At 45.1% G+C, this 53,951-nt stretch carries 44 protein-coding genes; 24 read left to right on the top strand and 20 right to left on the bottom strand.

The features are described 5' to 3' along the window. From HMPREF3034_RS13040 to HMPREF3034_RS10060, 5 genes are all read left to right on the top strand, one after another. Positions 1 to 350, top strand: a 350-nt coding sequence (locus HMPREF3034_RS13040) for a hypothetical protein (protein WP_231725665.1), incomplete at its 5' end; no start/stop codon positions are given. Between the two features lie 140 nt (positions 351 to 490). Next, positions 491 to 1,849: a sodium-dependent transporter gene (locus HMPREF3034_RS10075; RefSeq protein WP_062435274.1), complete on the top strand. Its 1,359-nt coding sequence runs from the start codon at positions 491 to 493 to the stop codon at positions 1,847 to 1,849. A 6-nt stretch (positions 1,850 to 1,855) separates the two neighbouring features. Further along, positions 1,856 to 2,746, top strand: coding sequence for a ComEA family DNA-binding protein (locus HMPREF3034_RS10070; protein WP_036897676.1), 891 nt, complete (start codon positions 1,856 to 1,858; stop codon positions 2,744 to 2,746). 143 nt (positions 2,747 to 2,889) lie between these two features. Then, entirely contained in the window at positions 2,890 to 4,935 is a 2,046-nt protein-coding gene (locus HMPREF3034_RS10065) for a protein-disulfide reductase DsbD family protein (protein ID WP_062435271.1), read from the top strand. Positions 4,936 to 5,186: 251 nt separating this feature from the next. Beyond that, positions 5,187 to 6,182, top strand: coding sequence for a YqiA/YcfP family alpha/beta fold hydrolase (locus tag HMPREF3034_RS10060; RefSeq protein ID WP_062435268.1), 996 nt, complete (start codon positions 5,187 to 5,189; stop codon positions 6,180 to 6,182). Here HMPREF3034_RS10060 and HMPREF3034_RS10055 read toward each other — a convergent pair whose 3' ends face one another. The 9 genes from HMPREF3034_RS10055 to metK all read right to left on the bottom strand — a co-directional run bounded on the left by HMPREF3034_RS10055 (position 6,183) and on the right by metK (position 13,466). Then, positions 6,183 to 7,277 (bottom strand): mannose-1-phosphate guanylyltransferase, encoded by a 1,095-nt coding sequence (locus HMPREF3034_RS10055; RefSeq protein ID WP_062435265.1) that lies wholly within the window; start codon positions 7,275 to 7,277, stop codon positions 6,183 to 6,185. 10 nt (positions 7,278 to 7,287) lie between these two features. Further along, complete coding sequence (locus HMPREF3034_RS10050) at positions 7,288 to 7,647, bottom strand: hypothetical protein (protein WP_062435262.1); 360 nt, start codon at positions 7,645 to 7,647, stop codon at positions 7,288 to 7,290. Positions 7,648 to 7,667: 20 nt separating this feature from the next. Continuing rightward, positions 7,668 to 8,120, bottom strand: coding sequence for a hypothetical protein (locus tag HMPREF3034_RS10045; protein ID WP_156431102.1), 453 nt, complete (start codon positions 8,118 to 8,120; stop codon positions 7,668 to 7,670). 132 nt (positions 8,121 to 8,252) lie between these two features. Beyond that, entirely contained in the window at positions 8,253 to 9,554 is a 1,302-nt protein-coding gene (gene tyrS / locus HMPREF3034_RS10040) for a tyrosine--tRNA ligase (RefSeq protein WP_036897694.1), read from the bottom strand. Between the two features lie 169 nt (positions 9,555 to 9,723). Next, the gene (gene yidD, locus HMPREF3034_RS10035; protein WP_036897697.1) at positions 9,724 to 9,975 is read right to left on the bottom strand and encodes a membrane protein insertion efficiency factor YidD; all 252 of its coding nucleotides are present in this window, start codon (positions 9,973 to 9,975) and stop codon (positions 9,724 to 9,726) included. Then, positions 9,972 to 10,379: a ribonuclease P protein component gene (gene rnpA / locus HMPREF3034_RS10030; protein ID WP_062435260.1), complete on the bottom strand. Its 408-nt coding sequence runs from the start codon at positions 10,377 to 10,379 to the stop codon at positions 9,972 to 9,974. Before rnpA ends, yidD begins: the two co-directional genes overlap by 4 nt. A 22-nt stretch (positions 10,380 to 10,401) precedes the next feature. Continuing rightward, complete coding sequence (locus tag HMPREF3034_RS10025) at positions 10,402 to 11,145, bottom strand: uroporphyrinogen-III synthase (RefSeq protein WP_036897702.1); 744 nt, start codon at positions 11,143 to 11,145, stop codon at positions 10,402 to 10,404. An 11-nt stretch (positions 11,146 to 11,156) separates the two neighbouring features. Continuing rightward, entirely contained in the window at positions 11,157 to 12,179 is a 1,023-nt protein-coding gene (locus HMPREF3034_RS10020) for a DUF4271 domain-containing protein (protein WP_062435257.1), read from the bottom strand. A gap of 12 nt (positions 12,180 to 12,191) precedes the next feature. Further along, positions 12,192 to 13,466, bottom strand: a complete 1,275-nt coding sequence (gene metK / locus HMPREF3034_RS10015) for a methionine adenosyltransferase (RefSeq protein WP_062435255.1) — start codon at positions 13,464 to 13,466, stop codon at positions 12,192 to 12,194. A 383-nt stretch (positions 13,467 to 13,849) separates the two neighbouring features. Here metK and HMPREF3034_RS10010 point away from each other — a divergent pair, with 383 nt between their 5' ends. Genes HMPREF3034_RS10010 through HMPREF3034_RS09995 form a run of 4 tightly spaced genes read left to right on the top strand, consistent with a single transcriptional unit; the run spans position 13,850 to position 21,979 of the window. After that, positions 13,850 to 17,095 carry a SusC/RagA family TonB-linked outer membrane protein gene (locus HMPREF3034_RS10010; RefSeq protein ID WP_231725664.1) on the top strand — a complete coding sequence of 1,082 codons (3,246 nt, stop codon included), beginning with the start codon at positions 13,850 to 13,852 and terminating at the stop codon, positions 17,093 to 17,095. A 15-nt stretch (positions 17,096 to 17,110) separates the two neighbouring features. Next, entirely contained in the window at positions 17,111 to 18,541 is a 1,431-nt protein-coding gene (locus tag HMPREF3034_RS10005) for a RagB/SusD family nutrient uptake outer membrane protein (RefSeq protein ID WP_052052859.1), read from the top strand. Positions 18,542 to 18,555: 14 nt separating this feature from the next. Next, positions 18,556 to 19,476, top strand: a complete 921-nt coding sequence (locus HMPREF3034_RS10000) for a hypothetical protein (RefSeq protein WP_062435251.1) — start codon at positions 18,556 to 18,558, stop codon at positions 19,474 to 19,476. 10 nt (positions 19,477 to 19,486) lie between these two features. Next, positions 19,487 to 21,979 carry a zinc-dependent metalloprotease gene (locus HMPREF3034_RS09995; protein ID WP_036897718.1) on the top strand — a complete coding sequence of 831 codons (2,493 nt, stop codon included), beginning with the start codon at positions 19,487 to 19,489 and terminating at the stop codon, positions 21,977 to 21,979. Positions 21,980 to 22,074: 95 nt separating this feature from the next. On the opposite strand, the gene cysS is transcribed toward HMPREF3034_RS09995, so the two are convergent. Together cysS and HMPREF3034_RS09985 are read right to left on the bottom strand one after the other, a co-directional pair. Continuing rightward, complete coding sequence (gene cysS, locus HMPREF3034_RS09990) at positions 22,075 to 23,559, bottom strand: cysteine--tRNA ligase (protein WP_062435249.1); 1,485 nt, start codon at positions 23,557 to 23,559, stop codon at positions 22,075 to 22,077. 135 nt (positions 23,560 to 23,694) lie between these two features. Continuing rightward, a complete protein-coding gene (locus HMPREF3034_RS09985; RefSeq protein ID WP_036897723.1) occupies positions 23,695 to 24,342 on the bottom strand; it encodes a DUF4294 domain-containing protein in 648 nt (215 codons plus the stop codon). 189 nt (positions 24,343 to 24,531) lie between these two features. Between HMPREF3034_RS09985 and HMPREF3034_RS09980 the strand changes: the two genes are divergently transcribed. Both HMPREF3034_RS09980 and HMPREF3034_RS09975 read left to right on the top strand, forming a co-directional pair. After that, positions 24,532 to 24,840, top strand: coding sequence for a hypothetical protein (locus tag HMPREF3034_RS09980; RefSeq protein ID WP_062435247.1), 309 nt, complete (start codon positions 24,532 to 24,534; stop codon positions 24,838 to 24,840). 376 nt (positions 24,841 to 25,216) lie between these two features. After that, entirely contained in the window at positions 25,217 to 27,157 is a 1,941-nt protein-coding gene (locus tag HMPREF3034_RS09975; protein ID WP_062435245.1) for an LTA synthase family protein, read from the top strand. Between the two features lie 72 nt (positions 27,158 to 27,229). Here HMPREF3034_RS09975 and HMPREF3034_RS09970 read toward each other — a convergent pair whose 3' ends face one another. From HMPREF3034_RS09970 to HMPREF3034_RS09960, 3 genes are all read right to left on the bottom strand, one after another. Then, entirely contained in the window at positions 27,230 to 27,772 is a 543-nt protein-coding gene (locus tag HMPREF3034_RS09970; RefSeq protein ID WP_062435235.1) for an RNA methyltransferase, read from the bottom strand. 1 nt (position 27,773) lies between these two features. After that, positions 27,774 to 28,202, bottom strand: coding sequence for a SufE family protein (locus HMPREF3034_RS09965; RefSeq protein ID WP_062435230.1), 429 nt, complete (start codon positions 28,200 to 28,202; stop codon positions 27,774 to 27,776). Between the two features lie 70 nt (positions 28,203 to 28,272). After that, positions 28,273 to 29,517 (bottom strand): peptidase U32 family protein, encoded by a 1,245-nt coding sequence (locus HMPREF3034_RS09960; protein ID WP_062435225.1) that lies wholly within the window; start codon positions 29,515 to 29,517, stop codon positions 28,273 to 28,275. A gap of 214 nt (positions 29,518 to 29,731) precedes the next feature. Between HMPREF3034_RS09960 and HMPREF3034_RS09955 the strand changes: the two genes are divergently transcribed. Together HMPREF3034_RS09955 and HMPREF3034_RS09950 are read left to right on the top strand one after the other, a co-directional pair. Beyond that, positions 29,732 to 30,046 (top strand): helix-turn-helix domain-containing protein, encoded by a 315-nt coding sequence (locus tag HMPREF3034_RS09955; protein WP_062435222.1) that lies wholly within the window; start codon positions 29,732 to 29,734, stop codon positions 30,044 to 30,046. Beyond that, positions 30,033 to 31,154 (top strand): type II toxin-antitoxin system HipA family toxin, encoded by a 1,122-nt coding sequence (locus HMPREF3034_RS09950; RefSeq protein ID WP_062435220.1) that lies wholly within the window; start codon positions 30,033 to 30,035, stop codon positions 31,152 to 31,154. The genes HMPREF3034_RS09955 and HMPREF3034_RS09950 overlap by 14 nt, the downstream gene beginning before the upstream one ends. A gap of 35 nt (positions 31,155 to 31,189) precedes the next feature. Here the strand turns inward: HMPREF3034_RS09950 and HMPREF3034_RS09945 are convergent, their stop codons facing one another. Both HMPREF3034_RS09945 and HMPREF3034_RS09940 read right to left on the bottom strand, forming a co-directional pair. Continuing rightward, the gene (locus tag HMPREF3034_RS09945) at positions 31,190 to 32,626 is read right to left on the bottom strand and encodes a sensor histidine kinase (protein WP_062435217.1); all 1,437 of its coding nucleotides are present in this window, start codon (positions 32,624 to 32,626) and stop codon (positions 31,190 to 31,192) included. 3 nt (positions 32,627 to 32,629) lie between these two features. Next, positions 32,630 to 33,322, bottom strand: a complete 693-nt coding sequence (locus HMPREF3034_RS09940) for a response regulator transcription factor (RefSeq protein WP_082721760.1) — start codon at positions 33,320 to 33,322, stop codon at positions 32,630 to 32,632. Between the two features lie 420 nt (positions 33,323 to 33,742). Here HMPREF3034_RS09940 and HMPREF3034_RS09935 point away from each other — a divergent pair, with 420 nt between their 5' ends. Then, entirely contained in the window at positions 33,743 to 36,022 is a 2,280-nt protein-coding gene (locus tag HMPREF3034_RS09935; protein ID WP_062435214.1) for an inorganic phosphate transporter, read from the top strand. Here HMPREF3034_RS09935 and HMPREF3034_RS09930 read toward each other — a convergent pair. Continuing rightward, positions 36,019 to 37,992: a helix-hairpin-helix domain-containing protein gene (locus HMPREF3034_RS09930; RefSeq protein WP_231725662.1), complete on the bottom strand. Its 1,974-nt coding sequence runs from the start codon at positions 37,990 to 37,992 to the stop codon at positions 36,019 to 36,021. The two genes, HMPREF3034_RS09935 and HMPREF3034_RS09930, sit on opposite strands and share 4 nt — an antisense overlap. Positions 37,993 to 38,121: 129 nt before the next feature. Continuing rightward, entirely contained in the window at positions 38,122 to 40,317 is a 2,196-nt protein-coding gene (gene rnr, locus HMPREF3034_RS09925) for a ribonuclease R (RefSeq protein ID WP_062435208.1), read from the bottom strand. A gap of 613 nt (positions 40,318 to 40,930) precedes the next feature. Between rnr and xerA the strand changes: the two genes are divergently transcribed. Next, positions 40,931 to 41,854 carry a site-specific tyrosine recombinase/integron integrase gene (gene xerA, locus HMPREF3034_RS09920; protein ID WP_036897750.1) on the top strand — a complete coding sequence of 308 codons (924 nt, stop codon included), beginning with the start codon at positions 40,931 to 40,933 and terminating at the stop codon, positions 41,852 to 41,854. A 77-nt stretch (positions 41,855 to 41,931) separates the two neighbouring features. On the opposite strand, the gene HMPREF3034_RS09915 is transcribed toward xerA, so the two are convergent. After that, positions 41,932 to 42,207: an HU family DNA-binding protein gene (locus HMPREF3034_RS09915; protein WP_036897752.1), complete on the bottom strand. Its 276-nt coding sequence runs from the start codon at positions 42,205 to 42,207 to the stop codon at positions 41,932 to 41,934. A gap of 206 nt (positions 42,208 to 42,413) precedes the next feature. Next, on the bottom strand, positions 42,414 to 43,073 hold the full coding sequence (gene upp, locus HMPREF3034_RS09910) for a uracil phosphoribosyltransferase (protein ID WP_036897755.1): 660 nt from the start codon (positions 43,071 to 43,073) through the stop codon (positions 42,414 to 42,416). 246 nt (positions 43,074 to 43,319) lie between these two features. On the opposite strand from upp, the gene pckA reads away from it, so the two are divergent. The 9 genes from pckA (at position 43,320) to HMPREF3034_RS09865 (ending at position 53,884) form a co-directional block, all read left to right on the top strand. Beyond that, positions 43,320 to 44,933 carry a phosphoenolpyruvate carboxykinase (ATP) gene (gene pckA, locus HMPREF3034_RS09905; RefSeq protein ID WP_036897757.1) on the top strand — a complete coding sequence of 538 codons (1,614 nt, stop codon included), beginning with the start codon at positions 43,320 to 43,322 and terminating at the stop codon, positions 44,931 to 44,933. 64 nt (positions 44,934 to 44,997) lie between these two features. After that, positions 44,998 to 46,113: a DNA polymerase IV gene (dinB, locus tag HMPREF3034_RS09900; protein WP_036897759.1), complete on the top strand. Its 1,116-nt coding sequence runs from the start codon at positions 44,998 to 45,000 to the stop codon at positions 46,111 to 46,113. 449 nt (positions 46,114 to 46,562) lie between these two features. Further along, positions 46,563 to 47,996: a DUF6242 domain-containing protein gene (locus HMPREF3034_RS09895; RefSeq protein WP_062435206.1), complete on the top strand. Its 1,434-nt coding sequence runs from the start codon at positions 46,563 to 46,565 to the stop codon at positions 47,994 to 47,996. Positions 47,997 to 48,055: 59 nt separating this feature from the next. Next, a complete protein-coding gene (locus HMPREF3034_RS09890) occupies positions 48,056 to 48,733 on the top strand; it encodes a type IX secretion system protein PorG (RefSeq protein WP_036897800.1) in 678 nt (225 codons plus the stop codon). 4 nt (positions 48,734 to 48,737) lie between these two features. Then, complete coding sequence (locus HMPREF3034_RS09885; RefSeq protein ID WP_062435204.1) at positions 48,738 to 49,472, top strand: isoprenyl transferase; 735 nt, start codon at positions 48,738 to 48,740, stop codon at positions 49,470 to 49,472. A 49-nt stretch (positions 49,473 to 49,521) separates the two neighbouring features. Then, positions 49,522 to 52,134, top strand: a complete 2,613-nt coding sequence (locus HMPREF3034_RS09880; RefSeq protein ID WP_062435286.1) for a BamA/OMP85 family outer membrane protein — start codon at positions 49,522 to 49,524, stop codon at positions 52,132 to 52,134. A gap of 17 nt (positions 52,135 to 52,151) precedes the next feature. Further along, the gene (locus HMPREF3034_RS09875; RefSeq protein WP_036897767.1) at positions 52,152 to 52,661 is read left to right on the top strand and encodes an OmpH/Skp family outer membrane protein; all 510 of its coding nucleotides are present in this window, start codon (positions 52,152 to 52,154) and stop codon (positions 52,659 to 52,661) included. 122 nt (positions 52,662 to 52,783) lie between these two features. After that, complete coding sequence (locus tag HMPREF3034_RS09870) at positions 52,784 to 53,284, top strand: OmpH/Skp family outer membrane protein (protein ID WP_036897770.1); 501 nt, start codon at positions 52,784 to 52,786, stop codon at positions 53,282 to 53,284. 93 nt (positions 53,285 to 53,377) lie between these two features. After that, positions 53,378 to 53,884, top strand: coding sequence for an OmpH/Skp family outer membrane protein (locus HMPREF3034_RS09865; RefSeq protein ID WP_036897772.1), 507 nt, complete (start codon positions 53,378 to 53,380; stop codon positions 53,882 to 53,884). The last annotated feature ends 67 nt before the right edge of the window (positions 53,885 to 53,951 follow it).

Below are 53,951 nucleotides of genomic sequence, written 5' to 3'. Positions count from 1 at the left end.
AAAATGAGTGCCGAGAGGTACTCAATACGGATGACTTCCGCACCCTCCTTACACGATATTCATATTCAGTACCTTCGGCACTGACTCTTGAGCATTATACGTTTTCCACGGACTTCGTCCGCGGTTATTCATCTATAGTCGCTCCGCGACAAAGACAAAAATCAGCTTACAGATGCTACTTAAGAGTTTTCTTGTTCAAAGGGTATCTGTTACATAGTCGCACATCGGCTACTCTCTATACTAGCCGATACATTAGGCAGAAACACCAATCATCGGAAAGCGAGACCACACAAACGAAGAATACTAACAAGTACTCCACTTATGAAGCTGTTCCACATCACTACCTATGAAGAACAGGAAGTATATGAAAAGAAAAAATCTTCAGAATAGTTCTATAAACCCAAGGCACAAACAAACAAAAGGTTGGCAGATTGTTACCAAATCAGAATATTATCATTAAATTTGCAATATATTTAACGAAAACATAAACATGTCTGAAGAAAGAGTAAACTTTGGTAGTAAGCTGGGCGTTATCCTTGCTACAGCCGGCTCGGCAGTAGGTTTGGGCAATGTATGGCGCTTTCCCTATATGACCGGACAGAATGGTGGCGCAGCCTTTATCATCATTTATCTAGGTTGTATCTTGCTGCTCGGCATTCCTTGTATGTTGTCGGAATTCATCATTGGTAGGCACAGTGCCTCAAATATGGCACGTGCTTACACCAAGCTTGGTAATGGTACAGCGTGGCGATTGGTGGGGTATATGGGCGTCATCACGGGCTTTCTGATTACCGGTTACTATGCTGTGGTGTCGGGATGGTGCCTGCAATACATCTACGCCTCTATCATGGGAGAATTGAAAGGTGATCCTACGATGGTGGCACAATATTTCTCTGATTTCGAACAATCGCCTATCCGTCCTATCTTTTGGACCGTCGCTATCCTGCTCATGACTCATGGCGTCATCATTCATGGGGTGCGAGGCGGTATTGAGAAGGTTTCGAAGCTCTTCATGCCGGTGCTGTTTATCTTGCTATTGGTCATCGTTGTGGCCTCTTGTCTGTTGCCCGATGCCGGTAAAGGAATCAACTATTTGTTGAATCTCGACTTCTCCAAGGTAGATCAAAACGTATTTCTTGGCGCCCTCGGACAGTCGTTCTACTCGCTCAGTATCGGCATGGGTTGCATCTGTACCTATGCCTCTTACTTCAGTCGACGAACCAATCTACTGCGCTCATCGGTGCAAGTGGCAGCGGTAGACACACTCGTTGCCATCCTAGCCGGGCTCATGATATTCCCCGCAGCATTCTCTGTCGGTGTGAATCCCGATAGTGGTCCGGCTCTCATCTTCATCACCCTACCCAACGTCTTCAACCAAGCTTTTGTCGGATTTCCTGCATTAGGTTGGCTTGTATCACTTTTCTTCTATGCCTTGTTGGCGTTGGCTGCATTGACAAGCCTCATCTCCCTGCACGAAGTAAGTACGGCTTTCTGCTTCGAGGAGATGCACATCAGTCGTAAAAAAGGTGCTACCATCGTGACTATAGCCACCATCATCGTGGGCAGTTTCTGCTCGTTGTCGCTAGGCGGAGTAGATTTCTTGAGGATAGGAAGCATGTCGATATTCGACATCTTCGACTTTGTGACGGGACAGATATTCCTCCCTGTCATCGGATTTTTTACTTGTATATTCCTCGGATGGTATGTCCCACGCACGCTGATATACGACGAATTCACCAATTGGGGAACGGTAAGCACACGCTTCTTCGGCATCTATCTCTTTGCCGTTCGGTTTGTTTGTCCGCTCTGTATATTGGCTATTTTTCTCCATCAGTTGGGCTTTATTTGATGAACTATGCGCTGGCGAGAGTTTTTCTATTTCCAAAAATCCGACCGAAAGGTGTTTCTTACGATTCTCACCATCGTGGTGATGGCATTCGGCGCATACCTGTTGATGGATAAAGAGGAACCCCTTCAACCTATAGTCAAGGCTCACAAAGAAGTAAAAACGGAGCAGTCTACATCGGCAAAGTATTATACCCAGCCTCATCAAGTTCCCGAACGATTTGCCTTCGATCCCAATACGGCCGACAGCACACAGCTGCTTCGACTTGGATTGCAGCCATGGCAAGTGCGTGCCATTTATCGTTATCGTGCCAAAGGCGGTGTCTATCGGCAGCCGGAAGACTTTGCTCGGCTCTATGGTTTGACCAAAGGACAATATGAATCGCTACGTCCTTATATTATAATAGGTGAAGATTATCAGCCTGCCGACAAGTTTTATGGGAAGCCACTATTAGTAGGCAAATCGACCAATCGCGACACTTTACTCCATGATTACCCCATGAAACTAAAACCGGGAGAACACGTGATACTTAACATAGCAGACACATTGATGCTGAAACGAGTACCGGGAGTGGGGAGTTATTATGCTCGCCAAATCATGAACTACGGGCGGAGACTGGGCGGTTTTGCACATACAGAACAACTTAGAGAGATAGAAGGATTCCCCGAAGAGGCCATAAGTTATTTCAAAGTGGACGACAGCGCAGTAGAAAAACTCAATCTGAACACGCTCACATTGAACCAAATGCGACGCCATCCATATATCAACTTCTACCAAGCACGCGAGATTATGGACTTCCGACGGTTGAAAGGGGCACTGAAAAGCATCGACGATTTGCACCATCTGCGCTCGTTCAGTTCTACAACCATAGAACGATTGCGCCCTTACGTAACTTTCTAAACTGAATAGGTGTGATATGTTTTCGGCATGTCGGGCACGATTATCACTTATTTTGTGTATTTTTGCAACTTGACAAAATAAATGGTGAGCGTTTCACATAGCATGGGCTCGCTTGGTATATAACTCAAAACAAGTAGCAAATTATGAATCATACTCATTGGAAGTCGGCTTGGCTGACACTCTTTCTAGCGATATTTACTCTTGCCATACATGCTCAGATACAAGAGCCGGTACACTTCTCGGTGCAACAGAAACAAGTTTCGCCCACAGAGGTAGACCTTGTCTTCACCGGAAAGATAGATGCCGGTTGGCACGTCTATTCCACCGGTTTGCCATCAGACGGCCCCATATCGGCCTCATTGGCAGTGGATAAAGCCGTCGGTGTACAAAAGATAGGAAAGCTACAGGCGCGTGGTAAGGAAATCAGTACGTTCGACAAGTTGTTTGAAATGAACCTGCGTTACTTTGAACACGCTGTGACTTTCGTTCAGAAATTTAAGATTACAGGCAAGACCTACGAGGTAAAAGGCTCGTTGGAATACGGCGCTTGCAACGACCAAAACTGTCTGCCACCAACCCAAGTAGACTATCATATTAAAGGAAACGGGCCGGCCGATGCACCGGAAACAGCCGATGTAGCAGCCTTAGTGCCTGCCAATCAACCGAAAGCCGACTCTACAAGCAAGGTACAGGTAGCTGAATTGACTAAAGCAGACAGCATCGTGGTGGCTGCACCTGTATCAAACGTGAAAGCCGACTTGTGGAAACCGGTTATCAAAGAACTGAAGAAACTAAATGGAGATACCGCTCATCAATCATGGTTCTATATCTTCTTCATGGGGTTTGTAGGCGGATTGTTGGCACTGTTTACACCCTGTGTGTGGCCCATCATCCCCATGACGGTGAGTTTCTTCCTCAAGCGTGCAGGCGACAAAAGCCGTGGTGTGCGCGATGCCGTACTCTATGGTATATCCATTATTGTGATTTATCTGTCGCTCGGCCTCATTGTGACAGGCTTGTTTGGAGCCTCATCACTCAACGCACTGGCCACCGATGCAGGATTCAACATCTTCTTCTTCTTGATGCTCGTGGTGTTTGCGCTGTCGTTCTTCGGCTGGTTTGAACTCACGTTGCCCTCATCTTGGACCAATAGTGTAGACTCCAAGGCCAGCAACACCAGCGGAATACTAAGCATTTTCTTGATGGCTTTCACGCTGGCATTGGTGTCGTTCTCGTGCACCGGACCGATTATCGGCTTCTTGTTGGTGGAAGTTTCTAACGCGAAAAACATCCTTGGACCGGCTATCGGCATGTTCGGATTTGCCTTGGCTTTGGCACTTCCGTTCACACTCTTCGCCCTTTTCCCCACTTGGTTGAATAAAGCACCGAAATCGGGCGGATGGATGAACATCATCAAAGTGACATTGGGATTCATCGAACTAGCCTTCTCGCTGAAGTTCTTCTCGGTAGCCGACATGGCTTACGGATGGCATCTGCTCGACCGCGAAGTGTTCCTCTCGCTGTGGATAGTCATCTTTGGATTGCTGGGATTGTACTTGATAGGCAAACTGAAGTTCCCTCACGACGACCAAACGAGCACAGCTATGCCCGTTCCCTGCATCATGCTGGGACTTGTTTCGCTCTCTTTCGCCGTGTATATGGTACCCGGTCTGTGGGGCGCACCATTGAAGGCTGTGAGCGCTTTTGCCCCTCCTATGTTCACACAAGACTTCAATCTGTACCATAACGAGGTGCGCGCGCAATATACCGACTACGAAGAAGGCATGGCAGCAGCGGCAGCTCAGGGCAAACCGGTGATGATAGACTTTACCGGATTCGGCTGTACAAACTGCCGAAATATGGAATTGGCCGTATGGACAGACCCTGTGGTGGCCGACAAACTCAAGAAAGATTACATCCTCATCTCGCTCTATGTAGACGATAGAAAGCCGTTGGCCGAACCGATGGAAGTGGTAGAAAACGGAAAAAAGCGTACTCTGCGCAATGTAGGAGAGAAGTGGAGTTATCTGCAACGCAGTAAGTTCGGCGCCAATACGCAGCCTTTCTATGTGTTGCTCGATGCTAAAGGAATGCCTCTGACGCGCTCTTATAGCTACGACAAGGATATATCCCACTACTTGGATTTCCTGAACAAGGGATTGGAAAAGGCTCGGAAGAAATCTAAATAAAGTGTGACAGGCCTCTTATAAAGAACAGCCACCTTCTTGATGTAAGTCAAGAAAGTGGCTGTTATCGCAAACAATTGTAATGATTACTTTGTTTTTTAGGGGTTTACCCCTATCTTTGCACCGTGTTTTTCATAGTATTAGATTTAAGGTTAACAAAGGTTTGGACTCGGCGGAGTCCTTTTTTTATGCCCTTACGTTTGGTGCAGTCTCGTGGAAAATGATTAATTTTGGCAGACGATATGAGTAAAACAATGGAAAATCCCTATATCAGACAATATCCCGACTTGATGGTTGGTAAGAAGATTTTGTATGTGCATGGCTTCGGGTCGTCGGCACAATCGGGTACGGTGAAGCGCATTCAAGAGGCGTTACCACAGTCTACGGTGTTGGCATACGACCTGCCTATCCACCCACAAGAGGCGATGGAACTATTGAGAAAGGTGTGCGAAGAACAGCAGCCCGACTTGATTATCGGTACATCAATGGGTGGTATGTATGCCGAAATGCTCACTGGCTATGACCGTATCTTGGTAAATCCGGCCTTCGAAATGGGACAGACCATGCACGACCACAACATGATGGGGAAGCAAATATTCCAAAATCCGCGCCAAGACGGGGTACAGGAGTTCTTCGTAGACAAGCCTTTGGTGAAAGAATATCGCGAAGTGACGGGGCAATGTTTTACCCATGTATCGCCCGAAGAACAGGAACGTGTCTACGGGTTGTTCGGTGATGAAGATCCGGTGGTGCATACGTTCGACCTCTTTCGCAGTCATTATCGACATGCCATCCACTTCCATGGCGAACATCGCATGACGGATAGAAGTTTTATGCGTGGCGTGTTGCCCGTGATAAGATGGATAGATGACCGGCAGGAAAAACGCGAACGCAATATTATATATATAGGTGAGGAATGTCTGAAGGATTCGTATGGCAAACCGAAGTCGAGTTTTAACAAGGCATACGACTTCCTAATAGAGCATTATACGGTGTATATTGTGGCCTCGGCGCCTACTAACGACCATGAAGCTATCACACAAATGCAGGACTGGACAGAGCAATATATCTCTACACCAGCCCACGATCGCGTCGTATTCACCAATCAACGACAACTGCTTTATGGCGATTATTTCATTGCGACAGAGCCGTTGGATGACTTCATGGGAACGGTGATACCTTTCGCTACCGACGAGTTTAAGACGTGGGAGGAAGTGATTGTTTACTTTGAACGGTTGGGCGGACAGTAACTATACGTACTCGTTGCCTTTTTTCATCTGCACTTCGCTGACGTATTTACGGATGAGTGCCGATGAATCTTCTTTCTTACAAATTAATAAAACATTGTCTTGTTCGGCTACGATGAAGCCGTCGAGCCCGTTGATGACAGCAAGTTTACCTTCTGGCAGCTTGATGATATTACCGTGACTTTCGTCTAATAACACGTCGGAAGAAATGACTACATTATCGTCTTGACTCTTCTGCATCGCCTCATAGATACCATGCCACGTGCCAAGATCGGCCCAACCGAAGTCGCACATCATCACACAAACTCGGTCGGATTTCTCCAAAATGCCGTAATCAATAGATATATTAGGATACGACGGGAAGTTCTCGTTGATAAATTCGTTTTCTTCTTCGATGGTGAAATTGGGTTTTGCTTCGTCTAACGTACTCAACACAGCAGGCAGAAATTTATAAAAACATACGCTCAGATATTGCAAATTGCAAAGAAAAAGACCAGTGTTCCAATACCATTCGCCACTCTCCATGAACATACGAGCAAACTCGCGGTCGGGCTTTTCGGTAAAAGTCTTCACTTCGTAGACATCCTCCATATCGGCAGGATTACCCACTTGGATGTAGCCATAACCCGGTTCGGGACGCGTAGGACGAATACCCATGGTGAGCAAACTATTGTTTTTGCTCACAAAATCCAATCCTTCCAAGATATTCTTACGGTACAACTCTTCGCGAAAGACAATCTGGTCGGACGGCGTAACCAGCAAGTTGGCATTGGGATTAATGTGAGCTATGCGATGTGCAGCCCACGCTACACTGGGCGCAGTATTACGCCATATAGGTTCAGCCATGAGATTATCAGGAGGCAATTGAGGCAATTGTTCTCTGACAAAGTCGACATATTCTATATTCGTATTGACAAAAATATGGTCTAAAGGGAATATATGGGATATGCGTTCGTATGTTTGTTGTAATTGGGTTTGTCCGGTTCCAAAGAAATCAATGAATTGTTTGGGAAGTTTCTCACGACTGCAAGGCCACAGTCTTCGACCTTTCCCACCGGCTAGAATGACGCAGTAATTGTTTCTAAGGTCATTATCCATGTTTGTACGATTATCGTTCTTGCCACGAAAGTAACGAATAAAAATCACTCCAACAAGGCTTTTTCACTTTTTTATTAAACAATAAGCATTTTGTAACTTGCACTTTGATGAAAGGAGTTTTGTTTTCTTTTAGATATTTTACGGCTTCGTACCCATAATAATCCATATCCTCAGCTACAATATCGAAGTCGCCTAGCCCTTGTTTATCCCAGCGTTTGGTTTGTGCATAGGCTGGAAGAATGAAAGCTATATCTCCCGGATGCAGAAATATGGCTTTCGGAGAAAATCTCTTCGGACTTTTTGCTTTTGCAGGGGTGGTAAAAGTGAAAGCCATGATTGTAATGATGAAGGTTAATAAAGCTGCTCTCATATCATTAAGTTTTAAAGGTTTTACTCTAAAGAAGAGTGCTGTTGGGAGGGTTGAATGTCCATAATACGAGTGTAAGACTGGACGAAATCTACGGTCGAAACGACTTTGTAGCCTTTGCTTGAACACAAGATAGCGATGCCGCCGGCATCCGCTGGCAGGAAGTCTACAACCTCTTCTTGGTCACCGTTGACATAGATGAATTTTTTGTTGCTGGTCTCTTTGGTACTCGCAATGCCTTGAGCGTCGAGGTATTTGGTGGCTTCGTTCACGTAATAACGCATGTCGCGGATAGTCTCCCGGTCGTCGGCATTACCTACAGCCATCCAATGATTGAGCTGGGCACGCGTGGGTTGGATGAAAACAATATTGCCCGGACGTAGGTAAACGGTGTTGGATGAAACCTTTTTAGGTGTTGTTGCATGGACTGAACTAGCGAATATAAAGGTTATGAGGGTTAGAATAACGGAAAACATCCATGTGTTAATATTGTTCCTCAAGATGTGTAGATGAATCATTTTAAGTAGTGGAATACGGATAGAGAGGATGTATAAAAACAAAAGTGTACCTATCTCCACGGTGCGGATGATGGGTACACTCCTATAATGTTACTTCACTGTGATGAGGAAGTAGTTCTTTTTACCTTTTTGTACGAGCAAGTATTTGCCGTCGATAAGGTCGTCGGTGCTGACAACTTGGTCGAAAGCTGTGAGCTTTTCTTTGTTCAGCGATACACCGCCACCTTTAACGAGCTTGCGCATCTCGCCCTTGCTGGGGAAGATATTCATACCTTCTTGGCAGAAGATTTCGATAGCCGGCTGTCCCAGTACGCTGCTGTCGATGGTATAGGTGGGCACACCACTGAACACATCGAGGAACGTTGCTTCGTCGAGCTTCACCAAACTGTCTTTCGTTGCCTTGCCAAAGAGGATGTTACTTGCCTCGATAGCCATTTCCAAATCTTCGCGAGAGTGAACCATGGTGGTTACTTCTTCGGCCAAACGACGCTGCAATATGCGACGACCGGGGTCTTGCTTGTGCTCTTCTACGAGCGCGTCGATGGTCTCTTTATCAAGACTTGTGAAGATTTTGATGTACTTTTCAGCATCGTCATCGCTCACGTTGAGCCAGAATTGATAGAATGCGTAAGGTGTCGTACGGTTGCGATCGAGCCAAATATTACCGCTCTCGGTCTTACCAAACTTCTTTCCGTCGGCTTTGGTGATGAGCGGACAGGTGAGGCAGAAAGCTTCTGCTTCGTTGCCAAGGGTACGGCGAATAAGCTCGGTACCCGTAGTCATGTTGCCCCATTGGTCGTTTCCACCGAGCTGAAGTTTCACTCCATGCTTCTCATAGAGGTGCAGGAAGTCGTAACCTTGCAGCAATTGGTAAGTAAACTCGGTGAAAGAAAGACCGTCGTTAGCTTCTCCGCTGAGGCGTTTCTTCACACTATCCTTGGCCATCATGTAGTTGACAGTGATGTGTTTGCCCACTTCGCGAGCGAAATCAAGGAAAGTGAAGTCTTTCATCCAGTCGTAGTTGTTCACCATTTCGGCACGATTCTCATCGGCAGAATCGAAGTCAAGGAATTTAGCTACCTGTGCTTTAATAGCCTCTTGGTTGTGATAGAGGGTTTTGGCATCAAGCAAATTGCGCTCCTGACTTTTGCCTGAAGGGTCTCCAATCATACCCGTGGCGCCACCGACGAGGATATATGGCTTGTGGCCGCAGCGTTGCAAGTGGCGCAACATCATGATACCACAGAGGTGGCCGATGTGTAATGAGTCGGCAGTGGGGTCGGTTCCCAAATATGCCGAAACTGTTCCTTTCATCAAAAACTCCTCGGTACCCGGCATCATCTGTGCCAACATACCGCGCCATTTCAGTTCTTCTACGAAGTTCTTTGTCATAGTTGATAGTTGATAATTGACAATTGGTAAGAATGATAACCTTTTGTCTCTTATTGATTGTAAACGTTAATATTTTGTTTGAATGTTATTTCTTCCAGTCTTACGAGTCGTTTTCAGATTGTCAATTTATAATTTTAAATTATCCATTGTCAATTCTTCATTTAGTATTTCAGGGTACCGGGTCGTATCCACTGCCTCCCCATGGGGTGCAACGCAGAATACGCCAAATGGCCAAGGCGACTCCTTTGAAAGGACCATGCTTCAAGATGGCTTGCCGGGCATACTCGGAACAGGTAGGCGTGAAGCGACATGAGGGTGGTGTGTAGGGGCTGATAGCCGCTTGATAGAAACGGATGGGTAGTATCAGAAGCCAACCCAAAACGTGCAACAGTGTGTGAAAGATGTCTTTGATGGTACTCATAACTTCTCTGCCACACGCGTCAATAGGTTGCATACACGCAGTTCTACCAACTTACTTTCGGCTAATGTGTCGCTTAACCAAATGAAAGCCAGACTCACACGACGATTGGGCTGCCCGGCTAAACGGTCTATAACAGTGTATTTATTGCGCCTGTATACTTCGCGAACTTGTCTTTTGACGCGGTTGCGTTTGACTGCTCGCTTAAAGCAACGCTTTGGTACGCTTACCAAAATGGCTACTTGTGCGTCCTCAACAGGTTCTTCCAGTTCCTCAACCATATAGACTACCCGTAGTGGGTAGGCCGACATAGAGCGGCTCTGCCCACCCAAAAAGAGCTTGTCTATCTGTTTTTTACTGGATAGTCGCTCTGCCTTCGTCAACGTCTGAGGACGGCATTCGGCCATAAGGGTAGGAATTTAATCCGGTTTATTTATTCTTTTTCAGGAAAGCCTGAAGTGCACTAGTCATGGAAGGATACTCTTTTGACGGAGCCATGAAGTCAAGATTGTAGCCCTCTTCCTTCACTGCTGCAGCGGTAGCAGGACCGAACGCACCTACATGGATACCACGATTTTTGAAGTCGGGCATGCTAGTAGCGAGTGATTTCACGCCGGTAGGACTCACAAAGATGACCATACTGTAGTCGAAGTTCTTTACTTCTTCTTCGGTCAAGTCGTCGCTTACGGTGCGATACATTACACATTCAGTATGCTTGAGATTCTTTGCATCGAGCAATTTCTGTATCGTGTCGGTGTGTACATCGCTCATCGGAACGAGGTATTTCTCGTTTTTATGCTTCACCATCGTAGGGATGAGGTCGTCAATTTTGCCCGTAGAGCCGAAGAATATCTTGCGTTTGCGATACTGGGTGTACTTCTGTATGTAGAGTGCAATGGTCTCTGTGACGCAGAAATACTTCATTTCTTCGGGGATGGTAACACGGAGTTCTTTGGCCAATTGGAAATAATTGTCTATGGCATGACGTGATGTGAACACCACAGCAGTATAATCTAAGATGCTAATCTTTTGTTGACGGAACTCACGGCTGGATATTCCCTCGACCCTGACAAATGGACGGAACACGAGTTCTACGCCATATTCTTTCGCAATATCATAATAAGGAGACTTCTCGCTGGAAGGCTTGGGCTGAGAGATTAATATCTTCTTCATCGTTCTGTGTCCTAAAAATTAATTTTCAAATATCCATTCATTGTCACCAATGCTCCCCAGATGGCAAGCAGTGGTAGGATTTCAAGGGCACAAAAGTACAAAAAAAATTGCACAAAAACGGCTCTTTTTCTAAAAAAGATAATGTAGGACTTATAGAATAGTAACAATTTCAATAAAGCCAACACGACTATTACATAAATTGAAATTGTAGATACCGACAAGTTGAAGAATGCCAAGAGCATGATGGCAGGGAATAATAAGACTCCTTCCATGGCTCCGATGAAGAGGCAGGAATGTATCCATTGTATGTTTCGTCGGCGGTCGAAGAACACCCAATTGATAAATGAATAGAGGATGATTTTGAGCAGAAAGTATCCCGCTATAGAACCTGTGTAAATGCCTATGACTTGGTATTGCTCAATGACGAACGTGTCGTTGAGTTGCGCTTTGGAATAGAAGAAGTAGAGTAAGGATATGAGCAAGCAGGTCTGGAGGATGAGAAAGATTTGGAATCGCATCTCTCCACCGGTCTCGGTGAGAGCTGTCGGCCGGTCGCTATGCTGCACATAGAAGAAATTTCTGGTTTGTCTGAAGATGAAACGGCGCGATTGTGAGAACGCTAACATCGTCAAGATAAAACATCCAAGAAGGATGCTGGTAATGAGATTGTCGCCGGCTATGGTGTAAGGAACGGGGTCGCCAGCTACTCCGGGACGCCCTCCTTGCAGTTCGGGATGGAACAATGAGTCTTTTGAAAAGAACGACTCCTTGTAATATTTTGGCAGACTTACATCGCGAAAACTTCGTCCAACAGGATGCCCCGGTAGATGTAAGGTGTCGGGTTCATTGCTCCAATGAATCTCAGAGGGTTTGATATGGGCTTGAATGGCAGAGTCTTGCTGTTCGGGTGTGGCGTTTTTTGGCAACCAACTCAACACCTGAGCCGGTGTGAGTTGTTTGTGCTGTCGCGCAGTGGTGGGTACCGACTGCGCTTCTTGTTCCACTAATGCGGTAGAATCTGCCTGTTGCCACATGACGAGATAGACTTAGAGATTGAACACGCGTTTGATGTCGGCCACGCGGTCGAGTTTCTCCCATGTGAAAAGTTCCACGTCGATGGTGCGTGTTTCGTGATAACGACTGCTGAAAGTCTTCTTTACCATCTCGTTCTTGCGACCCATGTGGCCGTAAGCAGCGGTCTCCAAATACATGGGTTGGCGCAGTTTGAGATTGCGTTCAATGGCTTTCGGACGCAGGTCGAACAATTCCTCTATTTTCTTGGCAATCTCTCCGTCGCTCATGTTTACATGACTGCGACCGTAGGTGTTGACGTAGATGTTCACCGGCTTAGCCACACCGATGGCGTAACTTACCTGTACCAACATCTCATCGGCAACGCCTGCTGCCACCATGTTCTTCGCGATGTGGCGTACGGCATAGGCTGCCGAGCGGTCCACCTTGCTGGAATCCTTGCCAGAGAAAGCTCCACCGCCGTGTGCACCCTTGCCTCCGTAAGTGTCAACGATAATCTTTCGGCCGGTCAAGCCGGTGTCTCCGTGGGGACCACCGATAACGAATTTACCCGTAGGATTGACGAAATACTTGATGTTGTCATTGAATAATGCCAGTACTTTCTCGCCACAACGAGCCTTTACACGGGGTATAAGGATGTTCTTTACATCCTCTCGTATCTTGGCCAACATGGCTTCATCGTCGTCTGTTCCGTCGGCTTTCTTGATAAAATCGTCGTGTTGTGTGCTCACCACAATCGTGTCTATGCGCTGTGGGATGTTGTCGTCGCTGTACTCGATGGTCACTTGGCTCTTTGAGTCGGGGCGCAGATAGGTCATCAGCTTGCCTTCCTTGCGAATCTCGGCAAGCTCAATCATCAGCAAGTGAGCCAAGTCGAGCGATACAGGCATGTAGTTTTCGGTCTCGTTGACAGCATATCCGAACATCATACCTTGGTCGCCGGCACCCTGTTCTTCCTCGTTTTGGCGGTCGACACCACGGTTGATGTCGTCGCTCTGTTCGTGGATGGCCGAGAGAATACCGCAAGAATTGTAGTCGAACTGGTATTCGGCTTTGCTATAACCAATCTTCTCGATGGTTCGGCGTGTGATGGTTGGCAGATCGACATAAGCCTCTGAACGTACCTCGCCCATGATAACTACCTGACCAGTGGTGCAGAACGACTCGATGGCACAGCGTGCTTGAGGGTCGTAAGCCAAGAATTGGTCGAGCAGAGCATCGGATATTTGGTCGGACACCTTGTCAGGATGTCCCTCTGAAACTGATTCTGAAGAGAATAAATAAGACATGTTATAACTTCCTTTCTAAATATGCATACACCTGAAGTATGCGTTACATAACTTTGAATGTGCAAAGTTACGACAATTCGTTGACACGGACAAAGAATTTAAAAGAATCGTTGATGGGGAGGGAGGTCTCTTGTTGTTAATTCATAGCAAGTTTTATCGCTCTATAATTGTTAAATCTGTCAAAAAGAGACAGAATCGTATATATATGCATCGAAAAGTTTAAAATATCTTGTAAATGCTAGGAATAATGTTTATTTTTGCAAAATTGAATAAAGTAATCAAGGAGCCATCAGTGATTGATGACATGGTGTTTATCTATCACTCCGTGGACATATTTCTAAGATTGTATATATAATATGGTAAAAAGGAGACTTTTATTTAGTATGTTACTCATGTGCTTGATGTTGATTCAGGTGCATGCGGCCGACGTATTCGTCATTAAAGGTACGGTAGTTGATACAAGCAACGAGCCGTTACCGGGCGTTACGGTGAGTGTAGTGAATGGAACCAAGAAGGCATTGACCAATGTCGATGGTGAATTCTCGCTGCAAGTAAGTAAGAAACCTACCCAACTTCGCTTCACATATGTAGGTATGGAAGATTTGATAACGAAGTGGAGTGGGGAGAAGAATTTCAAGGTGACATTGAAGGAATCAGCATATTCTTTGGAGAATGTGGTGGTAACCGGTTATCAACAGATAGACAAGCGCAAGTTGTCGAGTGCCATCACCAGCATGAATATGAAAGAATTGGCAACTCCATCGACCAACTCTATCGACCAAATGTTGCAAGGACGCGTGGCCGGAGTATCGGTTATGAACAGTTCGGCAACCGTAGGTGTAGCACCTAAGATTCGTATTCGTGGTTCATCGTCTATTACCGGTAACCGTGAACCGGTATGGGTGGTTGACGGTATCGTGCTTGATGAGCCTGTCAACGTGACGACCGAAGAGTTGAACAATATTGATAATGTAAACTTCATCGGTAATGCTATTTCGGGATTGAACCCTGATGACATTGAGCGTATTGACATTTTGAAAGACGTAAGTGCTACGGCTATCTATGGTGTGAAAGCTGCTAATGGTGTCATCGTGGTGACTACGAAGCGCGGTAGAGGCGAACGTCCTACCATATCATATAAGACCAACTTCGGACTGACGCTGGCTCCGAGCTACAGTATCCTCAATCTGATGAATTCGAAAGAGCGCGTGGAGATGTCGGAAGAAATGGTGGCACGTGGCTTGGAGTTCTCTACTTTCCGTCCAACCAACATTGGTTACGAAGGCGAATTGCAGAAGCTTTGGAACAAGGAAATTGACTATGATACCTTCCGTAACAATGTGAAGGCGCTGAAAGAGTTGAATACCGATTGGATGGACATGCTTTTCCGCAACGCATTTTCGCAGCAGCACTCTGTTTCTGTGTCGGGTTCGGGTAAGAAGATGGACTACTATGTGTCGTTGAGTTATCTGAATCAGCAAGGTACGAATAGTTATGAAAAGATGAATCGTCTCACAGGATTGGCCAAGTTCAACATCCAGTTGACTCATAACTTGGATGCTACGGTGAATTTCAATGCAAGTTCCAGCAATTCAGACTATCCACATAACAGTGTCTCACTGCTCGACTACGCCTACCGTACATCAAGAGCCATACCGGCATACGATGCCAATGGCGATTATCTGTACTATAACCAAGAGAAGACAAACTATGCCTCATTGCCCTTTAATATCTTCAATGAGTTGGAGACTACGGGACAGAACATCAAGAAGCATACCACCTCGCTGACTGCACAATTGGTATATCGTCCTTGGGAATGGTTGAAGTTGAGTTCTTTGGCAGGTATTAGTCACAACTCAAGCGACCAAGAGAATTGGGCTGACGAACATAGCTTCTATATCTCAAGATTCCGTTTAGTGCCATTTGGAACTATCATTAGGGGCAATGAAACCTATTATGATGATGCGATTATCCCATTAGGAGGAGAGTTGAAGTATACCAATACATCCTCTACTCGCTACACATTCCGTAACGAAGCCGCTTTTAATAAGACTTTTAATAAAGTTCATCAACTCTATGCTTTGGTTGGTAACGAAATCATTTCGGTGAAAAATAATAGTCATTCTGGACGTTATTTGGGTTACATGCCATTCCGTGGAAAGACTTTTGCTGATATAGATGTAACTACATATAAAGGATATGCTAAGGCTTTGCAAAACAATCCGATGACTATTATTGACAACACGAATAATGTGGTGTCTATGTATGGTGTGGCTACTTATACCTACGACAATCGTTATATCGCCAATTTCAATATACGTGCCGATGGCTCCAATCGTTTCGGACAGGACAAGAGCGTACGCTTCTTGCCAGTGTGGTCGGCTTCGGCTCGTTGGAATATGCACAACGAAAAGTTCTTAAAGAATCAGAATTTGTTAAATGAATTTGCCGTACGTGCTTCGTATGGTGTTCAAGGAAACGTGCATCCGAGTCAGACTCCCTACTTGATTGTAAGACAAGAAAACTACAATGGTACCCTCGGTGAATATGTGTCTACACTGAAACAGTTGCCTAACGACCATCTACATTGGGAGAAGACGGTTTCTTATAACCTTGGTCTCGATTTCTCATTCTTCGACTATCGCGTATCTGGTACGTTGGATATATACCGCAAGAAAGGTTACGACCAAATTGTGTTGCGCAATATTGCTCCCTCTAATGGAGCCAGTGCTGTGGCTATGAACGAGGGCGATATAGAGAACAAAGGATGGGAATTAGCTTTGAATGTGATTCCTGTTCGCACCAAAAATGTCACATGGAGTTTGTCGTTCAATACGGGTAAGAACTATAATAAGATTACGAATGAGGGCGACGTAGAACCAACTTGGCAAGATTATATCAATGGAACGTTGGTTAAGAATGGCTATGCCGTAAACAGTTTGTTCTCATATCGCTTCAAAGGATTGGATCCAAAAACAGGCTTACCCACTTTCTATGGTGAGTCGGAAGTTGATACAGATGGTAAACGAACCATCAATAGTCTACAGGAAGCATACGATGCTGCTTTCGTATATTCGGGTAAACGTGAGGCCGACTTGACCGGTGGATTCTCTTCTTCCATCCGTTATAAGAGCTTTACACTGAATGCTTTGTTCTCATTTGGATTCGGTAATAAGATTCGTCTCAACGATTTGTATGCTTCTAATGGTCAGGGTTTACCCTTCCCGCAGCAGAATATGTCGAAAGAATTCGTAGATCGCTGGCAGCAGGCGGGTGATGAAGCCAAGACGAATATACCTGTTTTGTCTGATAATCCAATGCGTTTTGCTCCTTACGAGCGTAAGTATTCTATAGCGGATAACCGTTGGGATATGTACAACAAGAGCGACATTCGTGTGGCTTCGGGTAGTTTCTTGCGCTGTCGTTCTATTAGCTTACGCTATGAGATTCCTACTAATATCCTCTCGCGCATCCATGTGAGGAGTGGAAACATTACATTCGAGACCAGCAACCTGTTCGTTATCAAGGATAGCAAGTTGAAAGGTCGTGACCCCGAACAGTTATCATTGACTTCAGGAACCATCCCTCCACGTACGGGATATTCTTGCCAGTTGAGTCTTACATTCTAATAAAAAGTACATACAATGAATATCAAACATATCATATATAGCACGGCTCTCCTCGTTTATGGAGCACTGATGTTGACCTCTTGTGATAAGTTGCTCGATGAAAAATCACAAGATTTATATATCCCTAAGACTGTTGGTGACTACCGTGAGTTTATTGCCGGTGAGGCATTGAACCAAGGTAAGAGCAATGGCGTGATGCTTGGGGAGTATTTGGATATGATGACCGACGACATAGGTGAGAAAGTTAATGTACGTCGCAAGGACACACAGGATACGCGTGAGCAGACTTGGGGCTACTATACATGGCAAGAAGATCCTGAGATAGACTTCAATAATACAATCAGAGATGATAATATGTGGAGTGTATGTTACCATCGTATCTTGATTACGAATATCGTGTTGGATCGCTTGAATGAGATGTCAGGCACGCAAAACGAAAAAGATGATTTGGAAGCTGAGGCTCGTTTTATCCGTGCGTGGTCGTATTATATGTTAGCAAACACCTATGCTAAGCCGTATGAAAGTGCTGAACAAGCAAGTAAGACTGCTGGTGTGCCAATCAATACTGCTATCAGTGTAGAGAATAAGAAACTGCAACGTGCCACTCTACAGGAGGTTTATGTCCTCATGAAAAGTGACTTGACTGAAGCCGTCAAGCTATTTAAGTCGTCGGGTATGTCTAAAACAATCTTCCGCCCCAACCTTAGTGCTGTCCAATTGCTGCTCTCTCGTGTATTATTATATGGTAAAGAATTTCAAGAAGTGGTTAATGTGACAAGTGACTTGATAGGAAAGAATGGGATAGAATTGCACGACTTAAGTACACTTACGGACAGGACTAAACGATTCTACGATGGTTCTAATAAAGAGATTTTCTTTTCATACGGTTCTCAGGCAGCTTATAAATTAGCCAATTATATTTCTGCCACTAATGGTACTCGTGGGACCTTCAAGGTTAACATGGAACTTCTTAACATGTATGATAAGAAGGATAAGCGTCGTATGAGTTTCTTTAGTAGCCCTACATCCAAAGATGTAAAGCCGTTCAAATACTATAATCTTGGTTCAAAGAATATTAATCCGGGCAACTTCCATCTCTCTGAAGTTTACTTGAATCGTGCTGAAGCTTATGCCGAATTGGGACAAGGAGCCAAAGCTATGGATGATGTGAATGCCGTACGAGCTAAGCGTATTGAAGGATATACGGCCGAAACCATAACCGAAAAAGACAAGGTAGTAGAGGCAGTTCGTACTGAACGTCGGAAAGAATTGTGCTTCGAGGGCTTGCGTTGGTTCGACCTTCGCCGTTGGGGGTGCCCTGAATTGAAACATACATACTCTTCTAGCACCGTCTCAGGACAAAAAACAGAGTACGTATTAAAGCAAGGTGACGCACGCTACACATTGCCTGTACCACGTGCCGAACGCGAACTCAATAACATCTAAAACAATAGTAACGTATGAATACAAAATATATCTTATCGGCTCTTTGCGTCGCTTTGACTCTGGGAACGGTCTCTTGTTCTAACGACGACAATGTGACGGCCGAAATAGAAGAGCCTATCTACAATGTAGAAGATAACACTTCTGATCCTATTCAACACCGTAAGTTCGAGATGTATCGCGATTATAAGACGTATCTGATTACCAATCCTATTACTCGCGACTACAAATATAACTTCCAAAAGAAGAATAATCTGCTCATCACGGCTCCTGAACAAAGCCCCGAACTCATCAAGAAGGGTATCAAGATGCTTGATGATATGTTCTTGAATCACTATTCCGAGGAATTCAAGAAGAAGTATATGCCATTCTCGATCTTGCTGGCCGACAGCATATTCTTCCTTGGTCAAGAGACCGGCAGACCTTATTATCACTCCTATGTTGCCAATCGTTTCCTCGCATTAGGAGGTGTTCGCAAAGAAATGGGCAGCTATACAGAGGCTCAAAAGCGCGACTTCGAGGGTGATATTAACTCTCGCTATTGGATGGATTACTTGTGGGAAGTGAAATCTGCATTCTCTATTCCGGAGGCATTCTCGGATGTAAACCGAGAATATTTTAAGAAAGAAGCAGGTGAATCAAAAGCCTTTGGTAAGGTTACAGAAGAGACACAGCCCGATGACTTGGACTATCATACATTGGGATTTATCAGCTATAACCATCGTACAACATTCTATGATAAAGAGTGGTCGTCGTGGTGGATAGAGCTTCCTGATGAAGATACCGATCGCAGACAGTGGGTAGCATTCATCTTCAGTACGCCCAAGGCAGAGCGAGATGCACTCATTGCCAAGTATTCCAAGATGAAAGAGAAGTATGACATCTTGAAAGAGGCATTCTTGAAATGCGATGGTTACGACATTGAAAAATTACCCTAAATAGAATAAAATGAATATTTTATGGAGAGGAGCAGGCATAGCATTGTGTGCAATGTTATGCGTGGCTCCTGCAAACAGTAAGAAGAAAACTAATAAGAAAGACGCTTCCGAGAAGCAAGAGATGACTTCTGTCAGCGGTTATAGCAAGGCTGTAGCCGGCTATAAAGCGCATCCCGGACTCATTACCGCCTATGAGAAAGAGGGTGAATATCTATTTGCCATTCCCAAATCGTTGTTGGGGAAAGACTTGTTGCTCACTTCGCGTGTATCGACGACAAGCAATAACTCTAGCACGGTGGCCGGAGAGATGCCTCATTCGCCTGTCCTCATTACGCTTTCTACCCAAGGCAAAAGACTCTATATCCATAAGAAGTCGTCTAAAAACATCTGCGATCCCAACTCATCTTTGCAAGCTTCGTTTGATAGGAACTTCATTGCGCCCATCTGGAAGTCGTATAAAATCAAGGAAACCAATGATTCTACTCTTCTAGTAGATATGGAATCGCTCTTTACTTCAAGCATAGAAGAACTCAATCCTTTTAAGACCGGAGTTCCTCAAGCCACACAGATGGGCAGTCCGATTAGCGACCTTTGCGTGATTATTGGGGCTAAATCGTTCCCCAAGAATTTGCAGGTGAAGTCGCAAATGGGCTACACTTCGCGCAACGAACCGTTCACTGTGACCATGACGCGCAACATTATTCTCTTACCAGAGAAGCCTATGCGCCCACGTTTGGCAGACCCTCGAATCGGTTATTTCGATGAGAAAAAGGAGTATTTCAGCGACCGTAACGATGGTGTTGTGCCTGTTTCGTATATCAAACGTTGGAACTTGGAACCTGTAGATAGTGCTGCTTTTGCTCAAGGAAAGCTCACCGAAGTCAAGAACCCCATCGTGTTTTACATCGATACAGCCATCCCTCGCAAGTGGGCACCCTATATTAAAGAAGGTGTATTGGAATGGAATAAGGCTTTCGAAAAGATTGGATACAAGAACGTGATGCAAGTACGTGACTATCCAAAAGACGATCCTAACTTCGATCCCGATGATATTCGATACAATTGTTATCGTATGATTACGACCAATGTTGAGAACTCTGTGGGGCCATGCGCATCCGATCCACGTTCCGGAGAGATTATTCAAGGAGACGTACTCTTTTACTTCAATAGTGTAAAACTGCTGCATAACTGGCGCTTTGTACAAACTGCTGCGGTCGATCCTAAGGTGAGAAAGCGTGTTCTCGACGACGAGTTGACAGGTAGTTCTCTACGGTATGTGGCTACTCATGAAGTGGGTCACACCCTTGGACTCTTGCACAATTTCCGAGCTTCTGCCACCATTCCGGTCGACTCTTTGCGCTCTGCTACATTCACACAGAAGTATGGTACCACCCCGTCTATCATGGATTATGCCCGCTATAATTATGTGGCGCAGCCCGGAGATAAGGGAGTCAACCTGCTGCCTCCGCCATTAGGAGTATACGATTCATATGCCATTGCATGGGGATATAAGCCTATTCCCGGTGCAGTGACGCCTGAAGACGAATTGCCAACACTTAATAAATGGATTAGAGAGAAGGAAAACAATCCGATGTATCTCTATGGTCAACAGTATTTCTTCAACTCTGTAGACCCCAGTTGTCAGTCAGAAGACTTGGGCGATGACGCTGTCAAGGCTGGTGAATATGGCATTAAGAATCTCAAGTATATCGTGAAACATCTTGCAGAATGGTGTGTAGAGGATGGCAAAGATTACAAGCGTTTGCAGGAAGCACACAACGAAGTGGCCGAACAACTACAACGCGAGATCTATCATGCAGTGATGTATGTGGGCAGTATCTATATGGATGAGCCTGTCGCAGGAGATGGTAAGCCCAACTTCCGTTTTACCGATCGCAACACACAGAAGCGTGCATTGCAATTTGTTTTGCGCAACATAGCCGACCTACCTAACTGGTATAACGACAAGAGTATTGTTGAAAAGACCGGTCGCATACAGTCGGTCAGCAACATGCAAGCCCGTTTCTTGAAGAGTTTGTTTGCCGGTCCGGTGGCCACAGCGCTCTCGCTGTTTGAGCAGATGGAGCCAACCAAGGCCTATACCTATCAAGAAATGATGGACGAAGTGTATCGTTTCGTGTGGGCTAAGAGCTTACGCAATGCTGTACCTAATCTCTACGAGCGTCAGTTGCAAATCGTTTATGTCAATAGTTTGCTGCGTGCACTCTCTGCCAAGCAAGAAAAGAAGTCGCTATCAGGTTCTGCTTTCTTTGCTTCTCAGCCCCATGTATGCGGTATACACGACAATCTCGACCGCGGTTCTAAGTCATTCTTCGAGTTCGACCCATTGGAAGACTTCCGCATGATTCGCACTCCGGTAACCCAAGGGCTTGCGCTCGACCTCAAGAAACTGCTGGGGCGTTTGCGTGTTTCAGCCTCTAGCAAGATGCTTCGTGCCCATTACGACGCCCTTTATAGCGATGTCAATGCAGCATTAAAATAAGATTTTATGAATGTAAAAAGCCCGACTCTTCATGGAGCCGGGCTTTTTTTATATTCTGATTGAATCTCATCCCCATTCGGAGGGATACATTCTTCTTACAACTTCCAAGTCACTCCGTCCTTGGTATCTTTTATTTCAAAGCCGGCAGCAGCAAGTGCATCGCGTATTTGGTCGCTTGTTGACCAGTCTTTATTGTCCTTAGCTTTCTTGCGAAGTTCCAATACCATGTCTACCACCTTGCCGAAAGCAGCCTCTCGTACATCGTTGTTAGAAGCGTGCTCATTCTTCAATCCTAGCAGTTCAAAGGCAAAGAGATTCATCGTGTCGGCCAATTCCGTAAGGTCTTCACCGCTGATTTGCGCTTTATGGTCGAGCAGAATGTTAATCAAATGACATGCTTCGAACAGATGACTGATAACCACTGGTGTCTGTAAATCGTCGTTCATGGCATCGTAGCACTGTTGGCGAAATCCTGCAACAAAGGCTTTTGTTGATGCATCACTCTCGTTTCCGGCCTGTACACGACTCAAATCTGCGATACCATTCATCAACTTATTGAGTCCTTTCTCACTGGCAATGAGCGCTTCGTTAGAGAAGTCTACCGTGCCACGATAGTGGGCTGAGAGGATGAAGAAGCGTATAGTCATGGGCGAGAAAGCCTTCTCCAGACTCTCATGATTGCCCGTGAAGAACTGTTCGAGCGTAATGAAGTTACCTAGACTCTTACCCATCTTCTGTCCATTGATGGTTATCATGTTGTTGTGCATCCAGTAATGTACCATTTGGTCGCCCTGACTAGCCACCGCTTGAGCAATCTCGCACTCGTGATGTGGGAATACCAAGTCCATTCCACCACCGTGAATATCGAAGTGTTCGCCTAGATATTTACGTCCCATAGCCGTACATTCGCAGTGCCAACCGGGGAAACCGTCGCCCCACGGACTCGGCCAACGCATGATATGTTCGGGTTGTGCTTTCTTCCACAAAGCAAAGTCCACCTGATTACGCTTCTCTCCCACGCCGTCAAGTTCGCGACTGTTGTTGATGACATCATCGAGGTTGCGCCCTGAAAGAATACCGTATTTATGGTCTTTGTTGTATTTCTCTATATCGAAATAGATAGAACCATTGCTTTCATAAGCATATCCATTGTTCAAAATCTCTTTTACCAGTTCTTCCTGTTCGATGATATGCCCAGTGGCATGCGGCTCGATACTGGGCGGAAGCACGTTGAGTGCATCCATCGCTTGGTGATAACGATTGGTATAATGCTGCGCTATCTCCATTGGTTCGAGCTGTTCCAGACGTGCTTTCTTCTCAATCTTGTCATCGCCTTCGTCGGCATCGTGTTCCAAGTGTCCCACATCGGTGATGTTACGCACGTAGCGTACCTTATAGCCGAGGTGCTTCAGATAGCGGAAAAGCAGGTCGAACGTGATGGCAGGACGGGCATGTCCCAAATGTGGGTCGCCATAAACGGTCGGTCCACACACATACATTCCCACGTTAGGAGCATGCAATGGCTTGAAAATCTCTTTCCTCCGAGAAAGAGTATTATAGATAAAAAACTTCTGTTCCATATTGTAATATTTAGCTTTTACAAAGGTAATGCAAATGAGCGCAATGAAAGTTCACTTTTAAATTGCCGAGTGTCGCTTAGCTTCTACAAAGGTAATGCAAACGCTAGAAATAGGAAAATAAAACACAAACGTTTTTCACAATTGTCCCGCCTCAACCTGTCTGACGATTCGTTCGGTCACTCTGTCCACGCCATCGCCATCGTATTGCTTCATCAGACTAGCACCGAAAGCCCACGCAAAAGCTTGCCAAAAGCCGGCACGAATAGGACCGAGAAAGGCTTGGATAAGGTTGTACGACGAGCTGTTGCATTCGCGATAGACTAGTTTTATCAAGAGTTTACCCTGTGTATACGAGAGTTTCTTCATGCGTGGCCCGTACTCTTCCTTCAAACTTTTCTCTACTATCTTCATGTGCGCGTCGCGGGCACGCTTGTTAGGGAGTGTTTCCAGATAGTCGCCTGTTTCGATAATGATACGGTTCACTTCCTTGGCTATGGGCAAAACCTTTTTCACATTGGCCACCAAGCGGTTGTAAGCTACGCGTTGACGTGCATTTGTAAACACCGGCACAGGGTACACATAGATATTGTTCAACTCTACATACTGGATGGAATCACCATCTTTCATCACCTTACCCACTTTCACCATCGGCACGAAAGTGGGATTGTCCATATCCACCACTCGATCTTCGGGATTGACACGAACTGCTCCATCGTTCTGTGCCAACGCCGAAATGTGGCACAAACAGATGAATATGCACAGTATGTTGATACGTAGTTTCATCGCAAAGCAAAAGTAGTTATATTTTCGGAATCGGTGAAATTTAGCAGGCTAAATTTCCTTTTACGCGCCATACAGCCCGGTTCTACAGTTGCATTTTAGGGAAAATCCTCTGCCAAATAGGCTTTTCTCCCTGTTCACTTTGCCCATGATTACGTACATTTGCCTTAGAAACCAATCAATTAGAGACTTATGAAACATTACATTCTTTTATCATTATCGGCCCTCTTGTTATTGTGCACCATGCCGGTCAAGGCACAGTATTACCCTGACGGACGCCCCATTCCGCCACGTAAGCGTGCTGCTTATCCTAGCTTCAGTGAGGATTACAACGACAACTTCAATCGTTTCGATGGTGGTATCAAGGTAGGATGCGGACTTGGATTCCAAATGCTTTATTTAGAAGCGAGCTACGATGTCGGGTTAGCTAACGTCGGTAAAGACGACTTCGAAGATACGCATACCGGTACATTCAATCTTACCTTCGGTGTCAACTTCTAACGGTAAGCTTTTATTCTTACCTATTTCTTGTTTCCAGAAAGGAAGGGTGACTACACTAATTCATCACCTTTCCTTTCCATATACTCCTTCCTCTCCTTGGGAGAGGGGTGGGGTGAGGTTGCTGCAAGCTATTGGCAGCATTGCTGTCTGGGCTCAGCAATTTTGTTGCCACGTTGATGCAGCGATGCTGAAAAGACCTTGCAGTCGGTTAATAGACTGATAGATGGGTAAACAAGTAGACTTATTAGGAGTGAAGAATAGTGAGTTTTCAAGATTGATAGGAGCTTTTTGGGATTCTGACAGTCGTTTTTTCGTTGATAATGTGTACCTTCGTAGATTGTAAGTCGGTAAGACTTGTCAATCAAAAGAATCTATCATGTTCAGTAAAAATCGACAAACTAGTATTTCGCTCTTATATCTTGTTACGATACATGTGTTGGGATTGCTGTGTCTAAGTGCTTTCAGACTCATCGAGTTTTTGTTCTTACGCCATCTCTGTATGGGCGAAGCCAACCCGATGATAGCCTTTGTTCGCGGCCTATGGTTCGACAATGTCATCCTTTGTTATATCTCTTTGTTGCCTATTGTCTTCTTGTTGGGCAGTGCCATTGTGGGTTTTCGTCGTCGATGGACGTATCGGTCGGTCACCATTTGGTACGGTGTGTTGATGACATTGGCATTGGCTGTGTCAGCTGCCAATACTCCTTATTTCCAGTATTTCTCTAAGAATATCAACTCGTCTATTTTTGAATGGTTCTCTTATACGGGCACTACGGCCGGTATGTTGGTCGAAGAGAAGAGTTATCTCGTCCATATTGCGTTATTCTTTGTCGTTGCTGGTCTGTTTTGGTGGGCAGGGTTGAAGCTGGAGAAGTATTGGTATCAACGGTTACAAACGCTTCCTGTTTCGCGTATAGGCATCGTCTCATGCAGTTTACGTACCGTTGTGCTGCTGTTGGTCGGTGGACTTTGTGTTTTTGGCATACGTGGCCGGATAGGGTATAACCCTATTAAAATCAGTCAGGCTTATTACTGTAACGATGCTTTCCTCAATCAGTTGGGCATCAATCCGGCGTTTAATTTGCTTACAAGTGCACTGGACGACATGAGAAGTGAGAACCGAGAGTTGCATTTGATGCCTTATAATAAGGCCATTACGATAGCTCGTAACAGTTTGGGAATCGAAGGTAAGGTGGATAGTACGCACGTTTTGCGTCGGTATGTCAAGGCTGATGGTGTTGTCAAGAAATACAATGTGGTTATTATTCTGATGGAGTCGATGTCGGCACCACTACTTGAATCGTTCGGTAACGGCCAACATCTCACACCCACGCTAGACTCGCTCTATCATCATTCGTTGACATTCAACCGCTTCTATAGTGCCGGAATCCACACGAACCACGGTATGACGGCAACGCTATATTCCTTTCCTGCGCTGATGTTTAGGAACCTGATGAAGGGTACGGTGACTCCCCGGCGCGACGGAATTCCCACGGTACTGAAGCGAGAGGGTTACCATAATATGTTTTTTATGACTCATGAGGCGCAGTACGACAACATGAAAGCCTTCTTCTCTACCAACGGATATGATGAAATTTATTCGCAAGAGAACTATCCGAAGAGCGAGGTGGTGAACAGTTTCGGCGTGTCCGACCACTATTTGTTCCAGTATGCGCTGCCCGTTATCAACCGTCAGGCGGCTACAGGCAAACCCTTTATGGCGACGCTTCTCACTATTAGCAACCATCCACCTTATATTATTCCACCGTTCTTCAAGCCGCATACCAGCGAACCGGAGTCGCAAATAGTGGAGTATGCCGACTGGGCTGTTGGCGATTTCTTGCGTAAAGCGAGCCGGGAGGCATGGTATAAGAACACAATATTCGTCGTTTTGGCCGATCACGGTAAGATGGTTGGCATGGATAATAGTGAATTGCCAGAAAGCTACAATCATATTCCACTGATGATTTTCGGTGCGGACGTAAAGCCGCAAGTATATGATGGGCTAGGTATGCAAGTTGATGTAATGCCGACTTTGCTTGGTATGCTGAACATGAGTTATGCTTATGATGGCTTTGGTGTCAATCTTTTAAAGACGAAAAGAGACCATGTGTTCTATTCTGCCGATAACCAAATCGTGGGGAGAGATGCTTCGCGACGTTATGTCTATGCCCCGAAGATTCAGAAAAGTTTTTGTTATGACAGTCAGCAAAAGGCTGTGGCAAAGACCAAAGCCTATGAATCGCTCGAAGAATATGCCAAGGCTATGATTCAAACGGCGGAATATATCTACCGCCGAGGTGATGGTCGAAGATAACAAAAATCCCCCAATGCAGTGGGCAAAGGGGGATATGGGTGGAGCTTGATAGGCTTTCTTGTAAGTTGATGTCTATTTATAGGAATCCAAGATGAGGTGGCGGGCAAACTCCCAAACGACGATACCGGTAGTCACACTCACGTTGAGCGAATGCTTGGTACCAAACTGTGGAATCTCCAGACAGCTGTCGCAACGGTCGATAACAGCCTGAGCGACGCCCTTAACCTCGTTTCCGAAGACTACGGCATATTTGCCTTGACGGTCTAACGATAGGTCTTGTAATTTTACAGAACCCTCAACTTGCTCGATACCATATATATAATAGCCATCGCAGTGGAGGGCTTCGACGGCCTCAATCGCGCTAGGGAAGTATTTCCAATCCACACTGTCTTCACCGCCAAGAGCCGTTTTGTGAATCTCGGCATTGGGAGGTGTGGCCGTGATACCGCACAGATAGACTGCCTCTACACGGAAAGCGTCGCATGAACGAAACACACTTCCTACATTATACAGCGATCGTACGTCATCGAGAACCACTATCAGAGGCAGCTTTTCGGCCTCTTTGAACTCGTCGACCGTGAGTCGTTGCATCTCTATCGTCTTGAGCTTGCGCATTTTACTGCTGTTCCTCCTTAGTTTTATAAGCCAATGCGTACATGCGAATCTGCTTAATCATTGAGAGCAAACCATTGCTACGGGTGGGCGAGAGATGCTCACGCAGCCCGATACGGTCGATGAAATACAGGTCGGCATCGAGTATCTCGGTTGGTGTATGACTGCTTAATACGCGAATCAACAGGGCTATGATGCCTTTGACGATGAGCGCATCGCTGTCTGCTGTGAGCTTGATGAGCCCGTCTGTATAGTCGCATTGCACCCACACACGGCTTTGACAACCATTGATAAGGTTGCTTTCTGTTTTATATTGATTGTCTAATACTTCCAAATCATTGCCTAGGTCGATGAGCATTTGGTATCGATCCATCCAGTCGGTGAAGTCTTCAAACTCCGCAATGACTTCGTCTTGCAATTCGTTGATAGTCATATTTGTTTGCTAATATCCTTATTCTGTATATTTTATATGGCTCTTTTATGATGTTTTAGAGCATATAGAGTCACCCTTCTACCAGCTTAAACAGCTTGTCATTGGGGCGCACTTTGTCGGGTACGGGGATGGAAATACGCCATCCCTGTTCTGCTTTCTCTACGGGTTTCAGGTCATAACGTATCTCTGTAGCATCAAGATACATGGCTCCGGTAGTCGGTCCGGTGATGAGTAACTTGTCTCCTACGTTGAATGTAGTGGCTTCCACGGCAATCTCGGCTACCCCTATCTTTGCGAAGTGCTTGGTTACTTTGCCTACAAGTATTTTCTTCTGTGTGGCCTTGTTACCGTAATTCTTGGTCCATTCACCCATTGTCTGGCCTTGATAATAGCCATCCCAGAAGCCGCGGTTGAACACGGTTGCGAGTCGTTTGTCCCATTCGTCCTTCTTCTCTTCGGTGAAAGTGCCATCAAGAACGCTCTGTATGGCCTCTTTATAGCATTTTACTACGGTGTACACATATTCGGGGCCACGCGCACGTCCTTCGATTTTGAACACCCGAACACCCGCATCCATCATCTTATCTACGAAGCGTACGGTTTTCAAGTCCTTTGGACTCATGATGTATTTATTGTCTATCTCCAGCTGTTTTCCCGTTTCGTTGTCGGTTACAGTATACGAACGGCGGCATATTTGTACGCATTGGCCGCGGTTGGCTGAGCGATTTGCATCGTGAAGACTCATGTAACATTTGCCCGAAACAGCCATACATAGTGCACCATGACAGAACATTTCGATACGAACGGGCTTGCCTAGCGGACCGCAAATATTCTGTTCGACTATTTGTTCGTGGATGTATTTCACCTGTTCCATTTTCAGTTCGCGAGCCAATACCGATACGTCTGCAAACCGAGCATAGAACTTTAAAGCCTCCGTATTCGATATATTGAGTTGCGTAGACAGGTGAACTTCCTCGCCAATTTCATTACAATAGGCCATTACTGCTACGTCTGAAGCGATAACAGCCGATATTCCGGCCTCCTTGGCAGCGTCTATTATCTCGTGCATTGTGGCTATATCCTCGTCGTAGATGACTGTGTTTACCGTGAGATAGGTTTTGATACCGTGCTCATTACACGTTGCTGCAATCTCTCGTAAGTCGTCTATGGTGAAGTGATTGGCCGAATGTGAGCGCATGTTCAGCTGTCCGATGCCGAAGTAAACGGAGTCTGTACCGGCCTGAATAGCTGCTGCGAGCGATTCTCGCGAGCCCACCGGAGCCATTATTTCATAATCTGATATATTCTTATCCATGCTGCAAAGGTACTGTAAATCAATGATAAATGAGCATTAATTTGCAGATAGTTGACTGTAAGAGGGGCTTGTAAAATCACATATAGAGATTGTGTCTAGAAATAAGAAGAAATATTTGGCTCTTATAAGTCTTTTGTGTATATTTGTAATAACTAATATATAAGTTATAAAATAAGAATATTAGGTATAGTAACTAATATATAAATTGTAATATATGTATGTCTTTGAACCGATTTCAAGTGACGATATTCAGCGAAGACTATCAGAGTGTTGCAGGCTACGTAGGCTGGAAAAGAATATGTCACAAAAGGCTTTGTCCGACCTTAGTGGTGTACCTTTGTCTACCATACAGCGTTTTGAACATACCGGTGAGATCTCTTTGGGCAGTTTTGTAAAGATAGGTCGTGCCTTAGGGTATGCTCAGGAACTGATGGAAGTCATGTCTAAGCCCAAGTATAATAGCCTTGATGAGATGGTAAAGATCAACAAAAATAAAAGTAGAAAGAGAGGAACCGATGAGAAAGGTTGAATCTTTGAAAGTCCTGTACCATCATATTCTTGTGGGAAGAATGACTATGGGGACGAATGGGACATGTTTGTTCCAATATGATAGAGAATGGCTTGACACCGGATTTTCCATCTCTCCCTTGAAACTTCCGCTTATACCAGAGTTGTTTGAAGCCGAACTTACACCGTTTGGTGGTAACTTTGGCGTGTTTGAGGATAGCATACCCGGTGGCTATGGAGAGTATATGTTGACCAAAGAGCTAAGAAAGCATGGTGTCAACTACATGGAACTAGATCCATTACAGAAACTAAGTATCGTCGGTTCGTCCGGTATGGGAGCATTGTGCTATGTTCCTGACAATAAAATATCAATACCGGAAGACAGCATAGACCTTGACAAGATACAGCATGAGGCGCTAGAGGCGCTTTCTGAAAAGAGCGATAAGAATGCCGGAAGATTATATATGGCTAGTGGAAACTCCGGTGGTGTTCGCCCCAAAGTGTTGTTAAATGCAGACGGAATAAGTTGGATCGTGAAGTTTCGCCAAACATATGACCCTCTTGATGCGGGACTTATAGAATACATGTATAACAAAGCTGCGCAGAAAGCAGGAATCATTGTCCCACAATTTTGGTTATTCAATGGTCGCTACTTTGGTGAAGAACGTTTCGATATAGCCCCCAATGGAGATAGAATCCATATGGTTACGGCCAGTGGGCTTCTGAACGAGGGTATCAATCCGCCTAAAATGGATTACAATACACTTCTTGCTTTAACGGGATATATTACGCAGGATCATGTAGAAGTGGAACAACAATTCAGAAGGATGGTATTCAATTACTATTCAGAAAACTTCGATGACCATGCACGAAACTTCTCTTTCCTATATATAGATGGCAAATGGAAACTATCACCTGCTTACGATATGACTCATGATAGTCCTTTGGAGACGCATGCAACAACGGTTGGTTATACCGATAGTCCTACCGATGAAGATTTAATCAATGCAGGAATGAGAATTCAAATACCTCAAAAAGTGTGTGAATCAATTATTGATGAGGTTAGACCCATTGGCAGAGAATTGGTAAAACGAATTAAGAATAAGGATTATGAGTTTCCTTTTCCGTAATTCGGGCTATTGTTGTTGAAAGCAGTTCTAGCCTCTCAACCTCGCGAAAGGGTGAACTTAAACGCCACGCCTCCCTCTTCTAGGTTCTCTACGGTGATGGTTCCACCATGTATCATCACTGCATTTTTGACGATGGCGAGTCCCAATCCGGTGCCGCCGAGCTTTCTGCTGCGACCTTTATCCACCCTGTAGAATCGTTCAAAGATGCGAGATAGATGTTGCGGAGGGATGCCTACACCGTCGTCTTTGAATGTAAACGCATACTCATCCGGAGTTACTTCCACATGAAGCGTGATGCATTTACCCTCTCCGGCGTACGCAATGGCGTTGTCGGTGAGGTTTCGGAAGATGCTGTAGACAAGTGATTGGTCGCCACGGAAAGGCAGTTGTTGCGGTAGTTGGTTGTGGAACAGCAAGTTCTTTTCCTGTCTTTCGAGTGCTGTCTCGTCTACAATGTCGCGTACTATTGTCGCAATGTCGAAGTCAACTGGCTGTTGTGGCCTGCTGCCTATGTTGTCCATCTTGTTGAGCGTAGATATATCTACGAGCAAACTACCTAACCGTTGACTCTGCGCATAGCTTCGTTCGATGAACTGTTGTTTTATTTTTGCATCCATATCGGGGTTGGCTATGATGGTCTCCAAGTACCCTTGGATGGTGGCAGCAGGTGTTTTAAGTTCGTGCGCAATGTTCTGTGTGAGTTCCTTTCTCATGTTGGCTTGCTCCTCTTTACTACGCTGTAGCCGTTTATAAAGCTTGATGATGTACTCTGATATTTCCCCTAATTCGTCGTTGGAGAATTGTACCAAGTCTTCACTATCAAGACTTTCGTTGCGGTCGGCACGGCTTGCGAAGAGGCGTAACTTCGTCACATTGCGGCTCAATCGGTGGATAAAGCGATAGAGTACAAGCGTGATGACGATGAGTGCACAGAGCGATAGCCATAGATAGAGCATGTTATCGTCCAGTCCATCAAGCATGTTGTTGTCGTAAGGCAGTGCCGAACGAATGACAAGAGAGTCGCTTGGATAATATGTAGCCGAATAGAAATACTTGTGACCCAGCGTCTGGCTGTTGCGATTGATGTCGAAACCGCTTCCTTGGCGTAATGCTGTGGCCACCTCTCGACGATTCTTATGGTTGGGAATATGGGCATAGTCTTTCACCTCGTTGTCGAAGACTATGCGTCCCGATGGGCGTATCAATGTTACGCGCATGCCATTGATGCGGTGCGTATTGACGTATTTGGCAATGGCTGCCTCATTATTTTTCCCCGTCAACTCCAGTACTTCGTACATGCGGTCGTTGTAGTCTTGCAGTCGTAGGTTGATGAGTTCGGCTTTATGCCGGTTCTCTCCCACATGGTTCATGGATAATAAGAGCGCCACAACGAGCACAAAGACTGTGAGCACAAGTACAAACATGCGCTGCCCGATGGTTGTTCCTGTTGGTTTGTCTATGGATGGTTGCATCTTTTAATCTTCAAAACAATAACCGAATCCCTGCCGAGTGACGATGTGTTTGGCATAGATTCCAATCTTTTTACGAATACGTGTGATGTTCACATCCACCGTTCTGTCGAGCACCAATACGTCACTCGGCCATATCTTTGTGATGAGTTCTTGTCGGCTGAACACCCGTCCACGGTGCTTGAGAAGTAGGCTGAGCACGCCTAACTCGGTCTTAGTGAAAGGTATTTCCATACCGTCCAACTCCACTTTTTTGGCAGATAGATTGATGCGAAGGGTGTGATAGCTGATCAATTCGTCGGTGGGAGTCGCGGTAACGGCTGTTCGTCGTAGTACGGCTTTGACTCGAAGAATCATCTCGCGTACCGAAAAAGGTTTCGTGATGTAGTCGTCGGCACCGATGGTAAGTCCGGTTACGGCATCGTTCTCCGTGTCTTTGGCAGTGACGAAGATTATGGGTATGCGCCTCGTATCACTGTTTTGTTTGAGTCGTTTAGCCAGTGAGAAGCCCGAAATCTCTCCCATCATTACGTCTAGCATCATGAGGTCGTAGTCTGCAAGCGACTCTTTGGCCAGCACTTCTTCGGCCGAATAGGCTACATCTACGTTGAATCCCTCATTCTCAAGGTTGAATTGAAGGATTTTACATAGGTCGCGCTCGTCGTCGACCACAAGAATTCTCTGCTTCATCGTATCCATATTATATTGTATATATACCGGTTAGGAGAGGCTTGTTAGCCACTTTGCCATTTTTATTTCTTTTGTTTGTCCCCTCAATCAGCTCTACTTGTCTACTCGTTTACTTGTCTATTACTCGGCTGCAAAGCCTCTGCAACTTTGCTGCCTCGCCTTTTCAGCATTGCTGTCTGGCTTTTGCAGCGATGCTGCTGTGGCCTTGCAATAACCTCACCTCGGCTTTCTCTCAAGGAGCGGAAGATTATATTGAGTCGGCAACTTAATAAGTTGTTAGCCCAACGATGTTGCAAATATATCGAAAAATAACTGAATATGCCTTTTCTGCCGTGCTATTTATCATTTGTAACATGATTGTAATAAGGTTGCAAAGAATTGGAAACATGGGGCTACTACTTTTGCATCAAGAAATTATAAAATCGACTTATGGAATTGATTTATCTGATTATTATTGTCTTTCTGTTTTTGTTGGCATCCTTTGATTTATGGGTGGGTGTCAGCAACGATGCTGTAAACTTTCTCAATTCGGCCGTCGGTGCACGTGTGGCTCGCTATCGTACCATCATGATAGTAGCCTCGGTGGGTGTGCTGGCAGGTGCTTTGTTGAGCAATGGCATGATGGATATTGCCCGACACGGCATCATGAATCCGTCTAACTTCACCTTTCACGAGGTTATGACCATCTTATTAGCCGTGATGGTGACTGATGTTGTGATTCTCGACATGTTCAATAGTCTGGGCTTGCCCACCTCTACCACTGTGTCGATGGTGTTTGAATTGCTTGGTGGTACGTTTGTTATGGCTATCTTGAAGATGGTACATGGCAGTGAATTGCAGATATTCGACCTGTTGAATACCGAGAAAGCGCTGACCGTTATCATCGCTATCTTCGTGTCGGTGGCTGTCGCTTTTGTCTTCGGTTACATTGTTCAGTGGGTTTCGCGTTTGATATTCACCTTTAAATATCAAGAGAATCTGCGTTACACGGTGGCTATCTTTGGTGGCATTGCCGTTACGGCATTGTCGTATTTCGTGTTTGCAAAAGGATTGGGAGGGGCTTGGTTCATCGACCAACGTGTGGTGACTTTCATCGATACCCATATTCATACGCTTCTGATAGTGGTGTTTCTGGGGAGTACGGTGGTAATGGAGATATTGCATTTGTGCAAGGTCAACATCTTCAAATTCATCATCTTGGCCGGTACATTCGCGTTGGCCATGGCCTTTGCAGGCAACGACTTGGTAAACTTTATCGGTGTTCCGTTGGCTGGTCTCAGTTCGTTTCAAGACTATATGATGCATGGTGGTGGTGCCAACGATAGTTTTTTGATGGCGTCGTTACAGGGTTCGGCAAAGACTCCGATGCTCTATCTCGCAATAGCGGCGTTCATCATGATATTTTCGATGGTTACCTCGAAAAAGGCACGCAATGTGATTAAGACCAGTGTAGACCTTTCGAGACAGGACGAGGGCGATGAGATGTTCGGCACATCACGTGCTGCTCGCAGCATAGCTCGCTTGACACAGAACTATTCGGAGAACGTGGAACGCGTGATACCGCAGTCGGTCCGTCGATGGATAGATGGCAGATTTGACAATCAAGGTGTGGTGTTGGCTCCCGGAGTAGCCTTTGACGAGGTGCGTGCATCGGTGAATTTGGTGTTGGCGGCATTGCTTATCATCATCGGAACCAATCTGAAGCTACCCTTGTCTACCACTTATGTGACCTTTATGGTGGCTATGAGCTCGTCTTTGGCCGACCGTGCATGGGGACGGGAGAGTGCTGTGTTCCGTATCACGGGTATGCTTTCGGTGATTGGCGGATGGTTTGTGACGGCGGGAGTGGCCTTCCTTGGCTGTATGTTGGTGACGCTTGTGATGTTCTATGGAAGCATCGGTGCGATGATAGCCTTTATGGGATTGGTCATCTATCTGCTTATTAGAAGCAGCAAGAAGTTTAGCGACAGCGAGAAAGAGAATAAGGAAGACGAGTTGTTCAAGCTGATGATGCGCAGCAAAGACCCGGAGATAGTGTGGGATTTACTGGTGAAACATGTGAGTAGGATGCAAGCCGGTATGACCAACTTTGCCTTGGAGCAGTACACGCATATCTTTGATGGGTTGTCAAAACAAAAGATGAGCGAGCTAAGGAGTAGTCAAAGTGCACTTAAGAAAGAACAGGAAATGTTGAAAAAGTATCGAAAGAAGGAGATATTAGTGATGCATCTGGTGCCGCAGGAGTTGGCTTTGGAGCGCAATACGTGGTTCTATCTAGGTATCAATAGTGCACAGCAATACATCTATTGTCTGAAGCGTATGCTCGAACCAGTAAAGGAACATGTGGACAACAATTTCAATCCGTTGCCCCAAAGTTATATTGATGAGTTCCAACCTGTATTGAACAGCATTCATCAACTGATGAAACAAACGGCCGGTTTTATCAGTACGGGTCGATATTATGGGTATCGCGACGTGATGGAAGAGGCCGACCGATGCAAGAACGAACTCTCCGTGTTGCGCCATAAGCACATAGACCGCATGCAGAAAGATAGGAATTCAAAGAATCTGCAAATCTCTATCGTCTACCTGAATCTTATCCAAGAGACACAGGAATTGCTAAGTGTGATGCGCCATCAGTTGAGAGCGACACGCAAATTCATCGGTGCGCCCGGCACATCTTACGCTCAAAACGAGCAAATGGATTAGAATTTCCATCGCATTTGCACGTCGATATCGGTCTGTGAGTGGCTGTCTATCTGCTGCAATCCGCTGGAAATGTGGTCTCGATCGGAATAGTTGGTGTGCCCGGCTTGGGCTATCAGCTGTAGACGAGAGGTGACATCGGCTTGCACATGAGCTACATAGCGCATGCCATGTCCATAGAATGAAGGGAAAGAAAAGGTGTAGAGAAGTCCCGGTTCGTAGGTATATACGCGGCTGATATAGCCGTCGGTGTGGAACCAAGCGACTTGTATGCCAGCCTTGAAGACTCCTAATTGGTAGTTAAAGTTATCTGTCAGCATCCAGCCTTTGGCTGTTTGCTGATTTTTTATATATGTAAAATCGGTCTGGATTCTATTCCTCCAATGGGTGGAAGTATAGGTGGCTGATAGTCGGGCACGGTGTTCGGTTTGGGGAATGAGCCTCGTTTTGTCCGCATTATCATATTGCTTGCGGTGCCAACGATAGCGGGCGTTGAGGCTAAGAGAGTGATAAAGATAGGTGGCTTGCACGAGATGGTCCCACGCGTAAGATGATTTAGAAACCCGATAGCGAGCCCATGGCATGGAAACATAGTCGCTATACCACATCAAACTGAGGTTTCTAAGGGGTGTCCAAGAGGCTCCAATGTAGTATCCACTCTCGTTTTGAACGTTGCCGGTCTCGCTAAAACTTGTTGCAAAGAGATTATGATAACGGTAGGAATAGAAACGTTGCAAGGCGATAAGAGTGAGGTTATCGCGGAGCTGATAGCTTATGGTATTGAGGGTAGCAAGGGCATGACAGTCGCCTGTAGCAGTTTCTCCGCTAATCATGAGTCGATGGTTTTGATAACCATAGTCTATGCCTAAATTGTAAAAACGGCGTCCGCGCGGTCGCCAACGTCGATATGTTAGGACGGTGTCGGGTCGCAGTTGGTGGTTGAAAGAGGTGTAGACACCCGATAATCCCATGTGGAATCCCTTATCACTCCAATACAAGCGTGCGCCCAAAGTGGCTTGCATGGCATTCCGACGACGGTTCATCTCGCTCTGGGTGCGATGATATCCGGTTTCAAGAATAGTGGCAATGGTGACGCTATCCTTGTTCATGGTAGCGTCGATGGGGCGATATGAGGCGAAAGCTGTCGCATAGGTATGCTTTGTAAGAGCTAGTCTGACGGCTGCTCCTTGCAGATAGTTAGCCTCAAGGCGTGATGCATGGCCACAGATATGATCGGTGTTGCGGCCTAATGTAGCCAAAGTTCCCAGTTTACCGAAGCTGAAATCGTTGTTCATTACAAGTCCCATGCCGAATCGCAGACGGTATCTGCCCACGACAAGAGTATTGAGTAACCCCTTTGTTCTAACGAGAGCGTAGGCCGAATAGAAGTCGTAGCCACTGCTATTATGCCCTTTGAAGAAAGGTTCACCGGCATCTTTGGCGCCTATCAATCCTACCTTGAAGTACTGACCGTAGTTGAATGTATAGCGCATCCAGTGTTTGAGAGGGTCGCCTAGATACCCTTTGTCATCGCCTTTGCGTTTGTATAGTGGGATATGGGCGTATCCTACGAGTTCGTGTTTACCATATTTGAGGATATTACGGAGGGATGGGAAGCTGGTTTGCTCGATGGGTTTGACTTCTACGAAGCACTGTAGAAGCCGGCGACGGGGCGCATCCAGTGATTCAATCATGGCCAGTTCGTCCACGCTTTGCAATGGTGCGTACTGGTAAATATACGCCACTATCTCTTCAATCTGCTGTGCCGAGAGGAATGGGATACGTTCTAAATCTTGTTGAGTAGCTGTGTTGAGGTTTATTTTGTGGGTTGCCAACTCGTTCAACAGGTCGTAAGTCTCTTCCCACGAGCCCATTTCTACATCTTCTAAGGTGCCGATTTCATCGTAATAAGTCTTCCAATCATCGGCCATTTGTGCCTGTCCGGTAAGGAAATGAAGAGACAGGCATGCCATTAGAATGCCTTGTTTCCACATAGATATGAAGGTATTAGATAGTGAATATTCTGTTCTAAATATGCATGGGTGATTATTTCTGCATTCAAGTTAGAATTATCTATGAGCATCCATTCGTCTACAATGAGGTTATTCTGCTAATGTAAAGTCCAATTGTTTTTTCTCTATATTGGCCTTAGCTACCTGTATTTTGATGGCATCACCGAGTTGATACTTATGGTGACGACGCCGTCCTACGAGGCAGAAGTTGCGTTCGTCGAAGTCATAGAAGTCGTCACCGAGGTCGCGCATAGGCACCATACCCTCGCAATGGTTCTCGTCTATCTCGGCATAAATGCCGTAACTGGTGATTCCACTGATATGTGCGTCGTACACATTACCCAACTTATCGGCCATAAATTCGACCATCTTGTACTTGATGGAGTCGCGCTCAGCATTCTGGGCTATCTGTTCCATGTCCGAACAGTGCTCGCAGAACTCCTCATAATGTTTCTCGTTGGCACTTCGTCCGCCCTCGGCATAGCGCGTCAAGAGGCGATGTACCATCGTATCGGGATAACGACGGATAGGCGAAGTGAAGTGTGTGTAGTAGTCGAATGCCAATCCGAAGTGCCCGATATTGTGCACGCTGTACTTCGCTTTCATCATGGCGCGTAGAGCAACGGTCTGTATGAGCTTGCCTTCGGGTTTGCTTTCTACCTCGTCCATGAGCTTGTTTAGGCTGCGGGCAGCAGCTCCTTTGGTGCTACTACTCTTGAGACGATAGCCGAATTTTACGATAAATTCGCGCAATACCTCCAACTTCTGTGGGTCGGGATTGTCGTGGATACGATAGGGGAGCGTCTTGGCTTTGGCTCCTTTCTTTACCTTTCCGATGCTTTCGGCCACCGTCCTGTTGGCTAATAACATAAATTCTTCGATGAGTTTGTTGGCATCGTGCGAGCGTTTGAAGTAACATTTCGTAGGTGTACCCTTCTCGTCGATGTCGAAATGCAACTCCTCTCGGTCGAATTTCACGGCTCCGTTTTTGAAGCGGGCAGCCCTTAACTTCTTGGCCAATCGGTCTAACATGATGAGATTGTCGGCATTTTCGCCCTTGTATCCTCCCTTAGGTGCTTTCGGAGCAGGCTCCCCTGTGCCGTCGACCACGCCGTTGGCTTCCAGCAATTCCTGCACCTCTTCGTAGGCGTAGCGGCGATTACTGCGGATGATGGTGTGCACTACGCGATGCGTTTTCACGTCGCCTTCCTCGTCCATATTAAAGATAACGCTGTAAGCCAACTTGTCTTCATCGGGTCGAAGCGAACAGATGAAGTTGCACAGGCGTTCCGGCAACATGGGAATTGTGCGGTCTACGAGATACACGGAAGTCGCTCTCTTGTAGGCTTCCTTATCGATAATGGAGCCTTCGGTGACGTAGTGAGACACGTCGGCAATGTGTACACCTACCTGCCAAAGCCCCTTGTCTAGCTTTTTGATGCTTAGTGCGTCGTCGAAATCCTTTGCATCCTTGGGGTCAATGGTGCATGTGAATACGTCGCGGAAGTCTTCCCGCTCTCGTTCATCTTGCTCCGTTATCTCGCCGCTAATCTTCTCTGCTGCCTCTTCCACGGCTTTCGGATACTTATAGGGCAGGCCGTATTGCGAGAGAATGGTATTCATCTCCGTGTCGTTATCGCCTGATTGGCCGAGCACATCAATCACTTCGCCCACTAGATTCTTATGTTCTGCGTCGGGCCACTGTTTGATTTTAACGATGGCTTTGTCGTTGGTTTTGCCCCCTTTGAGTTTACGTTTGGGGATGATAATATCTCGAACGAAGAGGTTTTCCTGCGTTATGAGGAAAGCCAAATCTTTCTCTACGCGCAGTTTCCCCACCACGGTATCTTTCTTACGACTGATGATTTCAATCACTTGTGCTTCTTTGATGTGGTTTGCCCGACGTGCCATGATAGACACTTTTACGCGGTCTCCGTTGAGTGCCGACATGGAATTGCGCTCCGAAACAAAGATGGGGAGCGAGCCGTCATCGGGGATAAACGAGTTCTTACCATTCGATTTGCGCACGAACGTACCCTCTTGAACCTGTCCTTTGAGATTGAGTTTGTATGAATTATCCGATACACGCGTCAGATAATCTTCCCATGCCAAACTCTCCAAAATATCTATAGCAAGCATCTTCAGTGGGTGGGTATCCAACCGCAGGCTGCGAAATATCTCTTTAAAACTTAATGTCTTCTCAGGCTGAGAAGAAAACAGACCTATCAACTTTTCCGATAGTTGATTTTTTGTCATGCGTTTACCGCCTTTTTTACCTTTTCCCATATCGTGATGAGTTTTATGTTCTGATGGTAAAGTTATAAAATATTTTCGACACGGTATCGTAATATCGATGAATTAATTATGAAAAGATGAAAACACCGGGATTATCGGTTGGTATAGTGATGGTTGCTATATTGGCTTTACAAAGACGATGTGTACATCGCTTTCCATGATTGATTTGCTAATAATTTGTGCTTATTTTGCTTGTGAGCTGGAAGACTTTTCGTCTCTACTGTTCTTCTCTTTTCACTCCTAACTCATCACTTATCACCCTAAATTTGTCTACTTGTCCACTCGTTAACTCGTCTACCATCAAATTGCAAAGCCCCCGCAGCACTGCTGCCTAGGTCTTTCAGCATTGTTGTTTAGGCTTTGCAGTATCGCTGCTAAGCCATTGCAGTGGATTAAGGGTGAATAGTGAGGAATATGGAATGGTATATTTCTGAATCAATTATACCATCGAATAAGGTTCTTTGCGCGTATATTTTGTTATCTTTGTAAGTGGCTTTGTTGCCGGAAAGTGTGTTTGGTATTGAGCCAAAGACGGTTTGTAAGGCGGTGTATATACTGTCTCTACATTCCGGCATATAATAAATAGATACTTAATGACCGAAATATGGCAGGGAAAAAAGTTGCTGTGGATATTGTAAAGGCGTATGTGCGCTATCTGAAACTGGAGCGAGGGTATTCGGGAAATACCATCGCGGCTTATCAGCACGACCTTCAATGGTTGATAGACTATGCACGGGCGGAGGATTTACAATTGACGGAAATGAAGTTGGAGAATTTGGAAAACTTCACGGCTTTCCTGCACGACCGAGCCATTTCGGCCAAGTCGCAGGCGCGAATCCTTAGCGGTATCCGTTCTTTCTATCGTTTTTTGGTGCTGGACGATTATATAGATGCCGACCCTACGGAATTGTTAGAGTCACCACAGATAGGTAAACATCTGCCCGAAGTGTTGTCTACGGAAGAGGTGGATATGCTGGAAGGCAGCATCGACCTGTCGAAACTGGAAGGGCAACGCAACAAGGCTATCATCGAAGTGTTGTTCTCTTGTGGGCTGCGTGTATCGGAACTCGTCACATTGAAGTTGTCGCAACTCTACTTGGAAGAAGGGTATGTGCGCGTATTAGGTAAAGGGAATAAGGAAAGACTGGTGCCCATATCGGGTAAAGCCGTCAAAGAACTGCAGCTATGGTTTTACGACCGCAACCTGATGACGATAAAACCGGGTGAAGAAGACTATGTGTTCTTGAATCGACGAGGCGCCCATCTTACGCGAACGATGATTCTTATCATGATCAAGCGGCAAGCCGATGAGGCCGGAATCAAGAAAACCATCTCGCCACATACGCTTCGTCATAGTTTTGCCACGGCACTTTTAAAGGGTGGAGCCGACCTGCGTGCCATCCAAGCCATGCTGGGGCATGAGGATATTGGTACTACGGAGATTTACACCCATATCGACACTACCACGCTACGCGAGGAAATCTTGCATCATCATCCGCGCAATATGAAGTATCATGAAGAGTCATGAAAGAGGAATAAGACAGTAGAAGGGCAACCATCATGAAGATGATTGCCCTTCTTATTTCTTGATGAAATCTGCTGAGATTACTTGTTTACAGCATCAGCGAGTTCAGCACCAGCCTTGAACTTAGCAACTTTCTTAGCTGCGATAGTAATGTTCTGCTTGGTAGCTGGGTTGATACCCTGACGAGCAGGACGCTCGTTAACACTAAATGTACCAAAACCTACGAGCTGAATTTTATCACCTGCAACGAGTGCACCCTTGATAGTTTCTACAGTAGCTTCCAATGCTTTCTTCGCATCAACCTTTGTCAAACCAGCTTTAGCTGCAATCTGATCGATCAATTCTGTCTTATTCATAATTCAGTTTTTTATTAAATGATAATTTATAAATATTCCGTTTATACATGGCAAATATAGGAGAAACCTTTCATAAATCAAACAAAAAGGCGAAAAATATTTCGCTTTTTTTGAAAAATTGTGTAAAAAGGCCTGTTAATAGGCCTTTTCGATAATCTTTTATCCTATTTTTGACTTGTAAAGTCCACTGTTGTGAAAAGGCCGAATTACAGTTTATCTCCGTAGCAGAGGTCGCCTGCATCACCGAATCCGGGTACTATATACTTATATTCGTTCAAGCCCGGATCGATGGCTGCGCACCAAATGGTGGTTTTGTCTTCGGGGAATGTGTTGCGGATGTGCTCAATGCCTTCGGGGGTAGCTATGACACAAGCCACATGAATGCGCTTCGGTGTACCCTTGGTGAGGAATGCTTTGTAGCCCAATTCCATGCTACCACCGGTGGCAAGCATCGGGTCGGCGATGATAAGGCACTTCTCGTCGATGCTGGGAGTTGCTAGATATTCTACGTGGATGCCCACTTGTTTGTGCTCGCTGTCGGTATATTCGCGATAAGCACTGACGAAAGCATTGCCCGCATGGTCGAAGATGTTGAGGAAACCATTGTGGAACGGCAAGCCTGCACGGAATATAGTGGCCAGTACGATCTTGTCGGTGGGGACGTTGATACGTGAAATGCCGAGGGGAGTGGCAATGTCTTTAGCCTCGTAGTTCAATGTCTTGGAGATTTCAAAAGCTTCAAATTCTCCGATACGCATGATGTTGTTGCGGAAGAGCAGACGATTTTTCTGATATTCAACATCGCGAATCTCGGCCATGTACTGGTTGATGATACTGTTTTTGTCTGAAAAGTTAATAATTTCCATAAGGCTTGTGTTTTTGCTTGCAAAATTATGAAAAATCACCCGATTATGTCACGTCGGAATAGCAAAAGTAAACAGTAGGCAAAGGATTTTAGTATCTTTAACCAAATCGGCAAAAGCGGTTGACGATTTTTTGTGGCTGCAAATTGCTGTATTGGTGTTTTTTTTGTTATCTTTGCGCACGGTATTTAAGATAATTGCCACATCTGAATGCAGATATTTTTTTCAACTTAAAATACATTTTATATAATGGCAAAGTTTGACAAGAGCGTACTTGAAAAGTACGGTATTACAGGTACAACGGAAGTTGTTTACAATCCTTCTTACGAAACATTGTTCGAAGAAGAGACAAAAGAAGGTCTCGTAGGTTTTGAAAAAGGTCAGGAAACAGAGCTTGGCGCGGTTAACGTGATGACAGGTATCTATACTGGTCGCTCTCCTAAGGATAAGTTTATCGTAGATGATGAAAACTCTCACGACACTGTATGGTGGACATCTGAGGAGTACAAGAACGACAACCACCCTGCTACAAAAGAAGCATGGGCTGTGGTAAAGGAACTTGCTAAGAAAGAACTTTCTAACAAGCGTCTGTTCGTTGTAGACGGTTTCTGCGGTGCTAACAAGGATACTCGCATGAAGGTTCGTTTCATTGTTGAGGTTGCTTGGCAGGCTCACTTTGTAACAAACATGTTCATCCGTCCTGTAAATCAGGAAGAGTTGGATCAGGAACCAGACTTCATCGTTTATAACGCTTCTAAGGCTAAGGTTGAAAACTACAAGGAATTGGGTTTGAACTCAGAGACTGCTGTTGTCTTCAACGTAACAAGCAAGGAGCAGGTTATTTTGAATACATGGTACGGTGGTGAAATGAAGAAGGGTATGTTCTCTATGATGAACTACTTCTTGCCATTGAAGGGTATGGCTTCTATGCACTGCTCTGCTAACACAGATATGAACGGTGAGAACACAGCAATCTTCTTCGGTCTGTCTGGTACAGGTAAGACTACATTGTCTACCGATCCGAAGCGTCTCCTTATCGGTGATGACGAGCACGGATGGGATGACAACGGTGTATTCAACTTTGAAGGTGGTTGCTACGCTAAGGTTATCAACCTTGATAAGGAAAGCGAACCCGATATCTTCAACGCTATCCGTCGTAACGCATTGTTGGAGAACGTAACAGTAGACGCTAACGGTAAGATTGACTTCGCAGATAAGAGCACTACCGAGAATACTCGTGTATCTTATCCTATCAATCACATCAATAACATCGTTCGTCCTGTATCTTCTGCTCCTGCAGCTAAGCAAGTTATCTTCTTGTCAGCAGATGCATTCGGTGTATTGCCTCCAGTATCTATCTTGACTCCTGAGCAGACACAGTACTACTTCTTGTCTGGTTTCACAGCTAAGTTGGCAGGTACAGAGCGTGGTATCACAGAGCCTACTCCTACATTCTCTGCTTGCTTCGGTCAGGCTTTCTTGGAGTTGCATCCTACAAAGTATGCTGAAGAGTTGGTTAAGAAGATGGAGAAGAACGGTGCTAAGGCTTACCTCGTTAACACAGGTTGGAACGGTACCGGCAAGCGTATCTCTATCCGCGATACACGTGGTATCATCGATGGAATCTTGAGTGGTGCTATCAATGAGGCTCCTACAAAGCAGATTCCTTTCTTCGACTTCACTGTTCCTACACAGCTCGAAGGTGTTGACACCGGTATCCTCGATCCTCGCGATACTTACGCTGACGCAGCTCAGTGGGAAGAGAAAGCTAAGGATTTGGCTGCTCGTTTCATTAAGAACTTCAAGAAGTACGAAGGCAACGAGGCTGGTAAGGCTTTGGTTGCTGCTGGTCCTCAGCTGTAATTTCGTAATTCACGATTATAAAGAGGCGCTCTCCTGCACAGGGAGAGTGCCTCTTTCCGTAAATATGACTGCCGACCGAAACCTACGTAAAATCATCCACGTAGACATGGATGCCTTCTATGCCTCTGTGGAGCAACGCGACGACCCCTCGTTGCGTGGGAAGCCTATTGCCGTAGGATTTGATGGTGAGCGCAGTGTGTTGACTACGGCCAGTTATGAGGCTCGCCAGTTTGGCGTACATTCGGCCATGCCTACTTCTAAGGCTAAACGACTATGTCCTGAATTGATACTTGTACCAGTAAACTTTGAGAAGTATCGTGCCGTGTCGAGTAAGGTTCATGCTATTTTGCAGGATTACACAGACGTCATAGAGCCCCTTTCGCTTGATGAAGCTTTCTTGGATGTCTCTAATAATAAAATAGGTGTAGAGTTCGCTGTTGACATCGCACGTGAGATACGTCGGCGTATCAAAGAAGAACTGCATTTGACCGCTTCTGCCGGAGTTTCTTACAATAAACTGCTGGCCAAGATAGCATCCGATTATCGAAAACCCGACGGATTGACCGTGATTCATCCCAGTCGTGCACTCGATTTCTTGTCGCGTCTGCCTGTGGAAGACTTTTGGGGAGTCGGAGCTAAGACGGCTGAAAAGATGCATGGTCTCGGTATATTCACAGGTTTGCAACTACGACAATGTTCACAAGAGATGTTGATACGCCATTTTGGAAAGATGGGTGGCATCTTTTACCAGTTTACGCGGGGTGTAGATGACCGTCCGGTGGAAGCTCATTACATCAGGAAATCACTAGGCTGCGAACGTACTTTTCTAAAGGATTTGTCGCAACATTCATCGTTTGTCATTGAACTTTATCATTTGACGGAAGAATTGGTAGGCCGTATTGCGAAGGAAAATTTTAGGGGAACGACCCTAACCTTGAAGGCAAAGTATAGTGATTTTACGCAGGTAACACGCAGTGTGACGCGTCGGAAGCCTTTTATATCTAAAGATGAGATACTACCAGTGGCCAAACAGCTCATCGCACAGATAGAAGCCGAAAATCATGAAATACGTTTGTTGGGGCTGTCGGTGTCGCATTCGCATTTGGAAGATGATATGGGAAAGGCAGAATGGACAGAACTTGACATTCCATTTCCGGAGTGGATGAATGAAAAAAGATGAGTATGTAGATTTCGAGATTGATGTAAATCAAGGAAAATGGATTGAGGTTGAAGAAATATAGACAAAAATTCGAGGATGAAGAATGAGCCTTATACCTTTGCGACTTCTTTTGTAAAAGGATATTATTACGCAAAAAATAATTAGATAAGGCAGTGGATTGGTTGTCTAAAATAGGAGTAGTATTCATGGATATGGAAACGGTATCGTTGCTTGGTGGCGTGCTGTTTTTAACGATTCTCAGTGTTATTGCACTGAGACATACGAATGTACACTAGTAAATTATAAATAATTGTTACAGCGAAGATTGTATTTTATCTCTTGATATTAAACACTAAACAAACTTTAAAATAATGGACTTATTCATTATTTTACATAATAAAGAGTATAAAAGTTGGCCTAATTAAGGATTTCTACTTAAATTTGCAGCTAAAATAATATTTTCAATTTGAATGAAGGGGAAGTTATTATCCACTGCAGTGCTGTTGTTGTCGGCAATAAGTCTGCTTACTTCTTGTCTGGGCAATAATGACGAGAAAACAACTTACTATGGGGAAACGGCCATTACGTCCTTCAAGCTTGGGACATTAAAGAGAACCATACATACTAAGAATTCTGCTGGAAAAGATAGCGTTTACACTACAACGATAGATTGTAGTGGCTATTCTTTCTATATAGATCAAATCAATAATCGGATTTATAACCCGGATTCGTTGCCAAAAGGTGTCGATGTGGGTAAGGTGATATGTACGATTGCTGCGAAGAACGGTGGTGTAATTCTCTTGAAAGATAATGATTCTGACAGTTTGTTTTATTACAATACCTCGGATTCCATCAATTTTAAGCAGGCTCGTGAATTCCGTGTGATGTCTGCCGTGAACAGTTCTGAGACAGCTACACGTTCTTATCTCATTGACGTGAATGTGCATAAGGAAGTGGCTGATTCTTTCTCTTGGAACAATCTAGCAACCAATAATCCTCAGATCGCCGCATTGACAGCCATGCGCGGTTATGCGCTTGGAGGCTTCGTCTATGTGGTTGGAAACAAGGGAGCAGGCGTAGAGGTGTATCGTACAGCTGAAAGCGATGGCGCCACATGGTCTGCCGTAACACCTAATATTGCATTGTCTACTGAGGCATATAAGAATATTGCCATTCAAGATGGTACGGCTTATCTGCTCAACGATGGTGCTATCTATACATCGTCTGATTTCAAGACATGGCAGAAAGGTGCTTCGGCAGCTACAATCAAGCAATTATTGGGTTCTGGAACCAAGAAACTCTATGCGCTAACAACGACCAGTGGTTTGGCTGCGTCTGTAGATAAAGGTGCCACTTGGATTGTTGAGAAGTTGGATAATGATGCAGCGTTATTACCGACAGAAGATGTTAGCTTTGTTTGTCGACATGGGTCTGCAGGCGATGCTGTCGATTATTTGACGATTATTGGCAATCGTGCGGATTCTTATTCGAAAGATTCTACAGCGATGGTATGGGGTAAAGTAGAGGAACTCTCTGCCGGTGGCAAGACGCAGGCATGGACTTATTATCCTATAGCCCGCTCGGATAGATATAAAGCACAGCGCTTGACTAATTTGCAGGCTGTGTTCTATGGAAATGGTATGAGAGCCATTGGAGGTTCCGGTCGTGGAGCTAGTAAGGGCAAGGCTTTTGCCCAAGTGTATACAAGTGAGGACGGTGGATTGCATTGGCCTAAGGATACTGTTGTCACAATGCCTACGGGATTCTCTTCCAGCGAAACCTCGTTTGCGTTGGTGACAGACTCTCAACACCGCTTATGGATTATCTGTGGCGGTACAGGACAGGTGTGGAAGGGGTTGCTCTCCGGCTTGGCTTGGAAGAAGGAAGATACAATCTTTCAATAAAAATAAGAGCATTGCCCGTGAATAAAGGCTTTGGTGTGAATAGAAAGGTAGGTAATAGTGTGCGAATAGGATTGTTGGCATGCTTATTAGTCTTTACTGTCACACCGCTACATGCCCAAGATGATGACGAGTATCGTATGGAAATCGGTGCCGGATTAGGGCTTGATGGCTATCTTGGTGATTTCAATGGAAATCTGACGAAAGATTTACGGCCGATGATGGCGGTGATATTGCGACGCAATTTGAATCCTTATATGGGTTTACGATTGTCGGGTATGTTTGGAAAGTTAAAAGGTTCGTCGGCCGATGTAGACACCTATTATCCTGCTTATGCCAGTATTCCCCATCAATTTAGTCGTTCTTTGGTAGATATAGGCCTCACTTATGAATATAATTTCTGGTCGTATGGCACTGGGCGCGATTACCGTGGAGCCAAAAGATTGACCCCCTATGTGGGTATAGGTGTTGGCGGTACGTTCGTGTCGGGTAATGGTAACGATTTTACTTTCAATTTCCCGATAGGGCTAGGTCTTAAATATAAGGTGGCCGACCGATTGAATTTGGGGTTGGAATGGATGATGCATTTCGGTACGAGCGATATGTTGGATGGGGTGAAAGACCCTTATGCGATAGCTAGTTCCGGCTTGTTTAAGAATACTGATAGCTATTCGACGTGCATGTTGACACTGGCTTATAGTTTTATGCCGAAGTGCAAGACGTGTAATAAAGATTATTGACGATATGACAGAGCAATTAGATATGAATCGCATTCCGCAACACGTGGCTATCATCATGGATGGTAACGGGCGTTGGGCTGCAGAGCGTGGCAAGGAACGCAGCTTTGGTCATCAGGCTGGGGTGGATACGGTACGTCGTATTACATCAGAGTGTGTGCGCCTAGGTGTGAAATATTTGACGCTATATACATTCTCTACAGAAAACTGGAATCGACCTACTGATGAGATTTCTGCCTTGATGGGCTTGGTGTTGTCTTCGTTGGAAGATGAAATTTTCATGAAGAACAATGTTAGATTCCAAGTTATTGGCGATATAGAACGTCTTCCAGAGGTGGTACAAGAAAAGCTGAGAGAGACCGAAAGTCATACCTCTGATAATGATGCCATGACCATGGTGGTGGCTTTGAGTTACTCTTCGCGTTGGGAAATCACAAAAGCTTTGCGTGATATGATAAGCGAAGGTGTTAAACCGGAAGATGTGACAGAGGCGTTTGTCACTGCTCATTTGGAGACGAAAGATATGCCTGATCCCGAATTACTCATCCGTACTGGCGGTGAATTGCGCATCTCTAATTATCTGCTTTGGCAGATTGCCTATTCTGAACTCTATTTCTGTGATACCTATTGGCCCGATTTCGGTGAAGAAGATCTACGACGTGCCATTCTCAGTTATCAGAGTAGACAGCGCAGATTCGGTAAGACAGAGGAGCAAATAGAAAACGAACAGAATTCAAAATAAGAATATCTATACACCACAGAATATAAAGACGAAAGAAATTTTCCGAATGATGAATTATATAAATAAGGTGTTGATAGCCTTGGCGGTGTTTACATACAGCCTCGGTATAGAAGCGCAAGATAAAATAGTAAATCCTGATATCTCGTATGCAGGCAATCCTCGTACGTGTATTCTGGGGGGTATCAATGTCTCAGGAGTGGAGAACTATGAAGATTATATGCTGACAGGTATCTCCGGATTGAGCGTTGGACAAGAGATAAGTGTGCCGGGAAGCGAAATCACAGAGGCTGTGAAGCGTTACTGGAAACATGGTCTTTTCTCTGATGTAAAGGTGGCTGCCGACTCTATCGTTGGTCGTAAGGTGTACTTGCACTTCTATCTAAAGACTCGTCCTCGTGTTTCTACCATCAATTACTCTGGCTTGAAGAAGAGTGAGCGTGAGGATATGGAACAGAAACTCGGCTTATTGAAGGGGTCGCAGATTACACCGAATATGATTGACCGTGCCAAGATATTGGCCAAGAAATACTTTGATGATAAAGGCTTTAAGAACGCGGAGATAGAGATAAATCAGCGCGAAGACGTGGCAAACAAGAATCAAGTGATTCTTGATGTCAATGTTGATAAGAAAGAGAAGATGAAGGTTCGTAGGATTATCATCGATGGAAACGAGAAACTTTCAGACTCTAAGATAAAAGGTGGATTCCTTAAGAAAGGTGCTTTTTCGAAGATTCATGAGGCTGGAACACTTGGTGGATTTTTGAAAGCAAAGAAGTTTACGCCAGAGCGTTATGCTGAAGACAAGAAGAAGCTTATTGAGAAATATAACGAACTGGGTTATCGTGATGCCACTATTGTGAAGGATAGCGTATGGAATAATGACGATAAACATGTCAATGTATATATAAAGGTAGACGAAGGACAGAAGTATTATCTGCGCAATATCACATGGGCTGGTAACACTGTTTACTCTACTGACTATCTGAGTGCGTTGCTTGGTATGCAGAAAGGGGATGTTTACAACCAAAAGCAATTGAGCAAACGCTTGTCTGAAGATGAGGATGCTGTGGGCAATAGCTACTGGAATAATGGTTATTTGTTCTACAATTTGAATCCTACAGAGGTTAATATTGTTGGTGACTCCATTGATTTGGAGATGCGTATTGTAGAAGGACCGCAGGCTCATATCGATCATGTGCGAATCAATGGTAACGACCGTTTATATGAAAATGTAGTTCGTCGTGAGTTGCGTACCAAACCCGGAGACCTATTCTCTAAGGAAGCTTTGCAGCGTTCAGCACGTGAATTGGGCTCTATGGGACACTTCGACCCAGAAAAAGTGAATCCGGATGTGAAGCCAAACTATGAGAATGGAACGGTAGACATTAACTGGAACTTGGCTCAGAAGAGTAATGACCAGATTGAATTCTCACTCGGTTATGGACAAACGGGTGTTATTGGGCGAGTTGGATTGAAGTTGAATAACTTCTCTATAGCCAACTTATTCAATAAGAATAGAGAGCATCGTGGTATTATGCCTATCGGTGATGGTGAGACATTGTCATTGGGTGCACAGACCAATGGTACTTACTATCAATCGTATAATGCCAGTTATTCAACTAATTGGTTGGGTGGAAAGCGCCCCATTCAGTTCTCTGTGAGTGCTTATTACAGTAAGCAGACTGACGTATCAAGCAGTTATTATAATAGTGGATATATGAACAACTATTATAATTCCATCTATGGTATGGGTAACAGCTATTATAACAACTATGAGAACTACTATGATCCGGACAAGTATGTGAAGTTGTTAGGTGTCAGTGTAGGGTGGGGTAAACGTCTACGTTGGCCCGATGACTATTTCATGTTGTCTATGCAGTTGTCTTACCAGCGCTATATTTTGAAGAATTGGAATTACTTCTTGATGACGAATGGCTCTGCTAATAATATCAACTTGAACCTTTCGTTGAGTCGAGTATCTACCGATAACCAACTCTTCCCACGTCGTGGTTCTGAGTTTATGGCCTCTGTTACTTTGACTCCGCCTTGGAGTGCATGGGATGGTAAGGACTATAAGAACCTTGCAACAGATAGACAATCGGCCACTTACTCACAAGAACAACAAGAGAAGTTCCACTGGATAGAGTATCATAAGTGGAAGTTTAAGGCTAAGACCTATACGGCTCTTTCAGGTGGTCAGAAGTGTTTTGTGTTGATGACCCGTGTAGAAATGGGTATCTTAGGTAGCTATAACAAGTATAAGAAGAGTCCGTTCGAGACCTATTATATGGGTGGTGACGGTATGAGTGGATATTCTACCGGCTATGCGGAAGAGACTATTGGATTGCGTGGTTATGAGAATGGCTCGCTCACATCGCAAGGTGAGGGTTATGCTTACGACCGTTTCTCGCTGGAACTTCGCTATCCATTCCTTCTTGGTAATACCACTATCTACGGTCTTACCTTCGTAGAAGCAGGTAATGCTTGGACATCTGTGAAGAATTTCAACCCATTCGACATGAAGCGTAGTGCCGGTATTGGTGTTCGTCTCTTCTTGCCTATGGTTGGTCTGATGGGTATTGACTGGGCTTACGGATTTGATAAGGTGTTTAGAACAAAGGGTGGAAGCCAGTTCCACTTCATCTTAGGACAAGAGTTCTAGAATTAAATGATAATGAAATGAAGAAATTGTTGATGATATGCCTGATGGCTCTAGTGGGGCTTACGGCAAATGCGCAGAAGTTTGCGTTGATGGATATGGAATATGTGTTGAAGCATATTCCGGCCTATGAGCGTGCCAATGAGCAACTCAATCAAGTGAGCAAGAAGTGGCAGGCAGAAGTAGAAGCCCTGAATACGGAAGCCAGCACGATGTATAAGAATTATCAGAATGAGGTGGTCTTCCTCTCTAAGGAGCAGAAGAAAGCCAAGCAAGATCAGATCATGCAGAAAGAGAAAGCAGCTGCTGACCTCAAGAAGAAATATTTCGGACCGGAAGGTGAACTCTTTAAAAAGCGTGAGAGTTTGATGACACCTATCCAAGATGAAATCTATGCAGCTGTGAAGGAGATCTCAGAATTGCGTGGTTACAGTCTTGTCTTGGATCGTGCTAGCGATACAGCCATCATCTTTGGTAGTCCACGTATTGACATTTCTACCGAGATACTACAAAAACTGGGATATGAATAGAGTGAAGAGTTAGGAGTGAGAAGTGAGGAATTATGGGCATTTTGCTTAACTCTATCACTCCAATTTACTCCTTAACTCCCATGATAGAAATAGAATTAATAATTAAATAAACTTTAGAAACGATGAAGAAGATTATTTTGATGTTGATGCTTTTTGCACCATTGTCAATGTTTGCACAGAAGTTTGGTCACCTGAATGCTCAGGAAGTAATGGCTAGCATGCCTGAGTTTATCAAGGCTCGTGGTGAGATGGAAGCTACTGCAAAGCAGTACGAGAATGACTTGAAGGCTATGCAGGACGAGTTGACTCGCAAGTCTCAGGACTATGACAAGAATAAGAGTACGATGAATGCTACCAAACAACAGGAGACAGAGACCGAATTACAGACTATGTATCAGAAGATACAGCAGACTTATCAGGACAATCAACAGGCTCTTCAGAAAGCTCAGCAAGAGAAAATGACTCCTATCACAACCAAACTTGTCAACGCTATCAAAGCAGTTGGTAAGACCGGTGGCTATGTTTACATCATGGATGTGAGCGCAGGTATCCCTTATATCAGCGATACATTGAGCAAGGATGTTACTTCAGAGGTAAAGGCTCAGCTCTCTAAGACTAAGTAATACAAGTTGTTTATATCATATAGGTGGGGGCAGGGGAGATTCCTTGCCCCCATTTTGTTCTTTCTTAATATCCACAACTAATCTTAACGACTTATGAAAAAATATTTCCTTTTTTTAGTGCTATGCTTCGTTATGCTATCGGCTTCGGCTCAAGATATGCAGAAGTTTGGCTATTTCAGTTTCGACACGGTGCTCAAATCGATGCCGGAATATACCATTGCACAGCGCAATATGGAAAGCTTGCGCGGTAAATATGCGGCTGAAACCAAGCGAGTGGAGGATGAGTTTAATAAGAAATATGAGGAATTCCTCGAAGGACAACGTGAGTTTGAACCAACTATTTTGCAAAAGCGTCAGGCAGAATTGCAAGAGATGATGGAGAAGAATGTTGCCTTTAAAGCCAATGCCGAACGTCTTTTGAAGCAGGCTGAGGCCGATGCTTATGGACCGGTACGCGAGAAGTTGAGGACAACGGTTCGTCGTATTGGCATGGAGCGCGGTTATATGTTCGTCTTGAACACCGATAACGATGCTGTTCCCTACATCAATAGCATGATGGGAGAAGACATCAATACCTTGTTACTGGATGCAGTGAAGTAATGGAAACCTCACCCCTAACCCCTCTCCCAAGGCGAGGGGAATAAAGATAGAGTTTTATAAATGATGG

The sequence above is a fragment of the Prevotella sp. DNF00663 genome (assembly GCF_001553265.1).
Classification (GTDB): domain Bacteria; phylum Bacteroidota; class Bacteroidia; order Bacteroidales; family Bacteroidaceae; genus Prevotella.
Note: the sequence above shows the minus strand (reverse complement) of the source record. Positions and strands in the feature narration are given on the sequence as shown.

What these genes read in the sequence shown, in the direction of transcription:
- HMPREF3034_RS10075 (WP_062435274.1), top strand. Translation starts at nt 491, where the DNA reads ATGTCTGAAGAAAGAGTAAACTTTGGTAGTAAGCTGGGCGTTATCCTT.
- HMPREF3034_RS10070 (WP_036897676.1), top strand. Translation starts at nt 1,856, where the DNA reads ATGCGCTGGCGAGAGTTTTTCTATTTCCAAAAATCCGACCGAAAGGTG.
- HMPREF3034_RS10065 (WP_062435271.1), top strand. Translation starts at nt 2,890, where the DNA reads ATGAATCATACTCATTGGAAGTCGGCTTGGCTGACACTCTTTCTAGCG.
- HMPREF3034_RS10060 (WP_062435268.1), top strand. Translation starts at nt 5,187, where the DNA reads ATGGAAAATCCCTATATCAGACAATATCCCGACTTGATGGTTGGTAAG.
- HMPREF3034_RS10055 (WP_062435265.1), bottom strand. Translation starts at nt 7,277, where the DNA reads ATGGATAATGACCTTAGAAACAATTACTGCGTCATTCTAGCCGGTGGG.
- HMPREF3034_RS10050 (WP_062435262.1), bottom strand. Translation starts at nt 7,647, where the DNA reads ATGAGAGCAGCTTTATTAACCTTCATCATTACAATCATGGCTTTCACT.
- HMPREF3034_RS10045 (WP_156431102.1), bottom strand. Translation starts at nt 8,120, where the DNA reads ATGTTTTCCGTTATTCTAACCCTCATAACCTTTATATTCGCTAGTTCA.
- tyrS (WP_036897694.1), bottom strand. Translation starts at nt 9,554, where the DNA reads ATGACAAAGAACTTCGTAGAAGAACTGAAATGGCGCGGTATGTTGGCA.
- yidD (WP_036897697.1), bottom strand. Translation starts at nt 9,975, where the DNA reads ATGAGTACCATCAAAGACATCTTTCACACACTGTTGCACGTTTTGGGT.
- rnpA (WP_062435260.1), bottom strand. Translation starts at nt 10,379, where the DNA reads ATGGCCGAATGCCGTCCTCAGACGTTGACGAAGGCAGAGCGACTATCC.
- HMPREF3034_RS10025 (WP_036897702.1), bottom strand. Translation starts at nt 11,145, where the DNA reads ATGAAGAAGATATTAATCTCTCAGCCCAAGCCTTCCAGCGAGAAGTCT.
- HMPREF3034_RS10020 (WP_062435257.1), bottom strand. Translation starts at nt 12,179, where the DNA reads ATGTGGCAACAGGCAGATTCTACCGCATTAGTGGAACAAGAAGCGCAG.
- metK (WP_062435255.1), bottom strand. Translation starts at nt 13,466, where the DNA reads ATGTCTTATTTATTCTCTTCAGAATCAGTTTCAGAGGGACATCCTGAC.
- HMPREF3034_RS10010 (WP_231725664.1), top strand. Translation starts at nt 13,850, where the DNA reads ATGTTACTCATGTGCTTGATGTTGATTCAGGTGCATGCGGCCGACGTA.
- HMPREF3034_RS10005 (WP_052052859.1), top strand. Translation starts at nt 17,111, where the DNA reads ATGAATATCAAACATATCATATATAGCACGGCTCTCCTCGTTTATGGA.
- HMPREF3034_RS10000 (WP_062435251.1), top strand. Translation starts at nt 18,556, where the DNA reads ATGAATACAAAATATATCTTATCGGCTCTTTGCGTCGCTTTGACTCTG.
- HMPREF3034_RS09995 (WP_036897718.1), top strand. Translation starts at nt 19,487, where the DNA reads ATGAATATTTTATGGAGAGGAGCAGGCATAGCATTGTGTGCAATGTTA.
- cysS (WP_062435249.1), bottom strand. Translation starts at nt 23,559, where the DNA reads ATGGAACAGAAGTTTTTTATCTATAATACTCTTTCTCGGAGGAAAGAG.
- HMPREF3034_RS09985 (WP_036897723.1), bottom strand. Translation starts at nt 24,342, where the DNA reads ATGAAACTACGTATCAACATACTGTGCATATTCATCTGTTTGTGCCAC.
- HMPREF3034_RS09980 (WP_062435247.1), top strand. Translation starts at nt 24,532, where the DNA reads ATGAAACATTACATTCTTTTATCATTATCGGCCCTCTTGTTATTGTGC.
- HMPREF3034_RS09975 (WP_062435245.1), top strand. Translation starts at nt 25,217, where the DNA reads ATGTTCAGTAAAAATCGACAAACTAGTATTTCGCTCTTATATCTTGTT.
- HMPREF3034_RS09970 (WP_062435235.1), bottom strand. Translation starts at nt 27,772, where the DNA reads ATGCGCAAGCTCAAGACGATAGAGATGCAACGACTCACGGTCGACGAG.
- HMPREF3034_RS09965 (WP_062435230.1), bottom strand. Translation starts at nt 28,202, where the DNA reads ATGACTATCAACGAATTGCAAGACGAAGTCATTGCGGAGTTTGAAGAC.
- HMPREF3034_RS09960 (WP_062435225.1), bottom strand. Translation starts at nt 29,517, where the DNA reads ATGGATAAGAATATATCAGATTATGAAATAATGGCTCCGGTGGGCTCG.
- HMPREF3034_RS09955 (WP_062435222.1), top strand. Translation starts at nt 29,732, where the DNA reads ATGTATGTCTTTGAACCGATTTCAAGTGACGATATTCAGCGAAGACTA.
- HMPREF3034_RS09950 (WP_062435220.1), top strand. Translation starts at nt 30,033, where the DNA reads ATGAGAAAGGTTGAATCTTTGAAAGTCCTGTACCATCATATTCTTGTG.
- HMPREF3034_RS09945 (WP_062435217.1), bottom strand. Translation starts at nt 32,626, where the DNA reads ATGCAACCATCCATAGACAAACCAACAGGAACAACCATCGGGCAGCGC.
- HMPREF3034_RS09940 (WP_082721760.1), bottom strand. Translation starts at nt 33,322, where the DNA reads ATGGATACGATGAAGCAGAGAATTCTTGTGGTCGACGACGAGCGCGAC.
- HMPREF3034_RS09935 (WP_062435214.1), top strand. Translation starts at nt 33,743, where the DNA reads ATGGAATTGATTTATCTGATTATTATTGTCTTTCTGTTTTTGTTGGCA.
- HMPREF3034_RS09930 (WP_231725662.1), bottom strand. Translation starts at nt 37,992, where the DNA reads ATGGCATGCCTGTCTCTTCATTTCCTTACCGGACAGGCACAAATGGCC.
- rnr (WP_062435208.1), bottom strand. Translation starts at nt 40,317, where the DNA reads ATGGGAAAAGGTAAAAAAGGCGGTAAACGCATGACAAAAAATCAACTA.
- xerA (WP_036897750.1), top strand. Translation starts at nt 40,931, where the DNA reads ATGGCAGGGAAAAAAGTTGCTGTGGATATTGTAAAGGCGTATGTGCGC.
- HMPREF3034_RS09915 (WP_036897752.1), bottom strand. Translation starts at nt 42,207, where the DNA reads ATGAATAAGACAGAATTGATCGATCAGATTGCAGCTAAAGCTGGTTTG.
- upp (WP_036897755.1), bottom strand. Translation starts at nt 43,073, where the DNA reads ATGGAAATTATTAACTTTTCAGACAAAAACAGTATCATCAACCAGTAC.
- pckA (WP_036897757.1), top strand. Translation starts at nt 43,320, where the DNA reads ATGGCAAAGTTTGACAAGAGCGTACTTGAAAAGTACGGTATTACAGGT.
- dinB (WP_036897759.1), top strand. Translation starts at nt 44,998, where the DNA reads ATGACTGCCGACCGAAACCTACGTAAAATCATCCACGTAGACATGGAT.
- HMPREF3034_RS09895 (WP_062435206.1), top strand. Translation starts at nt 46,563, where the DNA reads ATGAAGGGGAAGTTATTATCCACTGCAGTGCTGTTGTTGTCGGCAATA.
- HMPREF3034_RS09885 (WP_062435204.1), top strand. Translation starts at nt 48,738, where the DNA reads ATGACAGAGCAATTAGATATGAATCGCATTCCGCAACACGTGGCTATC.
- HMPREF3034_RS09880 (WP_062435286.1), top strand. Translation starts at nt 49,522, where the DNA reads ATGAATTATATAAATAAGGTGTTGATAGCCTTGGCGGTGTTTACATAC.
- HMPREF3034_RS09875 (WP_036897767.1), top strand. Translation starts at nt 52,152, where the DNA reads ATGAAGAAATTGTTGATGATATGCCTGATGGCTCTAGTGGGGCTTACG.
- HMPREF3034_RS09870 (WP_036897770.1), top strand. Translation starts at nt 52,784, where the DNA reads ATGAAGAAGATTATTTTGATGTTGATGCTTTTTGCACCATTGTCAATG.
- HMPREF3034_RS09865 (WP_036897772.1), top strand. Translation starts at nt 53,378, where the DNA reads ATGAAAAAATATTTCCTTTTTTTAGTGCTATGCTTCGTTATGCTATCG.